Origin of the sequence: Pseudomonas sp. LF-5, assembly GCF_037626295.1 — a bacterium.
In the GTDB taxonomy this organism is placed as follows: domain Bacteria; phylum Pseudomonadota; class Gammaproteobacteria; order Pseudomonadales; family Pseudomonadaceae; genus Aquipseudomonas; species Aquipseudomonas monsensis.
In genome coordinates this window covers 114,310-171,980 of record NZ_JARKMT010000010.1, presented here as the reverse complement: position 1 = coordinate 171,980, position 57,671 = coordinate 114,310, and the positions used below count along the sequence as shown (strand labels likewise).

45 protein-coding genes (1 of these 45 running past the window's edge) are annotated in these 57,671 nt (G+C 61.2%); 22 read left to right on the top strand and 23 right to left on the bottom strand.

The annotated features are described in order from the left end of the window. Positions 1-202: 202 nt before the first annotated feature. The 5 genes from PseuLF5_RS23350 to betI form a co-directional block, all read right to left on the bottom strand. Complete coding sequence (locus PseuLF5_RS23350; RefSeq protein ID WP_340134821.1) at positions 203-1,540, bottom strand: TldD/PmbA family protein; 1,338 nt, start codon at positions 1,538-1,540, stop codon at positions 203-205. Beyond that, entirely contained in the window at positions 1,540-2,982 is a 1,443-nt protein-coding gene (locus PseuLF5_RS23345) for a TldD/PmbA family protein (RefSeq protein ID WP_123469439.1), read from the bottom strand. The genes PseuLF5_RS23350 and PseuLF5_RS23345 overlap by 1 nt, the downstream gene beginning before the upstream one ends. 282 nt (positions 2,983-3,264) lie before the next feature. Then, positions 3,265-4,968, bottom strand: coding sequence for a choline dehydrogenase (gene betA, locus PseuLF5_RS23340; protein WP_123469437.1), 1,704 nt, complete (start codon positions 4,966-4,968; stop codon positions 3,265-3,267). Positions 4,969-5,175: 207 nt separating this feature from the next. Continuing rightward, positions 5,176-6,648: a betaine-aldehyde dehydrogenase gene (gene betB, locus PseuLF5_RS23335; protein ID WP_123469433.1), complete on the bottom strand. Its 1,473-nt coding sequence runs from the start codon at positions 6,646-6,648 to the stop codon at positions 5,176-5,178. A 108-nt stretch (positions 6,649-6,756) separates the two neighbouring features. Then, a complete protein-coding gene (gene betI, locus PseuLF5_RS23330) occupies positions 6,757-7,350 on the bottom strand; it encodes a transcriptional regulator BetI (RefSeq protein WP_077574838.1) in 594 nt (197 codons plus the stop codon). Positions 7,351-7,775: 425 nt separating this feature from the next. On the opposite strand from betI, the gene betT reads away from it, so the two are divergent. Then, positions 7,776-9,773 (top strand): choline BCCT transporter BetT, encoded by a 1,998-nt coding sequence (gene betT, locus PseuLF5_RS23325; protein WP_123469429.1) that lies wholly within the window; start codon positions 7,776-7,778, stop codon positions 9,771-9,773. A gap of 366 nt (positions 9,774-10,139) precedes the next feature. Here betT and choV read toward each other — a convergent pair whose 3' ends face one another. The 3 genes from choV to PseuLF5_RS23310 form a co-directional block, all read right to left on the bottom strand. After that, complete coding sequence (gene choV / locus PseuLF5_RS23320; RefSeq protein WP_123469427.1) at positions 10,140-11,318, bottom strand: choline ABC transporter ATP-binding protein; 1,179 nt, start codon at positions 11,316-11,318, stop codon at positions 10,140-10,142. After that, a complete protein-coding gene (choW, locus tag PseuLF5_RS23315) occupies positions 11,315-12,160 on the bottom strand; it encodes a choline ABC transporter permease subunit (protein ID WP_123469425.1) in 846 nt (281 codons plus the stop codon). Before choW ends, choV begins: the two co-directional genes overlap by 4 nt. A 66-nt stretch (positions 12,161-12,226) precedes the next feature. Beyond that, positions 12,227-13,171 (bottom strand): choline ABC transporter substrate-binding protein, encoded by a 945-nt coding sequence (locus PseuLF5_RS23310; protein ID WP_123469423.1) that lies wholly within the window; start codon positions 13,169-13,171, stop codon positions 12,227-12,229. Between the two features lie 434 nt (positions 13,172-13,605). Here PseuLF5_RS23310 and PseuLF5_RS23305 point away from each other — a divergent pair, with 434 nt between their 5' ends. Both PseuLF5_RS23305 and PseuLF5_RS23300 read left to right on the top strand, forming a co-directional pair. Continuing rightward, positions 13,606-14,982 carry an L-serine ammonia-lyase gene (locus PseuLF5_RS23305; RefSeq protein WP_222834141.1) on the top strand — a complete coding sequence of 459 codons (1,377 nt, stop codon included), beginning with the start codon at positions 13,606-13,608 and terminating at the stop codon, positions 14,980-14,982. A 564-nt stretch (positions 14,983-15,546) separates the two neighbouring features. After that, positions 15,547-16,650, top strand: a complete 1,104-nt coding sequence (locus PseuLF5_RS23300) for a GlxA family transcriptional regulator (RefSeq protein ID WP_064589578.1) — start codon at positions 15,547-15,549, stop codon at positions 16,648-16,650. A 114-nt stretch (positions 16,651-16,764) separates the two neighbouring features. Here PseuLF5_RS23300 and PseuLF5_RS23295 read toward each other — a convergent pair whose 3' ends face one another. From PseuLF5_RS23295 to PseuLF5_RS23270, 6 genes are all read right to left on the bottom strand, one after another. Further along, positions 16,765-17,028 (bottom strand): hypothetical protein, encoded by a 264-nt coding sequence (locus tag PseuLF5_RS23295; RefSeq protein WP_003228989.1) that lies wholly within the window; start codon positions 17,026-17,028, stop codon positions 16,765-16,767. Positions 17,029-17,422: 394 nt separating this feature from the next. Further along, entirely contained in the window at positions 17,423-18,586 is a 1,164-nt protein-coding gene (locus PseuLF5_RS23290) for a gamma-butyrobetaine dioxygenase (protein WP_267805914.1), read from the bottom strand. Between the two features lie 23 nt (positions 18,587-18,609). Further along, entirely contained in the window at positions 18,610-19,086 is a 477-nt protein-coding gene (locus tag PseuLF5_RS23285) for a thioesterase family protein (RefSeq protein ID WP_123469415.1), read from the bottom strand. 331 nt (positions 19,087-19,417) lie between these two features. Further along, the gene (locus PseuLF5_RS23280) at positions 19,418-20,383 is read right to left on the bottom strand and encodes an L-carnitine dehydrogenase (protein ID WP_340134820.1); all 966 of its coding nucleotides are present in this window, start codon (positions 20,381-20,383) and stop codon (positions 19,418-19,420) included. 90 nt (positions 20,384-20,473) lie between these two features. After that, a complete protein-coding gene (locus tag PseuLF5_RS23275; RefSeq protein ID WP_213026799.1) occupies positions 20,474-21,361 on the bottom strand; it encodes a 3-keto-5-aminohexanoate cleavage protein in 888 nt (295 codons plus the stop codon). A 112-nt stretch (positions 21,362-21,473) separates the two neighbouring features. Continuing rightward, positions 21,474-22,418 (bottom strand): choline ABC transporter substrate-binding protein, encoded by a 945-nt coding sequence (locus tag PseuLF5_RS23270; protein WP_340134819.1) that lies wholly within the window; start codon positions 22,416-22,418, stop codon positions 21,474-21,476. Positions 22,419-22,625: 207 nt separating this feature from the next. On the opposite strand from PseuLF5_RS23270, the gene PseuLF5_RS23265 reads away from it, so the two are divergent. Next, positions 22,626-23,570 (top strand): GlxA family transcriptional regulator, encoded by a 945-nt coding sequence (locus tag PseuLF5_RS23265; RefSeq protein WP_128614060.1) that lies wholly within the window; start codon positions 22,626-22,628, stop codon positions 23,568-23,570. A gap of 139 nt (positions 23,571-23,709) precedes the next feature. Here PseuLF5_RS23265 and PseuLF5_RS23260 read toward each other — a convergent pair whose 3' ends face one another. From PseuLF5_RS23260 to PseuLF5_RS23245, 4 genes are all read right to left on the bottom strand, one after another. Next, positions 23,710-24,126: a DUF3010 family protein gene (locus tag PseuLF5_RS23260; protein WP_123469407.1), complete on the bottom strand. Its 417-nt coding sequence runs from the start codon at positions 24,124-24,126 to the stop codon at positions 23,710-23,712. Positions 24,127-24,155: 29 nt separating this feature from the next. Further along, on the bottom strand, positions 24,156-24,479 hold the full coding sequence (locus PseuLF5_RS23255) for a helix-turn-helix domain-containing protein (protein ID WP_222834145.1): 324 nt from the start codon (positions 24,477-24,479) through the stop codon (positions 24,156-24,158). Further along, positions 24,463-24,717, bottom strand: coding sequence for a type II toxin-antitoxin system RelE family toxin (locus PseuLF5_RS23250; protein ID WP_340134825.1), 255 nt, complete (start codon positions 24,715-24,717; stop codon positions 24,463-24,465). Before PseuLF5_RS23250 ends, PseuLF5_RS23255 begins: the two co-directional genes overlap by 17 nt. 212 nt (positions 24,718-24,929) lie before the next feature. Then, positions 24,930-25,331 (bottom strand): lysozyme inhibitor LprI family protein, encoded by a 402-nt coding sequence (locus PseuLF5_RS23245; protein ID WP_222834146.1) that lies wholly within the window; start codon positions 25,329-25,331, stop codon positions 24,930-24,932. Positions 25,332-25,564: 233 nt separating this feature from the next. Between PseuLF5_RS23245 and PseuLF5_RS23240 the strand changes: the two genes are divergently transcribed. From PseuLF5_RS23240 to PseuLF5_RS23200, 9 genes are all read left to right on the top strand, one after another. Then, positions 25,565-26,542, top strand: coding sequence for a dipeptidase (locus tag PseuLF5_RS23240; protein ID WP_027610650.1), 978 nt, complete (start codon positions 25,565-25,567; stop codon positions 26,540-26,542). A 105-nt stretch (positions 26,543-26,647) separates the two neighbouring features. Further along, positions 26,648-27,178: a DUF5943 domain-containing protein gene (locus PseuLF5_RS23235; protein ID WP_008083165.1), complete on the top strand. Its 531-nt coding sequence runs from the start codon at positions 26,648-26,650 to the stop codon at positions 27,176-27,178. Between the two features lie 15 nt (positions 27,179-27,193). Continuing rightward, entirely contained in the window at positions 27,194-29,254 is a 2,061-nt protein-coding gene (gene dgcA / locus PseuLF5_RS23230) for a dimethylglycine demethylation protein DgcA (protein WP_064589569.1), read from the top strand. Between the two features lie 163 nt (positions 29,255-29,417). Further along, positions 29,418-31,367, top strand: a complete 1,950-nt coding sequence (gene dgcB, locus PseuLF5_RS23225) for a dimethylglycine demethylation protein DgcB (protein WP_336347465.1) — start codon at positions 29,418-29,420, stop codon at positions 31,365-31,367. Beyond that, positions 31,367-32,587 carry an electron transfer flavoprotein subunit alpha gene (gene etfA, locus PseuLF5_RS23220; protein WP_123469397.1) on the top strand — a complete coding sequence of 407 codons (1,221 nt, stop codon included), beginning with the start codon at positions 31,367-31,369 and terminating at the stop codon, positions 32,585-32,587. Before dgcB ends, etfA begins: the two co-directional genes overlap by 1 nt. Positions 32,588-32,602: 15 nt before the next feature. Further along, the gene (etfB, locus tag PseuLF5_RS23215) at positions 32,603-33,373 is read left to right on the top strand and encodes an electron transfer flavoprotein subunit beta (RefSeq protein ID WP_123469395.1); all 771 of its coding nucleotides are present in this window, start codon (positions 32,603-32,605) and stop codon (positions 33,371-33,373) included. Between the two features lie 1,125 nt (positions 33,374-34,498). Next, positions 34,499-37,951, top strand: coding sequence for a GMC family oxidoreductase (locus tag PseuLF5_RS23210; protein ID WP_340134818.1), 3,453 nt, complete (start codon positions 34,499-34,501; stop codon positions 37,949-37,951). Between the two features lie 208 nt (positions 37,952-38,159). Next, a complete protein-coding gene (locus PseuLF5_RS23205) occupies positions 38,160-40,028 on the top strand; it encodes a c-type cytochrome (RefSeq protein WP_222834150.1) in 1,869 nt (622 codons plus the stop codon). Between the two features lie 25 nt (positions 40,029-40,053). Then, complete coding sequence (locus tag PseuLF5_RS23200) at positions 40,054-41,298, top strand: metallophosphoesterase family protein (protein WP_340134817.1); 1,245 nt, start codon at positions 40,054-40,056, stop codon at positions 41,296-41,298. Positions 41,299-41,413: 115 nt separating this feature from the next. On the opposite strand, the gene gbcA is transcribed toward PseuLF5_RS23200, so the two are convergent. After that, positions 41,414-42,709 (bottom strand): glycine-betaine demethylase subunit GbcA, encoded by a 1,296-nt coding sequence (gbcA, locus tag PseuLF5_RS23195; protein WP_123469387.1) that lies wholly within the window; start codon positions 42,707-42,709, stop codon positions 41,414-41,416. Positions 42,710-42,993: 284 nt separating this feature from the next. On the opposite strand from gbcA, the gene gbcB reads away from it, so the two are divergent. Beyond that, entirely contained in the window at positions 42,994-44,094 is a 1,101-nt protein-coding gene (gene gbcB / locus PseuLF5_RS23190; protein ID WP_007962605.1) for a glycine-betaine demethylase subunit GbcB, read from the top strand. 176 nt (positions 44,095-44,270) lie between these two features. Here gbcB and PseuLF5_RS23185 read toward each other — a convergent pair whose 3' ends face one another. Together PseuLF5_RS23185 and PseuLF5_RS23180 are read right to left on the bottom strand one after the other, a co-directional pair. Then, complete coding sequence (locus tag PseuLF5_RS23185; RefSeq protein ID WP_222834152.1) at positions 44,271-45,095, bottom strand: SDR family oxidoreductase; 825 nt, start codon at positions 45,093-45,095, stop codon at positions 44,271-44,273. A 194-nt stretch (positions 45,096-45,289) separates the two neighbouring features. Further along, entirely contained in the window at positions 45,290-46,330 is a 1,041-nt protein-coding gene (locus tag PseuLF5_RS23180) for a threonine aldolase family protein (RefSeq protein WP_016986284.1), read from the bottom strand. Between the two features lie 126 nt (positions 46,331-46,456). Between PseuLF5_RS23180 and PseuLF5_RS23175 the strand changes: the two genes are divergently transcribed. The 8 genes from PseuLF5_RS23175 to fdhA all read left to right on the top strand — a co-directional run bounded on the left by PseuLF5_RS23175 (position 46,457) and on the right by fdhA (position 56,638). Next, entirely contained in the window at positions 46,457-47,167 is a 711-nt protein-coding gene (locus PseuLF5_RS23175; RefSeq protein WP_340134816.1) for a TraX family protein, read from the top strand. A 284-nt stretch (positions 47,168-47,451) separates the two neighbouring features. Further along, positions 47,452-48,705 carry a serine hydroxymethyltransferase gene (glyA, locus tag PseuLF5_RS23170; protein WP_128615056.1) on the top strand — a complete coding sequence of 418 codons (1,254 nt, stop codon included), beginning with the start codon at positions 47,452-47,454 and terminating at the stop codon, positions 48,703-48,705. 20 nt (positions 48,706-48,725) lie between these two features. Then, positions 48,726-49,976 (top strand): sarcosine oxidase subunit beta, encoded by a 1,251-nt coding sequence (locus PseuLF5_RS23165; RefSeq protein ID WP_003206307.1) that lies wholly within the window; start codon positions 48,726-48,728, stop codon positions 49,974-49,976. A 14-nt stretch (positions 49,977-49,990) separates the two neighbouring features. Next, a complete protein-coding gene (locus PseuLF5_RS23160; RefSeq protein ID WP_008086922.1) occupies positions 49,991-50,320 on the top strand; it encodes a sarcosine oxidase subunit delta in 330 nt (109 codons plus the stop codon). Next, entirely contained in the window at positions 50,317-53,334 is a 3,018-nt protein-coding gene (locus PseuLF5_RS23155; protein WP_123469378.1) for a sarcosine oxidase subunit alpha, read from the top strand. Before PseuLF5_RS23160 ends, PseuLF5_RS23155 begins: the two co-directional genes overlap by 4 nt. 181 nt (positions 53,335-53,515) lie before the next feature. Continuing rightward, positions 53,516-54,148: a sarcosine oxidase subunit gamma gene (locus PseuLF5_RS23150; RefSeq protein WP_123469376.1), complete on the top strand. Its 633-nt coding sequence runs from the start codon at positions 53,516-53,518 to the stop codon at positions 54,146-54,148. A gap of 232 nt (positions 54,149-54,380) precedes the next feature. Next, positions 54,381-55,238: a formyltetrahydrofolate deformylase gene (purU, locus tag PseuLF5_RS23145; protein WP_064589552.1), complete on the top strand. Its 858-nt coding sequence runs from the start codon at positions 54,381-54,383 to the stop codon at positions 55,236-55,238. Positions 55,239-55,438: 200 nt separating this feature from the next. Beyond that, the gene (gene fdhA, locus PseuLF5_RS23140) at positions 55,439-56,638 is read left to right on the top strand and encodes a formaldehyde dehydrogenase, glutathione-independent (protein WP_064589551.1); all 1,200 of its coding nucleotides are present in this window, start codon (positions 55,439-55,441) and stop codon (positions 56,636-56,638) included. A 255-nt stretch (positions 56,639-56,893) separates the two neighbouring features. Here fdhA and PseuLF5_RS23135 read toward each other — a convergent pair whose 3' ends face one another. After that, entirely contained in the window at positions 56,894-57,568 is a 675-nt protein-coding gene (locus PseuLF5_RS23135) for an anti-sigma factor (protein WP_222834156.1), read from the bottom strand. Continuing rightward, positions 57,565-57,671, bottom strand: the final stretch of a protein-coding gene (locus tag PseuLF5_RS23130) for a sigma-70 family RNA polymerase sigma factor (protein ID WP_340134815.1). The gene runs 529 nt beyond the window's last position; 107 of the gene's 636 nt are visible here — the last part of the coding sequence; the start codon falls outside the window, past its right edge; the stop codon is at positions 57,565-57,567. The genes PseuLF5_RS23135 and PseuLF5_RS23130 overlap by 4 nt, the downstream gene beginning before the upstream one ends.

The following is a 57,671-nucleotide window of genomic DNA, read 5'->3' as shown; positions in this document are numbered from 1 at the left end:
CCGAAATTTCTGTTCTGACTGAAACCCTGTGGCGAGGGGATTTATCCCCGTTGGGGTGCGCAGCGCCCCCTATATCCCCCACCTCGGTGAATCAGGTGGATCGCAACCCACCTTCTCAGGGCCGCTGCGCGACCCAACGGGGATAAATCCCCTCGCCACAGGGCCTTGTACTCAAGCCCCTGTGTATTGGGGAATAGCGTGTTTACAGGGTTAGGGTCAGGCGGCTGACCAGCGCCCCCGGCAGCAACGCCGACGAAGTATTGCGCTGGCTGTACGTACTCGCCGACAGCAACAACTCACGCTCGGCGGTCAACGCTTCCAGCTGCGAACCCAGCAGGCTGTAGGCGCTGTCGTCGAAACGCATGGTGCTGACCGGCGCCTGGATCTCGCCGTTCTCGACCCAGAAGGTGGCAAACCGGGTCATGCCGGTCAAGCGCGCCGCTGGTTGATCGGAGAAGTTCAGGTACCACAGGTTGCTGATGTACAGCCCGGTGCCCAACTGCTTGAGAATCTCTGCCTGCGACAGGTTCCCCGCCGCCATGTTCAGCGCACTCGGTGATTCGCCGCCGCTGGCGCCATTGGCGGTCAGGCCGTATTCCGCCGCACTGCGCGAGCCGACCAGCTGATCGCCCGCCTTGCCGTCGACGATCAGCCGCAAATCACTGCGCGGATAACCCTCGCCGGAAAACGCCGGGCTCAACGATTCGCTGACTTTCTCGTCCAGCGACACCAGCGGACTGAACGTCTGATCGCCGACATACAGTTTTTGCAGCGGACTGCTTTTGCTGGCAATCGACTGCGCCGAGAAACCGCCCCAGCTCAACATGCCCATGATTTCTTCCAGCGCCGCCGGTGCCAGATACGCGCGGTACTGCCCCGGCGCCAGCGTGCGCAACGGGCGGCCGAGAAATGCCAGTTGCTCGCGGGCCTGCTGGAAGCGTCTGGCGAACCCTTCGCTGCTCCAGTCATGCCCGGCGTAGCTGGCCTTCACCGCTTCGCCATTGTCGTGAAACAGGCTGAAATCGAAGTTGAAACTGTTGGCCTGGTGCCAGCCGAACGCCCCCGAGGAACTGGCGAAACCGCGGCTGATGGGACCGGCGGCGTAGAAGCCGACCAGATCCAGACCTTCAGCGGCGGTGCAGATTTCCTCGACCACCTGCTCGGTGTCCGGTAGCGGATGTTCCTGCACGTTCTCGCTTTGCCAACCGTTGTGGTTGAGCAACAGGTACGGATCCTGCGGCAGCAACGGCAACGTTTCGCGCAATTGATGCAGGCCCTCGGCGAGGCGTTGCAGGTCGGCTTCCTGATCGCCGGACAGGGTGATTTGCAGATCGGCGTGGCGGCCATCGTTGATCAGCTTCAGGACGATATTGGCCTGCTGCACTTGCCCGGCCTGACGCACCTTGGCGTGATTGAAACGCACGAATGCCGAGGACTCGGCGGCGAAGCTGAGGGTGAATTGTTCCGGCTCGCGCACGCTGTCGCGCAGCCAATTGACCATGACCTTGAAGGCGTCGGACTGACTCTTCGAAATGTTCATCAGGCGTCTCCCCCAAACACATCAACGTTGCTGAATACGCAGGCCGGCGAAGCGTGGCCGACGCGAATCACCTGGTTCGGTTCACCCTTGCCGCAGTTCGGTGTGCCCAGCACCTTGACGGTGTTGGCATCGCCGACGGCGCGCAGGCTCTTCCAGAAATGCGCGGAAATCGCCCGGTAGTTCGGGTTTTTCACCACGCCTTTGAGTTCGCCGTTTTCGATCAACTGACCCCACTCGCAGCCGAACTGGAATTTGTTGCGCGCATCGTCGATCGACCAGGAGCGGTTGGTGCTCATCAGGATGCCGTGCTCGATGCCTTCGATCAGTTTGTTCAGTGGCTGATCGCCCGGCTCGATATTGAGGTTGGCCATGCGGTCGATCGGCGGGCGGTTCCAGCCGCAGGCGCGGCTGTTGGCGACGCCGTCGAGACCGGCGCGAAATTGCGACAGTGCACCGCCCAGAGGACGCAGCAGCAAACCATCGCGAATCAGGAACTGTTTGCTTGCCGCCGTGCCGTCGTCGTCATGGCCGTAGCTGGCGAGTTCTTCGGGAATGCCCGGATCGAAGGTCACGTTAAGTAATTTCGAACCGTATTGCAGGCTGCCGAAGTCGCTGGTTTTGACGAAACTGGTGCCGGCGTAGTTGCGCTCGTCACCGAGGATGCGGTCCAGCTCCAGCGGGTGACCGATGGACTCGTGGATCTGCAGCATCATCTGATCCGGCATCAGCAGCAGGTCGCGCGGGCCTTGCGGAGTGTTCGGCGCGAGCAGCAGTTGCAGGGCCTGATCCGCCACTTGTGGGCCGGCGCCGACCAGACCGCAACGGCTGATCACATCGGCGCCACCCTGCTGGCCGAAGTTCTCGCGGCCGAGGCTGCGGGTCTGGCTGTCGTTGCCGTCGTAGGCAGTGACATCGAGGCTCGGGTAGACGAAGCGCTGGGCCTGGCGCAATTCGGCACCGGCGCTGCTCAGGTAGATCTGCTCGACATGGGTAATGCCGATGCTCACTTGCCAGTTCACCAGGCGCTCATCCTTGGGCACCGAGGCGGATTCCGCGCCGAGCAGCTCGAAGCATTCGCTCAGGGAAGGGAAGGGCTGTTCGAGATTGGGCGAGAAGTAGTCGGCGCGGTCGCTCGACACCGGCTGATCGCGCAGGTCGAGCAAGGCGTGGGGCTTGAGCCGCCGGGCCTGTTGCTCGGCGCGTTCAAGGGCGGCTTGCAGGCCTTGCTGCGACAGGTCGTTGGTGGCGGCATAGGCCTCGACCCCGTTGACGCGCACGGTGAGCATCGCGCCTTCGTCGCGGCTCAGGCTCGGCGGCTCGGCGACGTTCTTGCGCACCGACAGGTATTGGCCGGACTCGCGTACATACCGCAGGGAAAAGAACTCGGCGCCCGTGCGCAAGGCAGCGAAGCGCTGCTTGAGCTGGGGGTGGAAATCGAACATTCGGGAACCTCCTTGTTATGGAGTTGCGGGGTGCAGCGATTCGGCGGGGAGGGGTGAAACGATTGCGCGAGGTCTAGAGTAGGCCTGCGTGGGGGTAGGATCAAGTGAAGAGGGGGTGTAGGGGGATTTACTGTGCAGCGGGGGGATTTGTGCTGAATGGCCAGGCCTCATCGCTGGCAAGCCAGGCTCCCACAGGTTTTTGGTGAACACAATTTCTGTGAACGACACAAAACCCTGTGGGAGCTGGCTTGCCAGCGATCAGCCGTGACGCGGTATTACGACTTACTGAGCAACAGGCGTGATATCACGCATCGGCTTGCCCTTCACCGGCGCACCGCCCGCCACGTAGTAGGCAGCGTTGCTGCGCGGCAGTGGTTTGCGGCCACGGATCTTGTCGGCGATTTTCTCGGCCATCATGATCGTCGGCGCGTTGAGGTTGCCGGTGGTAATGATCGGCATGATCGAGGCATCGACCACACGCAGGCTCTGCATGCCGTGCACGCGACCTTCGCCATCCACGACGGCCATGTCGTCGGTGCCCATCTTGCACGAGCAGGACGGGTGGAACGCGGTTTCGGCGTGCTCGCGGATGAACTTGTCGAGCTGCTCATCGGTTTGCACGTCGATGCCCGGGCTGATTTCGCGACCACGGAAGGCGTCCAGTGCCGGCTGCTGCATGATTTCGCGGGTCAGGCGGATGCCGTCACGGAATTCCTGCCAGTCCTGCTCGGTGGCCATGTAGTTGAACAGGATGCTCGGGTGCTGGCGCGGATCCTTGGATTTGACCTGGATGCGACCACGGCTCGGCGAACGCATGGAACCCATGTGAGCCTGGAAACCGTGCTCTTTCACACCGTTGCTGCCGTTGTAGTTAATCGCCACCGGCAGGAAGTGGTACTGGATGTTCGGCCATTCGAACTCTTCGCGAGTACGGATGAAACCGCCGGCTTCGAACTGGTTGCTGGCGCCGATGCCGGTGCCGTTGAACAGCCACTCGGCACCGATGGCCGGCTGGTTGTACCAGAGCAGCGACGGGTACAGCGAAACCGGTTGAGTGCAAGCGTATTGCAGGTACAGCTCAAGGTGATCCTGCAGGTTTTCACCGACGCCTGGCAGGTCATGAACGACCGGGATGTCGAGGCTTTCCAGCAGTTTTGCCGGGCCGACGCCGGAACGCTGCAGAATCTGCGGCGAAGCGATGGCGCCGGAGCACAGCAGGACTTCCTTGCGTGCTTTGACTTCAACGCGCTCTTCAGCCGAACCGACCAGGTAACGCACGCCGACCGCACGCTTGCCTTCGAACAGGATCTTGTCGGTCAGGGCGTGGGTGACGATGGTCAGGGTCGAACGCTTCTTGGCGACGTCGAGGTAGCCACGGGCGGTGGAAGCACGACGGCCGTTCGGCGTCACGGTGCGGTCCATCGGGCCGAAGCCTTCCTGCTGGTAGCCGTTCAAGTCTTCGGTGCGCGGGTAACCGGCCTGCACGCCGGCTTCGACCATGGCGTGGAACAGCGGGTTGTTGCCGGCCTTCGGCGTGGTCACGCTGACCGGACCGTCGCCACCGTGGTAGTCGTTCGGGCCGATGTCGCGGGTTTCCGCTTTGCGGAAGTACGGCAGGCAGTCGAGGTACGACCAGTCTTCCAGGCCTGGCAGTTTCGCCCAGCCGTCGTAGTCCATCGCGTTGCCACGGATGTAGCACATGCCGTTGATCAGCGAGGAGCCGCCGAGGCCTTTGCCGCGACCGCATTCCATCCGGCGACCGTCCATGTGTGGCTCTGGATCGGTTTCGTAAGCCCAGTTGTAGCGACGACCCTGCAGCGGAAACGCCAGGGCAGCCGGCATTTGCGTGCGGAAGTCGAAACGATAGTCCGGGCCGCCGGCTTCGAGCAGCAGAACGGTGACGCCAGCGTCTTCAGTCAGGCGGGTCGCCAGGGTGTTACCGGCCGAGCCGGCACCGATGATGATGTAGTCGAATTCTTGGGACATTGAATGCACCCTCTTTGATGTTGGTCAGGTGTACTGTGACCGCGCACCTGTGGCGAGGGGATTTATCCCCTTTCGGCTGCGCAGCAGTCGCAGAGTCAGCGACTGGGTTCTGTCTGGAGAATTGCAGTGTCTGGAGGGGGGCTGCTTTGCAGCCCAGCGGGGATGAATCCCCTCGCCACAATGGCCCCATCCAGATTCTGCGTCAGATCAGAACACCGAGACGTAATCGCCCAGCTCGACCTGTACCGATTTGATGCGTGTGTAGTTGGTCAGTGAGCTGATGCCGTTTTCACGGCCCACGCCCGACTGCTTGTAACCGCCCACCGGCATTTTCGCGTCGGACTCGCCCCAGGCGTTGATCCAGCAGATACCGGCTTCCAGCTGATGAATCACGCGGTGCGCGCGGTTCAGGTCTTTGGTCACGATACCGGCGGCCAGGCCGAAGTCGGTGTCGTTGGCGCGGCGGATCACTTCTTCTTCGGTCTCGTAGGAGAGGATCGCCATCACCGGGCCAAAGATTTCTTCACGGACGATGGTCATCTCGTCGGTGCAATCGGTGAACACGGTCGGTGCAACGAATGCGCCTTTGGCGAACTCGCCGTCGGTCAGACGCTCGCCGCCGCACAGGACGCGGGCACCTTCTTCTTTACCCTTGGCGATGTAACCCAGCACGCTTTCCATGTGGGCGAAGCTTACCAGCGGGCCGAAGTTGGTGTTTTCGTCTTCCGGGTTGCCGATGCGGATGCGCGCTACGCGCTCGACGATCTTGGCTTCGAAAGCGGCTTTCAGGTGGCTCGGTACGAACACGCGAGTGCCGTTGGTGCAGACCTGACCGGAGCTGTAGAAGTTGGCCATCATTGCGGTGTCGGCGGCGCGATCCAGGTCGGCGTCGTCGCAGATGATCAACGGCGATTTGCCGCCCAGTTCCATGGTCACGTCTTTCAGCGACGAAGCCGAAGCGCTGGCCATGACTTTCTTGCCGGTGTCGGTGCCGCCAGTGAAGGAGACTTTCTCGATGCGCGGGTGCTCGGTCAGCCAGGTGCCGACTTCACGGCCGCTGCCGGTCAGCACGTTGAACACGCCGTTGGGCAGGCCGGCTTCGGTGTAGATTTCGGCCAGTTTCAGGGTGGTCAGCGAGGTGACTTCGCTTGGCTTGAAGATCATCGCGTTACCGGCCGCCAGGGCTGGTGCGGATTTCCACAGGGCGATCTGGATCGGGTAGTTCCACGCGCCGATACCGGCGACTACGCCCAGCGGCTCGCGACGGGTGTAGACGAAAGACGTGTCACGCAGCGGGATCTGCTCGCCTTCGATCGCAGGTACCAGGCCTGCGTAGTATTCCAGCACGTCGGCGCCGGTGACGATGTCGACGTATTTGGTTTCGGAGAAGGCTTTACCGGTGTCCAGGGTTTCCAGCGCGGCCAGTTCATCGTTGCGCTCGCGCAGGATGTCGACGGCGCGACGCAGGATGCGCGAACGCTCCATGGCGGTCATCGCTGCCCAGATTTTCTGGCCCTTTTCCGCGCTGACCACGGCACGCTCGACGTCTTCCTTGGTCGCACGTTGCACGTTGGCGAGGACTTCACCGTTCGCCGGGTTGATGGCTTCGAAGGTGGCATCGCTGCCAGCGTCGGAGTACGCGCCATCAATGTAGAGTTTTTGCAGTTCGAAACGGGCCATAGTGTCCTCGCAAGTGCATGAGTGGTTGGCGTTGGTCACCGGGTGAGCCATGTAGCTGTGGCATCGCTGGTCGGTAACAGTTCAGGGGCTGAGCGTTTTCTGTGTGCTCTAGCTCACCTTCTTGGCCAATTGGAAATCCATGTATTCGTAAGCGATCTGTTGCGCCTGCGCCGTGTCGAAAGCGTCTCCCGACAAAGCGCCGCGCAACCACAAACCGTCAATCAACGCTGCCAGTCCTCGCGCGGCGCTGCGCGCATCTTCGAGCGGCAACACACGGCGGAACTCGCAGCACAGGTTGGAATACAGACGGTGATCGTTGATCCGCTGCAACCTGTGCAAAGACGGCTGGTGCATGCTGGTGGCCCAGAAGGCCAGCCAGGTTTTCATTGCCGGGCCATTGACCTGGCTGGCGTCGAAGTTGCCTTCGATGATCACCTGCAGATGCGCCCGTGGGCTGCTGTCTGCCAGCGCCTGACGGCGTGCGGTGACGTTCTCGCTGAGGACATTCATCAGATACCGCATCGTGGCGGCAATCAGGCCGTTCTTGTCCTGAAAGTAATGACTGATGATGCCGTTCGAGACACCGGCCAAACGGGCGATCAGCGCAATGCTGGCGTCCCCCATCCCGACCTGATCGACCGCCTGCAACGTGGCTTCGATCAGTTGTTGGCGGCGGATGGGTTGCATACCGACCTTGGGCATCTTGCACATCTCCTTAGGCCTTCCGGCGGACGAAAAACGGCTACCGGATTGAGGGCCAGTCTATTTTGTTTTGATTGAACGTTCAATCAACAAAGAATAAGATCTGCGACAAATCGTCGCGATTTACATATTTTTCCTACGTGTAAATGGCGATAAACCGACATCCGAAAATGCTTGAAACCTGCGTGGGGCATGGCGCGGTTCGCGATTCGATGGACGTGTTGAAAGGGCAAGACGCTCAGGGCCAGGTTTCGGATGAACGTCCAGACCTCGGCCACGAAAGCGATTCGCAGCGCCATTTCGGCAGGTTCGGGCTGTTTTCGGGGTGTCTTTATATCACCCGCCGGTCGGCTGCCAACTAACCGATTGGTCGGGTTCCGTGTTGCCTTGTGTTCTTCTCTCGCACTGCCTGGAGCATTTGTGCCATGAGTTCTGCCTCGCTTATAAAGACCCCGCCCGAGAAGGTGACGGTCAACGGTTGGGTGTTCTACACCTCTACCGCGCTGATTCTGTTGTTGACCGCCATTCTGATCATCGCCCCGCAAGAGGCCGGCAGATTGTTGGGTATCGCTCAGGCCTGGTTGTCGCGCAGCTTCGGCTGGTACTACATGGTGGTGATCGCCGCCTACCTGGTGTTTGTGGTGGGCCTGGCGTTTTCTTCCTACGGCAAACTCAAACTGGGCAGCAAGGACGACACCCCGGATTTCAGTTACGGCGCCTGGGCGGGGATGCTGTTCTCGTCGGGTATCGGTATTTCGCTGCTGTACTTCGGCGCGTCCGAGCCGCTGGACCACTACTTCAATCCGCCGGAAGGCGCAGCGGCCACCAACATGGCCGCGCGTCAGGCGGTGCAATTGACGTTCCTGCACTGGGGCCTGCACGGCTGGGCGATCTACGCGCTGGTCGGTCTGGCCGTGGCGTACTTCGCTTACCGTCATAACCAGCCGTTGGCACTGCGTTCGGCGTTGTATCCGCTGGTGGGCGAGCGTTGGGTCAAAGGCGCGGCCGGTCACGCGGTGGACGGCTTCGGCATGTTCGTGACCCTGCTGGGTCTGGTGACCAACCTGGGGATCGGTTCGCTGCAAGTGTCCTCCGGCCTCGAAAACCTGTTCGGCATGGAACACAGCAACACTAACCTGCTGATCGTGATCATCGTGATGAGCACCGTGGCGACCATCGCTGCGGTGTCGGGTGTGGAAAACGGCATCCGTCGTCTGTCCAACCTGAATATTGTGCTGTTCAGCGGTCTGCTGATTTTCGTGCTGTTGTTTGGCCCGACTTTGCACCTGCTCAACGGCTTCGTACAGAACATCGGCGATTACCTCAACGGCGTGGTGCTGAAGACTTTCGACCTGTACGTCTATGAAGGCGACAGCGCCAAGTCCGACCGCTGGTTGGGCCTGTGGACTCTGTTCTACTGGGCGTGGTGGATTTCCTGGGCACCATTCGTTGGCATGTTCATCGCGCGTATTTCCCGTGGCCGTACCGTGCGTGAACTGGTGGCCGGCGTGCTGCTGATTCCGCTGGGCTTCACTTTGGCCTGGCTGTCGATCTTCGGTAACTCGGCACTGGATCTGGTGATGAACCAGGGGGCGGTGGAGCTTGGCAAGACGGCGCTGGAACAGCCGTCGATGGCGATTTATCAATTGCTGGAGCACTACCCGGCGTCGAAAGTCGTCATCGGTGTGTCGATCTTTGTTGGCTTCGTGCTGTTCCTGACCCCGGCCGACTCCGGCGCGGTGATGATGGCGAATCTGTCCTGCAAGGGCGGTAACGTCGACGAAGATGCGCCGCACTGGCTGCGGATCTTCTGGTCGGTGGTGATCACGCTGGTGACCATCGGTCTGCTGTTCGCCGGTAACTTCGAAGCCATGCAAACCATGGTGGTGCTGGCCGGTCTGCCGTTCTCGGTGGTGCTGGTGTTCTTCATGTTCGGCCTGCACAAGGCGATGCGCCAGGACGTGCAGATCGAACAGGAGCAGGCGCAACTGGCTGAGCGCGGTCGTCGTGGTTTCAGCGAGCGTCTGACGCAGCTGGATCTGCAGCCGAGCCAATCGGTGGTGCAACGCTTCATGGACAAGCAGGTCAGCCCGGCGCTGGAAGACGCGGCCGCTCAAATGCGTGTTCAGGGGCTGGAAGTGCAGACACTGCTGGGCAAATCCAAGCGCTGCATGGGCGTGCGTGTCGAGATGGAAGAGGGCAACCCTTTCGTCTACGAAGTGAGCCTGGACGGCTACCTCGCGACCCCGACCGAATCGGCTCAGTCCGATGAGGCGCGTCAGCGTTACTACCGCGCCGAGGTGTATCTGCACAACGGCAGCCAGGACTACGACCTGATGGGCTTCACGCAGGATCAGATCACGCGCGATGTGCTTGATCAGTTTGAAAGCCATCGGCAGCTTCTTGGCCGGGTGTATAGCTAAGGTCAAAAGCTGACCCTCACCCCAACCCTCTCCCTAAGGGAGAGGGGGAAAGGGAGCAGATCGGGGGCTTTTCAAAGCCTGAGTTCGACTCGAAATTTCAATGCCAGTCAAAAGCCCCTCACCCAACCCTCCCGAAACGTCGGACCGCCCGTAGGGAGAGGGAGCTGACCGAGGTGTCTGGCGTTGTACATCGACCTGAAAGATCGAGTCGATTATGGATTCGGTGAAGCAAGATCAGGTCGGTGTAGATCTGCAGCATCCCCCGGTCGGTCCCCTCTCCCTTTGGGAGAGGGCTAGGGTGAGGGGGCTTTTCCCTGGCCCAATAAAAAGGGATCGCTCACCGCGATCCCTTTTTTTATCCCTGCCTTAACCGAGGTTCTTGCCCAGCAACGCGTGATACAACTCACTGTCGCCCAAGATCCCCACCACATGGTTGTTGTCGTGCAGCACCAGTTTGTTGCCGGTCTGGTAGCGAATCTGCAGCGCGTCACGCATACCGATGTTCGAGTCCACCAGCGTCGGCTTGCGCTCCAGAGCCTCCACGGCTTGGCCCGGTGCCCAGTTCTGCAGGTTCAGCACCGAACCGTTCTGCCGCGCGCCTTTGATGGTGTTGCCTTCGGCCAGGTCCAGCCACGAATCGCCGCCCGGATCGAGGCACACCGAACCGTTGATGCGTTTGCAGTTGTCCAGGGTGCGCATCAGGCTGCGGCCGCAGAGCACGTTGAGCGGGTTGGTGTGGGCAACGAAGGTGCGCACGTAGTCGTCCGCCGGGTTCAGCACGATCTCTTCCGGCACGCTGTACTGGATGATCCGGCCGTCTTTCATGATCGCGATGCGGCTACCGAGTTTCAGCGCTTCATCAAGGTCATGGCTGACGAACACGATGGTCTTGCTCAGCTTGCGTTGCAGTTCCAGCAGTTCATCCTGCAGACCCTGACGGATCAGCGGGTCGAGTGCCGAGAACGGTTCGTCCATCAGCAGGATATCGGCGTCCATCGCCAGCGCCCGGGCCAGGCCTACGCGCTGCTGCATACCGCCGGAGAGTTCGTCAGGCTTCTTGTTGCGCCATTGGGTCAGGCCAACCAGTTCGAGCTTTTCATCGACGAGCTTCTTGCGTTCCTTCTCCGGGCGACCCTGCATTTCCAGTCCGAAACTGATGTTCTCGCGCACCGTCAGCCACGGCATCAGGGCGAACTTCTGGAACACCATGGCGATGCGTTTGGTGCGCATCATCTTCAGCTCGGCCGGGGTGCAGGAGGCGATGTCGATCTGGCGGTTTTCATGCTCGACGAACAGCTTGCCGCGGCTCACGGTGTTGAGGCCGTTGATGCAGCGCAGCAGGCTCGATTTGCCGGAGCCGGACAGGCCCATCAGCACGCAGATCTCGCCCTTGTTGATGTCCAGCGTGGCTTTTTCCACACCGACAATCTGTCCGGTCTTTTTCAGGATCTCGTTGCGGGTCATGCCCTGATCCAGCAGCTTGAGTGCCTCGCGCGGATCCTTGGAGAAGATTACGTCGACGTCTTCGAAGCGAATTATGCTCATGCGTCACCCCCTACTTTGGCGTCGGGTTGTTTGCAGATACGGTCGAGCATGATCGCCAGCAGTACGATCGCCAGGCCCGCTTCGAAGCCCAGGGCGATATCAGCAGTGTTCAGTGCGTTGACCACCGGTTTGCCGAGTCCATCGGCGCCCACCAGTGCCGCGATCACCACCATCGACAGCGACAACATGATGCACTGGGTGATGCCGGCCGCGATGCTCGGCATGGCGTGAGGCAGTTCGATCCGTGAAAGCAATTGGCGACGCGAGCAGCCGAAGGCCTTGCCGGCGTCCATCAGTTCTTGCGGGACATCGCGGATGCCCAGGTAGGTCAGGCGGATCGGCGCAGCGATGGCGAACACCACTGTGGAGATCAGGCCCGGCACCACACCCAGCCCGAAGAGGGTCAGGGTAGGAATGAGGTAAACGAAGGTCGGTACGGTCTGCATCAGATCGAGTACCGGACGCATCAACGTGTAGAACATCGGTTTGTGCGCGGCGACGATGCCCAACGGCACGCCGATGACCACGCAGACCAGGGTCGCGAACATGACCTGGGCGAGGGTTTCCATGGTTTCCTGCCAGTACCCCAGGTTGAGGATCAGCAGGAACGAGGCGATTACAAAAGCAGTCAGTCCCCATTTGCGCTGGATGAAATGCGCGAGCAATGCAATGAGGCCGATCAAGACGAAGGGATTGAACCAGGTCAGCGCAAACGTCACGCCGTGGATCATCGTTTCCAGGGTCACGGCGATTGCGTCGAAGGTGTTGGCGCCGTGTTGCGTCAACCATTCAACGAAGCCCGCGATGTACTGGCCTAAAGGGATTTTCTGATCAATCAGCATGGTAGTGAACGTCCGCATGCAAGGAAATAAACAGCCCGGACGGCTTACGCCGTCCGGCATAAGCGATTACTGCAGTTTGGCTTTCACGGCCTCCAGGCCAGGTTTACCGTCAATGGTGGTCACGCCAGCGAGCCAGGTATCGAGCACCTGTGGATTCTTCTTCAGCCAGGCCTTGGCAGCCGCGTCAGGCTTCATCTTGTCGTCGAGGATGTTGCCCATCAGTTCACTTTCCATGTCGACGGTGAACTCCAGGTTCTTCAGCAACTGGCCGACGTTGCTGCATTCCTCGGCGTAGCCCTTGCGGGTGTTGGTCGCCACGGTCGCTGCACCGAAATCGGGGCCGAAGAAATCGTCGCCACCGGTCAGGTATTGAATCTTGAAGCGCTTGTTCATCGGGTGCGGTGCCCAGCCGAGGAAGACCACGGCGGTGTCGCGTTTCTGCGCCCGGTCGACCTGCGAGAGCATCCCCGCTTCGGACGATTCCACGACCTTGAAGCCGGCGTCCTTCAGGCCGAAGGCGTTCTTGTCGATCATGCTCTGGATCAGACGGTTGCCGTCGTTGCCTGGCTCGATGCCGTAAATCTTGCCGTCGAGTTCTTTCTTGAATTTGGCAATGTCGGCGAAGTCGTGCAGACCCTTGTCATACAGCGCCTGAGGAACGGCGAGGGTGTACTTGGCGCCCTTCAGGTTGGTGCGCACGGTTTCCACGGTGCCGGCATCGCGGTAGGCCTTGATGTCGTTTTCCATGGTCGGCATCCAGTTACCCAGGAACACGTCCATGTTCTTGCCGTCGGCCAGCGACTTGTAGGTCACGGGCACGGAGATCATGGTGGTCTTGGTCTTGTAGCCGAGGGCGTTGAGCACGACGCTGGTGGTCGCGGTAGTCGCGGTGATGTCGGTCCAGCCGACATCGGAGAAGTTAACGGTACTGCACTGCGCCGGTTCTGCGGCTTGAGCCAGTAACGGCAGACTCAGCATGGCGGCCAACAACAACGACGGGGAACCTTTCATGGATGGACTCCTTGGTGTTTTTTTTGGCAGTGTTCCGACTGGACCACCGCACTTATAGGTTGCGGTTGGATGGCGTTCTGGAGACAGCTCTACCACGGCGCCTTGCAATCGAGTCATAACGATCATGTACCAGTGAAAATCTGACGCCTACAGGGTGGGTCGTATCCAGTACAGGGATGGTCGCATCCAGTGTCAGTGACGTCGTTTACAGCTTTTTTCAGCCCCGTTTGGCCATCTGAACCGCATAAAAACGGCGAAAACCGGGGACGAAAGCGGCACGGCGTTGGTGGGCATGAGTGCGTCGGTGTCAGACGCCGTGCGCCCCGACAAAAGCCTGATGATGCGGGCATTCCGGCGGATCGCAGCTTGAGCGTAGCAGCTCCGCCAGCGGGCGCTTCAAGCCCGGGAACGGCATCCTCAGGAGCTCTGCAGCAATGGCTATCAGCGTTTTCGACCTGTTCAAAATCGGCATCGGCCCGTCCAGTTCCCACACCGTCGGGCCGATGCGCGCCGCGGCGTTGTTCGTCGAGTCGCTCAGGGACAAACACCTGCTGGAACAGGTGCGTCGTATAGAAGTGCAACTGTTCGGTTCGCTGTCGGCCACCGGTATCGGGCATGGCAGCGACAACGCGGTGATCATGGGCCTGATGGGCGAGTGGCCGGACGCAATCGACCCGTCGCAGATCGGCCCGCGCATCCAGGCCCTGCGTGAAACCCACACCCTGTTATTGGATGGGCGCTTGTCGGTGCCGTTTGTCTGGGCGCGCGACATGCGCCTGATCGACGAGAATCTGCCGTTCCACCCCAACGCGATGACCCTGATTGCCGAAGGCGATCACGGGGATATTCATCGCGACACCTACTATTCGGTCGGTGGCGGTTTTGTGGTGGATCAGGCGCAGGCCTCCAGCGGTGTGGTCGATCTGGATCGCACCGAATTGCCGTATGACTTTTCCAGCGCGGTCGAGCTGCTGGAACTGTGCAAACAGAACAACCTGCGCGTCGCTGAACTGATGATGGCCAACGAAAAGGTCTGGCGCAGCGAAGAGGAAATTCGCGCCGGGCTGATGAAACTGTGGCGGGCGATGCAGGATTGCGTCGAGCAGGGCCTCAAGCACGAAGGCATCCTCCCCGGTGGTCTGAATGTGCGCCGGCGGGCAGCGAAGTTACATCGCAGCCTGCAGGAACTGAACAAGCCCAACGTAATCGGCTCGACCCTCAGCGCCATGGAATGGGTCAACCTGTTTGCCCTCGCGGTCAATGAAGAGAACGCGGCCGGTGGGCGCATGGTCACGGCGCCGACCAATGGTGCAGCGGGGATCATCCCGGCGGTGTTGCACTACTTTATGAAGTTCAGTGAGGCGGTGACTGACGCCAACGTCGTCGACTACTTTCTGGGCGCCGCGGCGGTGGGCATTCTGTGCAAGAAGAACGCCTCGATCTCCGGTGCCGAAGTCGGCTGCCAGGGCGAGGTCGGTTCGGCCTGCGCAATGGCGGCGGCGGGGCTGGCGGAGATTTTGGGCGCGACGCCGGAGCAACTGTGCAACGCGGCGGAGATTGGCCTGGAGCATAACCTCGGGCTGACCTGCGATCCGGTGGGCGGGCTGGTGCAGGTGCCGTGCATCGAGCGCAATGCGATTGCGGCGGTGAAGGCGATCAACGCGGCGCAGATGGCGCTGCGTGGGGACGGTCAGCACTTTATCTCGCTGGACCGGGTGATCCGCACCATGCGTGATACCGGTGCCGACATGCATGACAAATATAAAGAGACGTCGCGGGGTGGGCTGGCGGTCAGCGCGGTTGAGTGCTAAGTCAGCGCCACCGAGGTGAATTCTTCGCGAGCAAGCTCGCTCCCACAGGAGAACGCATTCCAAATGTGGGAGCAAGCTCGCTCCCACAGGTGAACGCATTCCAAATGTGGGAGCGAGCTTGCTCGCGAAGGCGTCAGACCAGTCAAAACTGCTCGCTAACGGAACACACATAACCGCAGGCGCCACCTTTTAGCGCGTCGCAATCAGATAAGAGTCTTTCCCAGCCACAGTGCGCCATTTGCACCACCTACCGTCCGTCACCCGTGCCTGCGGTGACACTCACCGTAAACTGCGCGCAGGCCCGTTCCCACAAGTGCTACCGATTTGCTCACACGCCTCGGGGCAGGGCGCTCAGCGACACTAATGGCGCTTCGAAACACCTTTCGTCGGACGTCTTGAATAGACGCGTCGCGACGTCGTTTTCAGGAGTTATTGAACAGCCATTCAATTTTAGGCATGGCAATTGCTCTGTCATAACAAAGCCCGTCTCCCACCCGAGAACGCTGGCAATAACAAGAGCCTCCGCCTGAGGCCATCACCCGCTTTGTGTGAGGAGATACCGCGATGACGTCGTTCAACTCCGGGGCTCAACCCCAGAACCGTGCGCCTCAATCCATCGGCTTTCTGCTGCTGGACAATTTCACGCTGATTTCCCTGGCCTCTGCGGTAGAGCCGCTACGCATGGCCAACCAATTGTCCGGTCGCGAGCTGTATCGCTGGAGCACCCTCACCGTCGATGGCGGTCAGGTGTGGGCCAGTGACGGTCTGCAAATCACCCCCGATGCCTCCATGCACAAAGCGCCACCGCTGGACACCGTGATTGTCTGCGGCGGGATCGGCATTCAACGCACCGTGACCCGTGAGCATGTGTCGTGGTTGCAAAGCCAGGCGCGCCAGTCCAAGCGTCTCGGCGCCGTGTGCACCGGCAGTTGGGCTTTGGCCTGCGCCGGCCTGCTCGACGGTTTTGATTGCAGCGTGCACTGGGAATGTCTGGCGGCGATGCAGGAAGCTTTCCCACGCGTGGCGATGAGCACTCGCTTGTTCACCCTCGACCGTAACCGCTTCACCAGCTCTGGCGGTACTGCGCCACTGGACATGATGTTGCACCTGATCAGCCGCGATCACGGCCGTGAGCTGTCCGCCGCGATCTCGGAAATGTTTGTCTACGAACGCATCCGCAACGAACAGGATCACCAGCGTGTGCCGCTCAAGCACATGCTCGGCACCAACCAGCCGAAGCTGCAGGAAATCGTCGCGCTGATGGAAGCCAATCTGGAAGAGCCGATCGACCTCGACGAACTGGCGGTGTACGTCGCCGTGTCGCGTCGGCAGCTGGAGCGCCTGTTCCAGAAATACCTGCACTGCTCGCCGTCGCGCTACTACCTCAAGCTACGCCTGATCCGCGCGCGGCAGTTGCTCAAGCAGACGCCGATGTCGATCATCGAAGTGGCTTCGGTGTGTGGTTTCGTGTCGACGCCGCACTTCTCCAAGTGCTACCGCGAATACTTCGGCATTCCGCCGCGTGACGAACGCGTAGGCTCCAACACCACCCAGCAAGTGGCGATGATGCCGCTGCCGCAGGCGATCGTGATGTCGCCGCTGTCGGGGCCGATGTCGGCGTTGAGTCAGGCGCGTAATGAGTCGACATTTGCCAGTGTGAGGCTGTAGACCGGGTCGCCCCTATCGCTGGCAAGCCAGCTCCCACAGGTTCTTTGGTGATACAGATATCTTGATCACACCGAACAGCCCTGTGGGAGCTGGCTTGCCAGCGATGGCGGCCTGTCAGGCGCTGCGAGTCTGCTGGTACTGCGCCAGTGCCGGCAATAACTGTTTATCAAAAGCCTCACGCACTGCCGGCAAAATAGTCGCGCTGCTGGTGTACATCTGCTTGACCATCGTACGCAACGTGTTCGCCCGAACATCGTCCAGACCCCGTACGGCGTATTCGCAGGCTTGCTCTGCGGTAGCGCCCGACGGCACTTCGAAACCCAACGCCTTGAGCTGGCCCAGCAAGTCTTCCTGATCAATCAAATCGGCATACATCATGACGCGCATCCTTCTTCGGTAACGGAGGTCGTGGCTCGATTCTGGTAGCCATGCCGGAGCACGGCAAGGGCGATTTGTCGCAGTGGCTGCGACGGCTATGAACAGGTCGTTTTCGGCTAACTCAGTGCCAAGGGGAGTGGGCACACTGGCGCAAGCTCGCTACAGACGGTTTGGTCACCCTCGGCTGGCAGCTCCTCAACAGTACCCTCTGCCCCGATCCTGTCACGGCTTGTATCGGGGCTTTTTTTGGTCTGTGAATCAAAGATGTTCGCGTTGTTGTTGCTGACGCCATCGCTGGCAAGCCAGCTCCCACAGGTTTTGGGCCTTGTCACTTATCTGTTGTCGGCGCCGACCCTGTGGGAGCGGGCTTGCCCGCGATGAACGATGACGCGGTTTACCTTTGCAACACCAGAATGCGCGACAACAACTCATCCCGATCGACATAGCAACCCTGGAAATGCCGCGCCCCGGTGGCCGGGTCAAACGCATTGCGCGCATGCAGCGTGCGGCGGTTATCGAAGCACCACAGCTCCCCTGGATTAAGCCGCTGCATCAGCCGAAACCGTGGCTCGCGGGTCATCGCGATCAAGCGTCGATAGGCGCGATACAGCAGCGGCATCTGCTCCACCGATGTATCGAATGCCCCGCGCAGAAAGTTCGCCATGCGAATCTCCGCAACCCGCCCCAACGCATCCAGAGCAATGATCGGCGCCAGGCAGCGATAGTCGCTGTGGCGATCCTTGTTGCGGAATTCCACGGGGATTTCGCACAGCGCGTGAAACAGCTGCGGCGCTTCCTGACGCAAGGCGTCGGCAATCGCAAAACCATCGACAAAAATACTCTCGCCACCCGCGGCGTCATTCACCAGGCAATGCAGAAACTGCAGCCCCGGTTGCAGCTCGCGAGTCGGCAAGTCCGTGTGCAATGGCAGGTTGAAAGCGGTGTAGGCGTTGCTGTCGGCATCGGCCTTGGATTGCACGTTGAACAGCACGCCGAAATTGCTCTCGCGGATGAACGAAATACGCTGCGCGATCAGCTTCAGCGAGCCCGGTTCGGTGGGCACACCGCGCACCTGGGTCAGGCCGATGTCGCGCACCGCGATCAACCATTGCAGCAGGGCGCTGTTGTCATTCATCAGCGCGGCGTAGTCGAACACCGGCAACTGCAAATCGCTGCGCCACAGGCAGGCTTTGGGCTTGGCGGCCAGACGTTCGGCCCGGGACGCGTCATCGTAGGCGTGGGCGCGCAGCCACCCGGGGTCGAAGCGGCTGCGGTGACCGTCCTGCCAGTCGATGCGCAGGCAGCCGTCGCTGTCGATGTGGGTACTGGCGGGGGTGAGGTCCGGCGCGGCGTCGACGATCTCGAACACTTGCTCGCGGGTAACACTGTAGACGCACTGCTCGCAGGGGCAGTTGTCCCGCAACCAGACATGATGAAACGGGCTGAAACGGCCGTCAGCCCATTCGATGGCAACGCGATCCGCCAGGTTCTGCACGCCACCGAGCGCGCTGATCAACGGATAAGTACGGAAGTCGGCAACAGCGGCAGCGGTGTTCATGGCGGCTCCTTGCGATAGATGATTTACCGGGCAGGCGGCAGGGCGATGACCCGGCCGATGTAAGCGGGAGCGGGCAGGTCTTGTTGCTCGACGACGATGGCTTGCAGCCGGCTCAGGGTGTCCGGGGTGAACGGTGCCGAGCGCGGGCCGGCGAGGTCGACGTGCAGCAGCATCTGTTCGTTGCCGGCCAGTTCCTGGTCGCCGCCAACCAGGTGCAGGCTGTGATAAAGGTGCAGGCGTTTGCTGTCATGGCCGATGATTTGCGTGCGCACTTCGACCTCGGCGTCGAGCTTCACTTCGTGCAGGTAGTTGAGGTGCAGTTCGAGGGTGAACAGTGAATGGCCGCTGGCTTCGCGGTTGTTGCTGTCCATGCCGAGACGGTCCATCAGGGCGTCGGTGGCGTAGCTGAAAATCAGCAGGTAGAAGGCGTCGCGCAGGTGGCCGTTGTAGTCGACCCAGTCGGGGATGATGGTGGTTTGGTAGGTGGTGAGGGTGGGCATGATTGGGTTCCGGTAGTTGGCGAGTCGTTAAGATCAAGAGCTACCCCCTCACCCCAGCCCTCTCCCCCAGGGGGGAGAGGGGGAAAGGGAGCAGATCCGGGGGCCTTTCAAAACTTGAGTTCGGCTCGGTGGTGCAAGTCGGCTTAGCTTGCATGAGCACCGCGGTCAGTCCCCTCTTCTCCCAGGGGGAAAGGGAGCAGATCCGGGGGGCTTTCAAACTTGAGTTCGGCTCGATAGTTCAGGTCGGTGCAGCTCGCATGAACACCTCGGTCAGTCCCCTCTCCCTCCGGGAGAGGGCTAGGGTGAGGGCCGCGATGTCATGCCAGCCCCATCACTCGCTAAAACTCATCCCATGCTTTTCCTTGGTGCTCTTCACCGCCTCCAGCACCGCCAGCAGACAATCATCACGATAGCGCTCCAGCGCCGAAATGCTGTGCCGGCCCAACTGATCACTGGTGCCATCGACTACATCGTCGATCAGCTTGTCGGTCAGCTCAGGTGCTGGCAGATAGGTCCACGGCAACTGCAATGCCGGGCCGAATTGCGACATGAAGTGACGCATACCCGCGTCACCGCCGGCCAGGGTGTAAGTCAGGAAGGTGCCCATGAACGACCAGCGCAGACCGGCGCCGAATCGGATTGCATCGTCGATCTCGCCAGTGGTCGCCACGCCATCGTTGACCAGGTGCAGTGCCTCACGCCACAGCGCTTCGAGCAGACGGTCAGCGATGAATCCCGGCACTTCCTTGCGCACGTGCAGCGGGCGCATGCCGAGGGATTCGTAGACTGTCATCGCCGCTTGCACGGCTTCGGGCGCGGTGTTCTTGCCGCCGACCACTTCCACCAGCGGCAACAGGTAAACCGGGTTGAACGGGTGGCCGACCACGCAGCGCTCAGGATGGGTCGAGCTCTCGTAGAACTCGCTCGGCAGCAGGCCGGAAGTGCTCGAGCCGATCAAGGCATTGGGTTTGGCCGCCGCGCTGATTTTGCTGTGCAGCTCGAGTTTCAGTTCCAGACGTTCCGGGGCGCTTTCCTGGATGAAGTCGGCATCACGCACGCATTCCTCGATGGTCGCGACAAAGCGCAGACGATCCTGCGAAGCGCCGGGCGCCAGGCCGTTTTTCTCCAGCGCGCTCCAGGCATTGGCCACGCGTTTACGCAGTGCGGCCTCAGCGCCGGGCGCCGGGTCCCAGGCCACCACGTCGAGGCCGTGGGCGAGGGCGCGCGCAACCCAGCCGCTGCCGATGACACCGCTGCCAAGGGCGGCGAAGGTTTTGATGTCGGTGATAAAGCTCATGGTGATTTCCTGAGAAAGTTCGGTGATCCCTGTGGAAACTCTGTTCTTGTGGCGAGGGGATTTATGTTCACAGGGGAGAAAGGGTGAGGTTCAGCCGCGCTGGGTCAGGCCCATTTTCTTGCGGCCTTCCGCCGGGGTCAGCACCCGGGCGCCGAGGCGGCTGAGGATCTCGGTGGCGCGTTCGACCAGTTGGCCGTTGGTCGCCAGCACGCCCTTGTCCAGCCACAGGTTGTCTTCCAGCCCGACCCGCACGTTGCCGCCCAACAGCACCGCTTGCGCGGCCATCGGCATCTGCATCCGGCCGATGCCAAACCCGGCCCACACCGCGTCGGCGGGCAGGTTGTCGACCATGGCTTTCATGGTGGTGGTATCCGCCGGTGCGCCCCACGGAATGCCCAGGCACAGCTGGAACAGTGGGTTATCGAGCAGGCCTTCCTTGATCATCTGCTTGGCGAACCACAGGTGCCCGGTGTCGAAAATCTCCAGCTCGGCCTTCACCCCCAGTTCGGTGATGCGCTTGGCGCCGGCACGCAGTTGTGCCGGTGTGGACACGTAAATGGTGTCGCCATCGCCGAAGTTCAGGGTGCCGCAATCAAGGGTGCAGATTTCCGGCAGCAGCTGTTCAACGTGAGCCAGACGGGTCAGCGGACCGACCAGATCGGTGTTCGGACCGAACTCCATCGGGTTCTCGCCCGCGCCGATTTCGAGGTCGCCGCCCATGCCGGCGGTGAGGTTGACGATGATGTCGACGTCGGCTTCGCGGATGCGCTCCATCACCTCGCGGTAGAGCGCCACGTCACGGCTGAACTTGCCGGTCTGCGGGTCGCGCACATGGCAGTGCACAACCGTGGCGCCGGCCTTGGCTGCTTCAACGGCAGCAGCGGCGATCTGTTTCGGGGTGACCGGCACGTGGGGGCTCTTGGCGGTCGTGTCGCCAGCACCGGTGAGTGCGCAGGTGATGATGACGTCGTGGTTCATGGTGCGGTTTCCTTCAGGCGTGATGGGTCTGTTCGCAGCCCTGTTTCGGGCTGCGAAGCGTCAGTCAGTCCCCTCTCCCCGGGGAGAGGGTGAGGGGCTGTTCAATCGAGGGTTATTTGCTGGTCAGTTGCAGGTTTTCAGCGGCCGGTTTGCCGTCGAAGGTGGTCACACCGTCGAGCCAGCGCTGCTTGTCTTCCGGGTGATCCTTGAGCCACTGCCTGGCCGATTCGAAGGCGTCTTTGTGATCGAGCAGCGGTTGCATCATCCGGCTCTCGTCTTCGGCGGTGAACGTCAGGTTGCTCAGCAGGCGGCCGACGTTCGGGCATTGTTCGGTGTATTTCGGCGCGGTGACGGTCCAGACGGTGGCCATGCCTTCGTTCGGGCCGAGGGCGTCGTCGCTGCCGGTGAGGTAAGTCATTTTTACGTTGACGTTCATCGGGTGCGGCGCCCAGCCGAAGAACACCACGGCCTCCTTGCGGCGCACGGCACGGTCAACGGCGGCGAGCATCCCGGCTTCGCTGGACTCGACCAGCTGGAATTTGCCGAGACCGAACTGGTTCTTGGCGATCATTGCCTTGATCTGCGTGTTGGCGCCCGAGCCCGGTTCGATGCCGTAAATCTTGCCACCCAGTTCTTTCTCGAATTTGGCGATGTCGGCGAAGGTTTTCAGGCCCTTGTCGGCCAGATAGGTCGGCACGGCGAGGGTGGCGCGGGCGTCCTTCAGGCTCGGCGCCGGCAAGACCTTGACCTGATTGGCGTCGACGAACGGGGTGATGGTCTGGGTCATCAGCGGGTTCCAGTAGCCGAGGAACAGGTCCAGGCGCTGATCGCGAATCCCGGCGAAGATGATTTGCTGGGAGGCGCTGGTTTGTTTGGTGCTGTAGCCGAGGCCGTCGAGCAGCACCTGGGTCATGGCACTGGTGGCGATCACGTCGGTCCAGTTGACCACGCCCATGCGCACGTTCTGGCACGAGGCGGGTTCGGCCGCCATGACGCTGGCGCTCAAGAAAGCGGTACCGCTGAGTGCAAGAACACAGCTGCTGATCAGTCGTTTCATGTCGGGTTCCTCGGCAGGTCGTTTATTGTGGTTCCCGGCGTCTGATGCGCCGGTGATGCCAAGTTACGCAGCTACGCCCCCGTAAAAACGCACTGCGGCGACTGGCATTTGCACTGTAGCGACCTGCGCGCTTGAACGCTGACGACAATCGGCGTATCAACGATCCACGCTCCCCTCCCTCTCGTTACCCGCGAATCGAGTGCGCCCATGTCCCAGGATTTCTATTTCTTGCTGATGCCGGGGTTCTCCGCCATCGGCTTTATCTCTGCGATCGAACCGCTGCGGGTGGCCAACCGCTTTCGTGGCGAGCTGTATCGCTGGCACGTGCTCAGTGCTGATGGCGGGGCAGTGCTGGCGAGCAATGGCATGTCGGTCAACGCCGATGCGGCGCTGGAGCCGCTGAAGAAAGGTGCGACGTTGTTGGTGGTGGCCGGGTTCGAACCGCTGAAGTTCGCCACGCCCACCCTCGAGCACTGGTTGCGACGGCTGGACAACGAAGGCGTGACCCTCGGCGCGATCGACACCGGCAGCTTCGTGCTCGCTGAGGCCGGTTTGCTCGATGGTCATCGCCTGACCCTGCACTGGGAGGCCATTGACGCGTTCAAGGAATCGTATCCACAGCTCAGCGTGACCCAGGAACTGTTCGAGATCGACCGCCGGCGCATCACCTCGGCCGGCGGCACCGCGTCTATCGACTTAATGCTCGATCTGATCGCCCAGGCCCACGGCCCGCAACTGGCGATTCAGGTCAGCGAGCAGTTCGTATTGGGGCGGATCCGCCCGCGCAAAGACCACCAGCGCATGGAAGTCGCTACGCGTTATGGGATCAGCAACAAAAAACTGGTGCAGGTGATTGGTGAGATGGAGCAGCACAGTGAGCCGCCGCTGACCACGCTGCAACTGGCGGATTCGATCAAGGTGACGCGGCGGCAGCTGGAGCGTTTGTTTCGGCTGCACTTGAATGACACGCCGAGCAATTTCTATCTGCGTTTGAGGCTGGAGAAGGCCCGGCAGCTACTGCGCCAGACCGACATGAGCGTACTTGAAGTCAGCATCGCCTGCGGGTTTGAATCTCCGTCCTACTTCACCCGCAGCTACCGTGCCCGCTTCGCTCGTTGCCCGCGCGAAGACCGGCGTACCGCCCAGGCCTGATCTTGAGGCCAGCAAATAAACCTGTGGGAGCGAGCTTGCTCGCGAACGCGGTAGATCATTCGAAAAAACTGTCGACTGACACTCCCTCTTCGCGAGCAAGCTCGCTCCCACATGGATTTACTGTGCTTGCGCGAACAGGTTACTTCTTCACCAGCGCCGAACACGCCGCTTTGTAAGCCTCATGCTGATACTTGTTCAGCGTCCCCGGCAGCTCGAAATTATGCTTCTTCGCCTGCGCGTTGATCGTCTGCGGCGACAACAACGTCACCTCACACCCGTCCAGCAGTTGAAACACACCCTCGATCTTGAACGTGGTCGGCCCACCGGCAAACTCGCCCTTCTTGCTGCGCTTCTTGATCGCAATCCGGTCAATCGAATGCTCGCGCACAAACGACGCGACCTGCGCCGCGAAGCGTTTGACGTTGGCCGCCTCGTCATCATCGTCGAGGGCGATTTTCTTGGTATTGAGCGCCACATGGCTCAGCGTTGCCCCGTCGAGAGCGGCCACGGCGATGATCGCTTCGCTGCCTTTGATTTCGATGCCGCAGATGTTCATGGGGAATTCCTTGAAGTGAAGAGGGCAGCTTACAGCTCAAGCTGATTGGCGGTGATGCCAAACGCCGCTGCAATTTTCTCGCGCGTGGCCTTGCGAGGCTTGGCGACTGTTTCCTGCTGAGCAAACGCCGGTTGTGAAATACCCATGCGTTTGGCGACTTCTTCTTGAGTCAGATTGAGGTGTTCGCGCCAGGCACGGATCGGTGTTGCCCCGTCGACCATGCGACTGACAACCTCATGGGGAATCAGATCGGGCTGCATTTTTTGCGCAACGTACTGCGCGTACGGAATGACCACAAAGGCTGGTTTGCCCTCGGCGTCATTAATGATTTGGATGTCAGTAGGTGCGTTCATCGTGTTTTTTGACCTCTTGAATACTGACCACTTTGATTGCTCCGTCCCAGTCGAACATCACTCGATAATTGCCGACACGCTGGCGGTAGGAGTAGTCATGGCCAATCAGTGCTTTGACATTGCCCACATCAGGCATGTCGGCAAGCGCCGTAACAGCATCCCGAACCTTTACCTGATGCACAGAATGCAATTTCAAGAGTTGCTTAACGGCCTTTCGTGTCCAGTGGATGCTGTTTATGGAAGAATATAAGTCTTTTATAAGATTCGCGAATCTTTACTTATATTTTCAAGGCGACCAATCAAGAACTGTTGTCAGCATATTGCTTGAAAGACCCGTAGATCGGAGCTTTCACGCAATAGGTGTAGGCGAAGTCGGCATGTGCCGTAAGAAGAAGAGATTCACGAGGCAAATGCAAAAAGCAGTTCCAATTTTCCTTCAAATTTTGATGACTATTCCTGCCCAATCGACTCCAAAAACTCCGACCGTTCATCACTCATCCGCGCCACGCAATCATTCTGCGCAATCGTGAACGCCTTGCTCCCCGCCGTAGCCGGAAACGCTTCCACCGCACAATCCGCGTCCCGCGTCTTCAACCACTGCTGCTGAGCAGTCTTCATCTTGGCGGTGATGTCGGCCAATTGCGTCGGGTTCTTGCCGTACGCGGTCTGCATGCGTTCGGTCAGGCTGGCGTAGTTGTCCTTGAGCAGGTCTTCGGCGGTGGTGCGGCTGTAGGCCGAGCATTCCAGGGTCTGGATGTCGTTTTCCACCGCGTCGCACGGGTTGTTGTCGGTCTCTTCGGCGGCGTGTACGCCGGTCGCAATCAGGGCCAGGGCCAGGAAGATCGATTTCATGTTGTCGCCGCTCTAATCCAGTGGTGTATCCAAGATGCGCCAGATTCTGGCTCAAGCTGGCGGGCTTGAACAGGTAGCTGATCGGAGCGTCCGGCGACCCTTTGTCGCGGATTGACGCTTTCGGCAATTCCCCTGTCGTTTTTGCACCCGGTCGCCCCTGCACCGAGGCATATGCTGGCCCCAAAGCGCCGGCAGACGATTCGGCGCATGAATCGCCAATAAGGGGACGCCTGATGAGCCCAGCCGAGTTACACGCCGACAGCATCGTTATCGACGGTCTGATCATTGCCAAATGGAACCGCGAGCTGTTCGAAGACATGCGCAAGGGCGGTCTGACGGCGGCCAACTGCACTGTGTCGGTGTGGGAAGGCTTTCAGGCGACTGTGAACAATATTGCCGCCAGCCAGAAACTGATCCGCGAAAACAGCGACCTGGTGATGCCCGTGCGCACCACCGCCGACATCCGTCGCGCCAAGGAGCAGGGCAAGACCGGCATCCTCTTCGGCTTCCAGAACGCCCATGCGTTTGAAGACCAGATCGGCTATGTCGAGGTGTTCAAGCAGCTCGGCGTCGGCATTGTGCAGATGTGCTACAACACCCAGAACCTGGTGGGCACCGGTTGCTACGAGCGTGACGGCGGCCTGTCGGGCTTCGGTCGCGAAATCGTCGCCGAGATGAATCGCGTCGGCGTCATGTGCGACCTGTCCCACGTCGGTTCCAAGACTTCTGAAGAAGTCATCCTCGAATCGAAAAAACCGGTCTGCTATTCCCACTGCCTGCCGTCGGGTCTGAAAGAGCACCCGCGCAACAAGTCCGATGAAGAACTGAAGTTCATTGCCGACCACGGCGGTTTCGTCGGTGTGACCATGTTCGCGCCGTTCCTCGCCAAGGGCATCGATTCGACCATCGACGACTACGCCGAAGCCATCGAATACACCATGAACATCGTCGGCGAAGACGCCATCGGCATCGGCACCGACTTCACCCAGGGTCACGGCCAGGACTTCTTCGAATACCTGACCCACGACAAGGGCTACGCCCGGCGTCTGACCAGCTTCGGCAAGATCATCAACCCGCTGGGCATCCGCACCGTCGGCGAGTTCCCGAACCTGACCGAAACCCTGCTCAAGCGCGGCCACTCCGAGCGCGTGGTGCGCAAGATCATGGGCGAAAACTGGGTCAACGTCCTGAAGGACGTCTGGGGCGAGTAACGCTTACTCAAGACCGCCGCCGATCTGCCCCCTCTCCTGAGGGAGAGGGCTGGAGTAAGGGCTGCGGCCAACACTGAATCTAATTTTTTCTGGAGTTAAGTTTCCATGGCCAAGATCGCCCCGCAATTGCCAATCGAAGTCGACAGCGAAACCGGTGTCTGGACCTCCGACGCCCTGCCGATGCTGTACGTGCCACGGCACTTTTTCGTCAACAACCACATGGGCATCGAGGAAGTGCTGGGCGCCGAAGCCTATGCCGAAATCCTCTACAAGGCCGGCTACAAGTCCGCCTGGCACTGGTGTGAAAAAGAAGCTGAATGCCATGGCCTGGAAGGCGTCGCGGTGTTCGAGCACTACATGAAGCGCCTGTCGCAACGTGGCTGGGGCCTGTTCAAGATTCAGGACATCGACCTCGACAAAGGCACCGCCAGCGTCAAGCTCGAACACTCGGCGTTCGTCTACGTCTACGGCAAGGTCGGACGCAAGGTCGACTACATGTTCACCGGCTGGTTTGCCGGGGCCATGGATCAGATTCTTGAGGCGCGCGGCAGCAAGATTCGCACGGTTGCCGAGCAAGTCTACGGTGGCTCCGAAGAAGGCCACGACGACGGCCTGTTCACCGTCAAGCCGTTGTAAGTCGAGGAACCCGCCATGGCTTTCGAAGCAATGTTCCAGCCGATCCAGATCGGCAAACTGACCATCCGCAACCGCGTGCTCAGTACCGCGCACGCCGAGGTCTACGCGACCGACGGCGGCATGACCACCGACCGCTACGTCAAGTACTACGAAGAGAAAGCCAAGGGCGGCATCGGCCTGGCGATCTGCGGCGGTTCCTCCAGCGTAGCCATCGACAGCCCGCAAGGCTGGTGGAAATCGGTGAACCTGGCGGACGACCGGATCATTCCGCACTTCCAGAATCTGGCTGACGCCATGCACAAGCATGGCGCCAAGATCATGATCCAGATTACCCACATGGGCCGCCGCTCGCGCTGGGACGGTGAGCACTGGCCGACCCTGTTGTCGCCGTCGGGCATCCGTGAACCGGTACACCGCGCGACCTGCAAGACTATCGAGCCGGAAGAAATCTGGCGCGTCATCGGCAACTATGCCACCGCCGCTGCACGGGCCAAGGCCGGTGGTCTGGACGGTGTCGAACTGTCCGCCGTGCACCAGCACATGATCGACCAGTTCTGGAGCCCGCGCGTCAACAAGCGTACCGACGAGTGGGGCGGCAGCTTCGAAAACCGCATGCGTTTCGGCCTCGAAGTGCTCAAGGCTGTGCGCAAGGAAGTCGGCGACGATTTCTGCGTCGGCATCCGTCTGTGCGGTGATGAATTCCACCCGGATGGCTTGTCCCACGAGGACATGAAGCAGATCGCCAAGTACTACGATGACACCGGCATGATCGACTTCATCGGCGTGGTCGGCTCGGGTTGCGACACCCACAACACCCTGGCCAACGTTATCCCCAACATGAGTTATCCACCGGAGCCGTTCCTGCACCTGGCCGCCGGGATCAAGGAAGTGGTCAAGGCTCCGGTGCTGCACGCGCAGAACATCAAGGACCCGAACCAGGCCACGCGCATCCTTGAAGGCGGTTACGTCGACATGGTCGGCATGACGCGCGCGCACATCGCCGACCCGCACTTGATCGCCAAGATCAAGATGGGGCAGGTCGATCAGATCAAACAGTGCGTCGGCGCCAACTACTGCATCGACCGCCAGTATCAGGGGCTGGATGTACTGTGCATCCAGAACGCCGCAACCTCACGCGAATACATGGGTGTGCCGCACATCATCGAGAAATCCACCGGGCCGAAACGCAAAGTCGTGGTGGTTGGTGCCGGCCCTGCCGGGATGGAAGCTGCACGCGTGGCGGCCGAACGCGGCCACGACGTGACGCTGTTCGAGAAGAAAGAATTCATCGGCGGGCAGATCACTACCGCGTCGAAAGCGCCGCAACGAGACCAGATCGCCGGCATCACCCGCTGGTTCCAGCTGGAGCTGGCGCGGCTGAAAGTCGACCTGCGCCTGGGCACTGCGGCGGATGCGGCGACCATTCTCGACTTGCGTCCGGACGTGGTGGTGCTGGCGGTGGGCGGGCATCCGTTCCTTGAGCAGAACGAACACTGGGGCGCCGCCGAAGGGCTGGTGGTCAGCAGCTGGGACGTGCTCGACGGCAAGGTTGCGCCGGGCAAGAACGTGCTGGTCTACGACACCATCTGCGAGTTCACCGGGATGTCGGTGGCGGACTTCCTCGCCGACAAGGGCAGCCAGGTCGAGATCGTCACCGACGACATCAAGCCGGGCGTGGCCATCGGCGGTACGTCGTTCCCGACTTACTACCGCAGCATGTACCCGAAAGAAGTGATCATGACCGGCGACATGATGCTGGAGAAGGTCTACCGCGAAGGCGACAAGCTGGTGGCGGTGCTGGAGAACGAATACACCGGCGCCAAAGAGGAGCGGGTGGTCGATCAGGTGGTGGTGGAAAACGGCGTGCGTCCTGACGAAGAGCTGTATTACGGGCTCAAGGACGGTTCGCGCAACAAGGGCCAGATCGACATTGACGCGCTGTTTGCGATCAAGCCGCAGCCTTCGTTGAGCACCACCGGTGACGGCTACTTGCTGTTCCGCATCGGCGACTGCGTGGCGCAGCGTAATACCCATGCTGCCATCTACGACGCGCTCAGACTGTGTAAAGACTTCTAAAGGCTTGCACACAACCCTGTGGGAGCGAGCTTGCTCGCGAAAGCGGTGGATCAGTCGACATCGATGTTGAATGTCAGTCCGCCTTCGCGAGCAAGCTCGCTCCCACAGTGACCGAGTAAGGCATCTCGACCTGCAAGACCCGAGGTCTTTGGGAGCTTCACCTATGTTGAACACCCTTCTTCCAATCCTGTTGTTCGCAGCCATCGCCCTTGCGGTGCTGGGCGCGTTGCGGCGGGTGGCCATGTGGCGTCGGGGCCGAGCCTCGAAGGTCGATCTGATTGGCGGCCTGTTCGCCATGCCCAAGCGCTACATGGTCGACCTGCACCACGTGGTGGCGCGGGACAAATACATCGCCAACACCCACGTCGCCACGGCCGGCGGTGCGGTGGCGTCGATCGTGCTGGCGATTCTGGTGCACGGTTTCGGCCTGCATAACCGCCTCCTCGGTTACGCGCTGCTGCTGATGACGGCGGTGATGTTCGTCGGTGCGATTTTCGTTTACCGGCGTCGGCTCAACCCGCCGGCGCGGTTGTCGAAAGGCCCGTGGATGCGCCTGCCGAAAAGCCTGCTGGCGTTCTCTGCCTCGTTTTTCCTGGTGACGCTGCCGGTGGCCGGGATCCTCCCGGAAAACTTCGGCGGCTGGCTGCTGGCGGCGATTCTCGGGATTGGCGTGCTGTGGGGCGTGTCGGAATTGTTCTTCGGCATGACCTGGGGCGGGCCGATGAAGCACGCCTTCGCCGGTGCCCTGCATCTGGCCTGGCACCGTCGCGCCGAACGCTTTGGCGGCGGCCGTTCCACGGGCTTGAAACCGCTGGATCTCAACGATCCAAGCGCGCCGCTGGGCGTGGAAAAACCCAAGGATTTCACCTGGAACCAGTTGCTCGGTTTTGACGCCTGCGTGCAGTGCGGCAAGTGCGAAGCGGCGTGCCCGGCGTTCGCTGCCGGCCAGCCGCTGAACCCGAAGAAACTGATTCAGGACATGGTCGTCGGCCTCGCCGGCGGCACTGACGCGAAGTTCGCCGGCAGCCCGTATCCCGGCAAGCCGATCGGCGAACACAGCGGCAATCCGCATCAACCGATCGTCAACGGTCTGGTCGATGCCGAAACCCTGTGGTCGTGCACCACCTGCCGCGCCTGCGTCGAGGAATGCCCGATGATGATCGAGCACGTCGACGCCATCGTCGACATGCGCCGTCATCTGACCCTGGAAAAAGGCGCGACCCCGAACAAGGGCGCCGAGGTCCTCGAAAACCTCATCGCCACCGACAACCCCGGCGGATTTGCTCCGGGCGGACGGATGAACTGGGCGGCGGACCTGAACCTCAATCTGCTCAGCGAGAAGAAGTCCACCGACGTGCTGTTCTGGGTTGGTGACGGCGCCTTCGACATGCGCAACCAGCGCACCTTGCGCGCGTTCGTCAAAGTGCTGAAAGCGGCCAAGATCGACTTCGCCGTACTCGGCCTGGAAGAGCGCGACAGCGGTGACGTGGCCCGCCGTTTGGGCGATGAAGCGACCTTCCAGTTGCTCGCCAAACGCAACATCCAGACCCTGGGCAAATACAGCTTCAACCGCATCGTCACCTGCGATCCGCACAGCTTCCATGTGCTGAAAAACGAGTACGGCGCGTTCGACGGCCACTACCTGGTGCAGCACCACAGCACCTACATGGCGGAAATCATTCAGGCCGGCGCGCTGAACCTCGGTCAGCACAAAGGCAACAGCGTGACCTATCACGACCCGTGCTACCTCGGCCGCTACAACGGCGAATACGAGGCGCCGCGCGAAGTGCTGCGTGCGTTGGGTATCGAAGTCAAAGAGATGCAACGTTCCGGGTTCCGCTCGCGCTGCTGTGGCGGTGGTGGCGGCGCGCCGATCACCGACATTCCGGGTAAGCAGCGGATTCCCGACATGCGCATGGAAGACATCCGCGAGACCGGCGCCGAGCTGGTAGCCGTGGGTTGTCCCCAGTGCACGGCGATGCTCGAAGGCGTGGTCGAGCCGCGTCCGTTGATCAAGGACATCGCCGAACTGGTGGCCGATGCGCTGCTCGAAGACGCCGCGCCAGGCAAGCCGACTGCACCGGCCAAACGTGAACCTGCGGAGGCCCACTGATGAGCGACATTATCCGCCGCGACCCACGCGCCGAATGGATTGCGCGTAACCGTCTGCACCCGCTGCACGCGGCCATGCAACCGGCGCAACACAGCTGGATGGGCCCCAACGGCATCATCCGCAAGAATTTGCACGGCATCGGTTTTATCGGCCCCAACGGCATCAAACGTATCGACCGCAGCGGCGCGCAGCAGGGCGGGGCGGTCAAACGCTCGGCCACCGTTGAAGTGCAACTGCCGCTGCATCAGGTGCCGGCGCCGGCGTTCTACATCAGCGTAGTGCCGGACATGGTCGGCGGTCGCCTGAGCAGCCACGACCGCGACTTGCTGGGCCTGGCTCATCAACTGGCGGGCAAGGACGGTGCAGTGTTGGCCGTGGTATTCGGCGAGCACAAGGAAAACGCTTTCGCCACCGCAGGCGTAGATCGCTTGCTGGTGCTGGAGGGCGAGGAATTCAGCGGTTATGCACCGGAGCAACGGGTGCAGGGTCTGCGGGCTGTGGATAACCAGTTCAACCCGCGTCACTGGTTGCTGCCGGACAGCCGCAGCGGTGGCGGTGAACTCGGCCGCCGTTTTGCCGCAGCATTGGGCGAACGCCCGGCGACGCGGGTCTGGCAGGTCAAGGATCAGGAGTGTATCGGCCGCGCCGGTGCGGGCCTGCAAGACCTGGCGCGGCCGGTCGCACGCTTGATCCTGGCCTCGGCCGAGTGCGCCGAACCGGTCAGCGAAACCCGTCACGAAGCACTGCCCGTGGAGTTATCCACAACGGTGGCGCGCAGCCTGTCGCGAATCGAAGATCTCGGGGCGGTGGCGGTGGACCCGGCGGCGATTCCGATGGCCGAAGCCGAGTTCATCTTCTCCGGCGGCAACGGGGTCAAGGACTGGCAGTTGTTCCACGAAACGGCTGCTGCGCTCGGCGCCACCGAAGGCGCGTCACGGGTGGCGGTGGACGATGGCTTCATGGCGCGGGATCGGCAGGTCGGCGCGTCCGGCACCTGGGTCACCGCGCGGGTCTACGTGGCTGTGGGTATCTCCGGGGCGATCCAGCATCTGCAGGGCATCGGTGCCTGCGACAAGGTGGTGGCGATCAACCTCGACCCCGGTTGCGACATGATCAAACGCGCCGACCTGTCGGTGATCGGCGAGAGCGCGGAGATTCTTCAAGCCTTGATCGCGGCGGTAGCGGCTTACCGCAACGACGCCAAGCGCGATGCGGCTTAAGGGAAGGACACAGTTATGAACACCAATGTCATCAGCCTGGTCTCCATCGGCGCCCACCCGACCTCGGGCCGGCCACGCCGTGCCGAACAGGACGCGCGCGCCGTGGAATTGGGCCTGCAACTGGCTGGGGATAACCTGCAAGTGCTGCATGCAGGCGATGTCGCGGAACCGGCACTGCGCGCCTATCTGGGCATGGGACTTACGCAGATGCATGTGCTGGAGCAACCCGCTGGCGCCGATGCTCTCCCGGCGCTGACCGCGTATCTGCGCGAGGCGGGCGCCCAGGTGGTGCTGACCGGCAGTCAGGCGGAAACCGGTGAAGGCTCCGGCATGCTGCCGTTTCTGCTCGCCGAAGGGCTGGGCTGGCCGCTGGTGGTGGGGCTGGCGCAGGTCGAGTCGATCAACGACGGTTCGGCGCTGGTGCTGCAAGCCCTGCCCCGTGGGCAGCGGCGGCGGTTGAAGGTGAAGCTGCCGTTTCTGGCGACGGTGGACAACGCCGCGCCCAAGCCTCGGCAGAGTGCCTATGGCCCGGCACGCCGTGGCGTACTGAACGCTGAAGACGTGGAAGTGCTGGACGATGAACTGCTGGCCGTCGCCACGCTGCAACCGGCCAAGCCCCGGCCCAAGCGTCTGAAGGTAATCAAAGCCAAGAGCGGTGCGGACCGAATGAAGGCTGCGACGGCCAAGGCCAGTGGGGGCGGTGGACAAGTGCTCAAGGGCGTTACCGCGCAAGCCGGCGCCGAAGCCATCCTCAAACTGCTGATCGAAGAGGGCGTTGTCCGCTGAAGAGCCCCTCACCCTAACCCTCACCCGGAGGGAGAGGGGACTGATCAGAGGGGATTGGCCATCTACATCGACCTGCGACTGCACAGTGACCTTGACTTAGCCAAGCTTGAGTTCACGTTAGTCATTCAGGTCGATGTATCTCGAACAGGCGACTGTGTCGGCGCCCTCTCCCTCCGGGATAGGGCTGGGGTGAGGGGAGCGGTTTACCCACAATCCCTGTTGGCGGATCTGTGGATAACGTGTTCGCCCCTCCCTGCATCCCGCGCCAATCAAGCCCTGCAGCCATCCGATCAAAAAACAACCAGCCTAAGTCGCGGTTTTTTCTGGGTTTTTCCGCTGAGTAACTCGGCAAGTTGCCCCCAATCTCTGTTGGCGCTTCTGTGGATAAGATGTTCGCTATACGCTGCGAGCCTTATAGATCGTGGCTTGTAGAGGTTTGATTAAAAAACGATCAAATGCCCATGAAAGGCCGGCGAATCTTCTCCAGCCCCCCGGATTTTCCCACTCTGCAGCGCTTTTCCACAGACCCGTAAAACTTACCCCCGTTCTCTGTTGGTGCTTCTGTGGATAAGGTGTTCGCCATCCTCTACACGCCTTGCAGAACGTACGTTACAGGCTGTTGATCAAATTCTGATCAATCGTTGGTGCAAAGCCTTCTTCTGCATAAGTCACGCTTTTTCTTCACAAATCAGCGGGTTATTTTCGGCGTCATCCACAGTTACCCCCATTTGCTGTGGGTGGCTATGTGGATAACTTGTTCGTCGAACCCTGCAAGCCGCGCCGGCCATAGTCCAAACGGCGATTGATCACATTTCATACAGTTCTAAATCGTCGCCTTGACTTCGAAACCTGCGCTGTCTTCACTGCAATGGCACAAGGACAGCCGTTACTTATCCACATCAGGTTCTGGGAGAACGCATGATGGATAGCCGCCCACGCCGCCATCCCCCCTCGCCACGCAAGCGCACGTTACGTCGTGCGGCCAATCAACACGCTCGTCTGTAGCGACTTCTGCTCCAACCGCTGTGCTGTCGCCGGGTTCGTCTCGGAGACCAGGTGCCCGTTCGCCTATTGATTGCAGGCAACCGCAGAGTTGCCCCATCTGCCTGAGAGAGGAACACCCTCATGACACGCATCGCAACGCCCATCAGCGAAATCAAGGAACACTACGACGTGATCGTCATCGGCTCCGGCTATGGCGGCGGCATTGCTGCGTCGCGCCTGTCCCGGGCCGGCAAGCAGGTGTGCCTGCTCGAACGCGGGCGGGAAATCCAGCCCGGCGAATACCCCAATACCATGATTGCCGCGACCGAAGAGCTGCAGGTGCATGACCCGGATGGCCATATCGGTTCGCGCACCGGGCTGTTTGATTTGCACGTCAATGCCCAGCAGAACGTGGTGGTCGGTTGTGGTCTCGGCGGTACGTCGTTGATCAACGCCAACGTGGCCCTGGAGCCTGAGCCCGGAGTGTTCGATGACCCGCGCTGGCCGCAGGCGGTGCGCGAGCATCGCGATACCTTGCTCAAGGACGGTTATGCCCGTGCCCGGGAAATGCTCAAGCCCAATCCGTACCCGAATACCGCACCGAACCTGCCCAAGCTCGACGCCAACAAAAAGTCCGCGGACTACCTCAAGCAGGGCGCGCACTTCTACAAGCCGCCGATCAACGTGACCTTCGACAAACTGCCGAACAACCTCAACCACGTCGGCGTCGAACAGCTGCCGTGCAACCAGTGCGGCGACTGCGTCTCGGGCTGTAACAACAAGGCCAAGAACACCACGCTGATGAACTATTTGCCGGACGCCTGGAACCACGGCGCGGAGATTTTCTGTCAGGCCGAGGTGCGTCATCTGGAGCGTGACGGCGATGGCTGGATCGTGCATTTCCAGTATCTCGACAGCGGGCGTGAGAAATTCGACGCGCCCACGTTGTTCGTGAAGGCTGACATCGTCGTGGTCTCTGCCGGCACCCTCGGCTCCACCGAGATTCTGCTGCGCTCGCGCGACAAGGGGCTGGTGATGTCCGGCCAGCTCGGCGAGAACATGAGCGGCAACGGCGACATCCTCGGCTTCGGCCACAACTGCGAACAGACCATCAACGGCATCGGCTTCGGCGCGCATCCGGCCAAGGAAATGCAGCCAGTCGGCCCGTGCATCACCTCGGTCATCGACATGCGCACCGAAGGTGACTGGCGCAGCCGCATGGTTATCGAGGAAGGCTCGATCCCCGGCGCACTCGGCCGGCCGATGGTACCGGCCATGGCCGGGTTCGCCGAAATGATCGGCAAGGCCACCGATGACAGCTTCAGCGGCAAGGTGAGGTACAAGGAGCGCGAAGCCGAAAGCTTCCTGCGCGGCCCGTATTACGGCGCGCTGCACAACATGCAGACCTACCTGATCATGAGCCACGACAGCGGCCAGGGCCGGATGATTCTCGACAACAAGGACCAGTTGCGCATCGACTGGCCGGGCGTCGGCGAGCAGGAAAACTTCAAGCTCGGCAACGAACGTCTGTACCAGAGCACCAAGGCCTTGGGCGGGGTCTGGGTGAAGAACCCGATCTGGACCAAGCTGCTCAAGCACAGCATCGTCTCGGTGCATCCGCTGGGCGGTTGCGTGATGGGCGAGGACGCCGGGCAAGGGGTGGTCAATCACAAGGGCCAAGTGTTCAGCGGCGCGGCCGGCACTGATGTCTACGCCAGCCTGTACGTGACTGACGGCGCGGTGATCCCGACCTCGCTGGCGGTCAATCCGCTGTTGACCATCTCCGCTGTGAGCGAGCGCAACATGGGCCTGCTCGCCGCCGACCGTGGCTGGCACATCGACTACACGTTGCCGTCGGCACCGCGCAAACAGGTGGCACCACCGACCCTCGGCGTGCAGTTCACCGAAACCATGAAGGGCTATTTCTCCCGGGCCTTCACCGCCGCGCAAAGCACCGATCTGAAGGTCTACGAAGCCGCGGCCAAACGCGGCGAGGCGGACAATTCGCCAATCGACTTCACCCTGACCATCACCGCCAACGACCTGAACCGGATGATCAAGGAGCCGGAACACGCCGCGACCATCGTCGGCACGGTCAACGCCCCGGCGCTATCGCCGCAACCGCTGACGGCCAGCAATGGCGTGTTCAACCTGTTCGAGCAATTCGAGCAGCAGGTCGACACGCGGCACATGAAGTACGACATGAAACTCAGCGCCGAGGACGGCAGCGACTATTTTTTCAGCGCCTTCAAGACCGTGCCGGAAGACAACGGCGTGCTGAACATCTGGCACGACACCAGCACCTTGTACGTGACGCTGTATCGCGGGCCGGACAAGTCGGGCGAGGTGATCGGCTCCGGGGTGATGCACATTCATCCGACCGATTTCGCCAAGCAGATGACCACCATGAAAGTGCTCAACGCGCGCAACGAGCGTGAGCGTATCGAAGGCCTGGCGCGCTTCGGCAAGTTCTTCGCCGGGATTCTCTGGGAGAGTTACGGTGGGGTCTTCGCTGGCGATATCTACTTCAACCCCGACGCGCCGCCACGCTTGAAACGGCCACTGGATGCGCCGACTCCGGCGGTGCATTTCTTCCCCACCGAGGATGGCGTCGAGCTGCGCCTGACCCGCTATCAGGCCGGCAGCAAGGGCCCGGTCATGCTGGTGCACGGCCTGGGAGTGGGGTCGAATATCTTTTCCACCGACACCATCCAGACCAACCTGCTGGAGTTCCTGTGCAAGCACGACTACGACGTCTGGCTGCTGGATTTTCGCGTGAGCATTCTGTTGCCGGCGAGCAAGAAGGAATGGAACGGCGACCAGATCGCCCAGTACGACTTCAAGGCTGCCATCGCGCAGATTCAGCAGCAAACCCAGGCCAAAGACGTGCAGTGCGTGGTGCATTGCTACGGCGCGACGACTTTCTTCATGTCACTGCTGGCGGGGCTGCAAGGCGTGCGTTCGGTGGTCTGCTCGCAGATTGCCGCTGACACCGTGGTCGCCACCGCCACCGGACTGAAGGCCGGGCTGCACCTGCCGGGGATGCTCGATGCAATCGGCATCAAGTCGATGACGGCCTACGCCGACAGCAAGGAAAACTGGTTCAACCGGCTCTACGACAAGGCCCTCAATGGCTATGCGCGGATCGAGGCGCAGGGTTATTGCACCAACCCGGTATGCCACCGCATCACCTTCATGTACGCCTCGCTGTATCGCCACGACACCCTCAACGAAACCCTGCACGACAACCTGCACGAGCTGTTCGGCGAGTCGAATATCGAGACCTTCGAGCACCTGGCGCTGATCGTGCGCAAAGGGCACCTGGTGGATTTCAAAGGCAACGATGTGTACATGCCGCACTTCGACCGGCTGACGATGCCGATCTGCTTCATCAGCGGCGCCGACAACCAGTGCTACCTGCCGGAAAGCACCCTGAAAACCTACCAGCGCGTCTGCGAAGTCCATGGGCCGGAGCGTTATAGCCGGCATGTGGTGCCGGGCTATGGCCATATCGACTGCATGTTCGGCAAGAACGCGGTGGTCGATGTCTATCCGATCATCCTTGAGCACCTGGAGAAAACCGCCCTCGGCTGACACCTGTCATTGATCTTTTGTGCAGAGAAAGTCCTTCGTGGCGAGGGGATTCATCCCCGATGGGTCGCGCAGCGGCCCCAAGTCAGGCCGCGCGGTGTTTCTGACAAACCGCAGGCGATAGTTTGCGACTGCTTCGCAGCCGATCGGGGATAAATCCCCTCGCCACAGGAATGGGTTCGATCCAGTTATGTAAAAGGAAATGGATGATATGGACAGCTACATCCGCTGGTTTCAACGCTTCATCTGGATCGGCATTGCGATGAACATGGTGTTCGCGATCCCCGCGCTGTTCGCGCCGGGGTTGCTGACATCGGTGGTCGGTCTGCCGCCGCAACTCTCCGACCCGTGGCTGGAAAACGCCGGGATGCTGCTGGTGGGCATCAGTGTGTTTTACATGCCGTCGGGCTTCAACGCGCCGCGCTACGTGGTGCATTCCTGGCTGTGCGTACTGACGCGACTGATCGCGGTGGTGTTCTGGATCTATCTGATCAACACCAGCAGCCAGGGCTCGGTGTTCGTGCCGATGTTGATGGGCGATCTGAGCTTCTTTCTGATCCTCGGCATTCTGTTGTACCTCGGCACCACGCCCGCGAACCGGCCATGGGCATTGCTCTGCGATGGCTGGCGCGAGTGGCGCGCAGCCTGGGCGCGGCAATGGCAAAGCCACAGCTTCAAGGTCGGCACTTTGGTTGTGCTGGCCGTCCTCGGTTTCATCGGTTACGAAACCTGGTACCAGATGCTGCGGGTGGTGCCGGAGCAGGAATACGCTTCCGACGAAGACCACTACAAATACGCTGCCATCGGCCTGGGCATCGAAGCACGGATCCCGTATTACCTGTTCGCCGTGCTGCCGCAAATGTGCCCGGAAAAAATGCCCAAACCCGGCGGCTGGGAAGTCTTCGGTTTTCTCTATGAGAACGGCAAGGACTTGCCGATCGGCATGGCCAAGCGGCAGATCGGCTACCCGACCGTCGAGCCTAACTGCGCGCTGTGCCACACCGGCTCGTACCGGGCCAATGCCAGCGACGTCGCGGTCAACGTGCCGAGCGCGCCGGCCAATACCCTGCAACTGCAAGCGTTCCAGTGGTACGCCTACGATTGCGCCAGCGATCCGAAATTCACCACCGACGCGGTGATGGCGGCGATCAACGGCAAATTCCAGCTGGGCTTTTTCGAGAAGCTCTACAACCGCTACCTGATCATCCCGATGGCGAAAAGCGCCTTGCTCAAGCAGAAGCAGGCCTACGCCTGGCAGAAGCTGCGCCCGCAACAGGGCCCGGGCCGCACCGACACCTTCAACCCGACGAAAATGGTGGTGTTCGGCTTCCCGGATGACTCGACCATCGGCACCGTCGACCTGCCGCAAGTGTGGAACCAGAAACCACGGGAATCGATGTACCTGCACTGGGACGGCAATAACAACAAGATTCACGAACGCAACTACGCCGCCGCGATGGCCGTGGGCGCGACGCCGGAATCAGTGCTGCCGCCGAGCTTCAACCGGGTGACCAACTGGCTGCTCGGGCACAAGGCGCCGGCGTGGCCGTGGGCACTGGATCAGGCGAAAGTCGCCCAGGGCAAACCGGTCTGGGAGGCCAATTGCGCCGGTTGTCATGATTTCGGCCGCGCCGACACCGGGCAGGTCACCACCAACATCGACCAACTCGGCACCGATCCGCATCGGCTCGACTCGTTCACCACCGGTCTGGTGACGGCGTTCCACACCTTCAAGAAACCGCCGTTCGACTTCGGTGCGTATCGCAAGACCCAGAGCTACAGCAACACGCCGACTGACGGCATCTGGCTGCGCGCGCCGTACCTGCACAACGGGTCGGTGCCAACCCTGTGGGACCTGCTGCAACCGCCGGAAAAACGCCCGGTGGTGTTCTACACCGGCTCCGACGTCTACGACCCGGCCAACGTCGGTTTCGTCACCAGCGGCGCCCAGGCCAAAGCCTCGGCGGACTTCAAATACGACACCCGGCTGGAGGGCAACCACAACAGCGGTCACCTGTATGGCACGCAGCTGTCGGACGCCGACAAGCGTGCGTTGATCGAATTCATGAAAACCCTGTGAGCCCTTTTGGATAGAGGATTACGCCATGTCAGCGGTCGGTCATCTGAAACACGAATACGACAAGGTCAAAGTGCGCATTCACGGCTTGTTCACGCGCATGGAAATGGCCTGGATGAAGCTCGTCAGCGAACTGGAGCCGCACGAGTTTCAGGCCATCATCAAGCTGCTGCAGCGCGGGCACGATCAGGCACAGTACGTGCTGAAAAACGGCGAGTTGCCGGACGACGAACCGAGCGTACCCTGGGAACTGTCCCACGGTTTGTCGATCCTGCGCATCGGCGGTGCCTCGCCCTTGCCGCAGTCGAGTGATCAACTGCAAACCCGGGTGCTCAAGGACGGCAGCCTGCTCGGGTGTCGCAAGTGGGAACTGCTGGATCTGCTGTGGAGCGAGGCGCTGCTCAAATGGATCGAAAACCTGCGCCATCACGCAACCTTCGGCACCGACCCGGCGGTGGTGCAAATGGAGCGCGACGTGACCCTGGCCATCGCCGGCGATTGGGGCACCGGTCCCTTCGACAGCCACGCACCGGCGGTGTCGGTGGCCAACCAGATGCAGCTGGCGCAGGCGGATTTCACCATTCATCTGGGCGACGTTTACTACGCCGGCAGTCACTCCCAGGAGGACGTCGACATGGCCGGTTGGCCGATGGGCAGCCATGGCTCGTTCACCCTCAACTCCAACCACGAGATGTACAGCGGCGCCCACGGCTACTTCAAGGAACTGGCCAAGCGTTTTCCGGGGCAGCAGGGCACCAGTTACTTCGCCTTGATCAATGACGACTGGCTGGTGGTCGGGCTGGATTCGGCGTATGCCTCGGATGCGATGAACCTGTACATGGACGGCACTCTCAACGAACCGCAGATCCAGTGGCTGAAAGGCCTGCCGAAACGCAAGAAAATCATGGTGCTCAGCCATCATCAGGGCTTCGATATTTCCGGGCACAACAAAACTGCGCTGTATCAACCGGTGTGCGATGCGCTGGGGCGGGAGCCGGATTATTGGTATTGGGGGCATCTGCATAACGGCATCGTCTATGCGCAGCAGGGCGGTTTGCATGCGCGCTGTGCCGGGCACGGGGCGATTCCCTATGGCAATGCCAGCGAGCTGAACGGGCATTCGCGGGTGTTGTGGTCGGAGACGCAGGATGCCAACGACCCGGCGTATCCGCTGCGGGTGTTGAACGGCTACGCGAAAATCAGGTTGGTGGGGGAGGAGATATTTGAGGAGTTTATCGGCGAGGATGGGTCGGTGAGGTGGTCATCGAAGTAATGAGGTGACTGTTCTGACGCCATCGCTGGCAAGCCAGCTCCCACAGGTTTTGAGGTGATCACAACATTTGTGTACACCGCAGAACCCTGTGGGAGCTGGCTTGCCAGCGATGCTTTTAGCCCTGGACAGGCACTCCTTTGAGGTACGGCGCCGGCTCGGCGCCGAGGTTGCTCAGCATCCGCTCGCTGTACCAGTCGACGAAGTTGACCACGCCAAACTCATAGGTCTTGGAATAAGGTCCAGGCTGGTAAGCGGTGGAGTTGATCCCGCGCTGGTTCTCTTCGGCCAGACGACGATCCTGATCGTTGGTCGCGTCCCACACCTGGCGCATGCGCTCTACGTCGTAATCCACGCCCTCGACCGCATCCTTGTGCACCAGCCATTTGGTGGTGACCATGGTTTCCTGGGCGCTGATCGGCCACACGGTGAAGACGATGATGTGGTCGCCCATGCAGTGGTTCCACGAGTGCGGCAGGTGCAGAATGCGCATCGAGCCGAGGTCGGGGTTCTTGATCCGGCCCATCAGTTTCGCGCAGCCCTGTTTGCCGTCCATGGTCATCGACACGGTGCCCTTGAGCAGCGGCATGCGCACGATACGGTTGCGCAGGCCGAAACTGGCGTGGGCGTAAGGGATTTTCTCGGCTTCCCAGGCAGCGGCGGAGGCGGCGACGTGATCCTTGAACGCCTGATCGGCGCGCGGGTCAGTGACGTCGTCCCATTCCAGCAGGGTTTTCAGCAGTTCCGGGTGCGACGCGTTGCAGTGGTAGCACTCGCGGTTGTTTTCCAGCACCAGTTTCCAGTTGGCCTTTTCCATCAAGGTGGTGGTGATCGCCACCTTGGTGTTCTCCATGTCGTACGGTTCCATGTAGTGGTTCAGCGTCGACAGGAAGTCATCAATGGCCGGTGGATTGTCCGCCAGGCTGATGAAGATGTAGCCGCCGGCGGTCTTCACGTTCACCGGTTTGAGGCCGTACTGCTTCATGTCGAAGTCGGCGCCCATTTCGGTGCCGGCGAACAGCAGGCGACCGTCCAGTTCATACGTCCACTGGTGGTAGTGGCAGACCAGTTTGGCGACCTTGCCTTTTTCACTGGTGCACAGGCGCGAGCCACGGTGGCGGCAGACGTTATGGAAGGCATGCACCACGCCGTCGCCGCCACGAATGACGATGATCGGGTTCTTGCCGACCTGCAGGGTCAGGTAATTGCCCTTGGCCGGGATCTCGCAGGTCATGCCGGCGATCAGCCATTCCTTCTGAAAGATCTCCTGCATGTCGATATCGAACAGGCGCTCGTCGCTGTAAAACGGCTGTGGCAGCGAAAAGGTGCGCTCGCGCTCCTGGAGCATTTGTGCGGTGGCCTTGCGTGCGGGTTCCAGCGGATCGCCCAGGCTGATTTTTGCGGTGACGTCCATCAATGTGATCCTCGAGGCCATTCTGTGTGGCCGATGAAAAGTGGCTGATCAGGGGTGCTACGCAAGGTGTAAAGGATTCGTCTTGGTGTGAGGCGAGTGTGGGGCCGGCGCTGCCCGGAACCTTATCCATGGGCGACATGGTGCAATCTGTTCCCGACGCGCAACCCCCGGCGGTTGGGGGCTGGTCGCGATAAGTATGCCGATGTCGCGGATAGGTAAACGGGCGGTACGCGCTATACGCAGAATCGCCACATGAAGGCCGACAGTCGGCCGTGGAGAACAGCATGTCCAACAGCTTCCTGAATCCGGTCACCACCCAGACCTGGGCCAATGGCCGACACATCGTCCGTTGCGTCAAAGTCATCCAGGAAACCTGGGACGTGCGCACCTTCTGTTTCATGGCCGACCAGCCGATCCTGTTCTTCTTCAAGCCCGGGCAGTTCGTGACCCTGGAGCTGGAAATCGACGGTCAGCCGATCATGCGTTCGTACACCATTTCCAGTTCGCCGTCGGTGCCGTACAGCTTCTCGGTGACCATCAAGCGCGTGCCGGGCGGCAAGGTCTCCAACTGGCTGCACGACACGTTGCATGAAGGCCAGGAGCTGGCGGTGCACGGGCCGGTCGGGCTGTTCAACGCCATCGACTTCCCGAGCCCGAAAGTGCTTTACCTCAGCGGCGGCGTGGGGATCACCCCGTGCATGTCGATGGCGCGCTGGTTCTACGACACCAACGCCAACGTCGACATGACGTTTATCCACAGCGCCCGCTCGCCGAAAGACATCATTTACCACCGCGAGCTGGAACACATGGCCTCGCGGATCGACAACTTCAGCCTGCACCTGATCTGCGAGAAGCATGGTCTGGGTGAGCCGTGGGCCGGTTATCGCGGCTACCTCAATCACAAAATGCTCGAACTGATGGTGCCGGACTTCCTCGAGCGCGAAGTGTTCTGCTGCGGCCCGACGCCGTACATGACCGCGGTCAAGCGCCTGCTCGAAGCCGCCGGCTACGACATGTCGCGCTATCACGAGGAGTCCTTCGGCGCCACGCCACCGGAAGCCCGCGCCGATGCAGTGGAGCAAGCCGAACAGGCCGCCGAGGCGCCGGAAATAGATGCGGCGGATCTGCATCAGGTCGAATTCACCGCGTCCGGCAAAAGCATTCGCGTGGCCCCGGGCGAAACCGTGCATGCGGCGGCGGCCAAGCTGGGCCTGATGATCCCGAAAGCCTGCGGCATGGGCATTTGCGGCACGTGCAAGGTGATGAAGCTGGGCGGCGAGGTGGAGATGGAGCACAACGGCGGGATCACCGAGGACGATGAGGCGGAAGGGTTTATTCTTTCGTGCTGCAGCGTTCCTAAAGGCGACGTGCGTATCGAATTCTGATCGGTAACCCTCTCCTAGAGGGAGAGGGGGCAGACCGAGGTGTCTGGCGTTCTACATCGACCTGAAAGACCTTATCGAATATGGATTCGGTAAAGCAGTTTCACGTCGGCGTAATTCTCAAATATCCCCCAATCAGTCCCCTCTCCCTTTGGGAGAGGGCTAGGGTGAGGGGCTTTTCAGTCGATAAACAAATCCGGCATCAGTGCCGCGGCGCTTTCTCGATCAAAGCGATATTGATCGAACTCAGCCACGCCGCTCTCACGCAAAATCTCTTCATCAATCAACAATCGCCCAGTGATCTGCCGCCCGCTGCTGCTCAGAATCACATGCGCCGCATCCGCCATGATCGCAGGCGTGCGCGCCTGTTTGAACGACTCGCGATTGCCCAGCTGAAACTCGATCGCCGCTGTGGCAATCATCGTCTGCGGCCACAGCGAATTGACGCTGATCCCGTAACTGGCGAATTCCTCGCTCATGCCTACGGTCAGCATGCTCATGCCGTACTTGGTCACGGTGTAGGGGCTGAACTGCGCAAACCATTTGCTCGCCAGGTTCAGTGGCGGTGACAGGTTGAGGATGTGCCCGGCCGTTTTTTTCAGATAGGGCAGGGCCGCCTGGCTGCACAGCAACACGGCGCGGGTGTTGATCTGGTGCATCAGGTCGAAGCGCTTGAGTTCGATGTGTTGCACGCCAGTCAGCTTGATCGCCCCGGCGTTGTTCACCAGCGCATCAATGCCGCCGAAATGCTCGTTGGCCTGGGCCAGTGCCTGACGCACGGCGTCTTCATCACGCACATCCACTTGCAGCGCCAGGGCCTTGCCGCCGGCGGCTTCGACTTCGGCGGCGACGCTGTGGATGGTGCCTGGCAGCTTGGCGTGGGGTTCGGCGCTTTTAGCGGCGATGACGATATTGGCCCCGTCCTTCGCGGCGCGCAGCGCAATCTCACGCCCGATGCCACGGCTGGCGCCGGTGATGAACAGGGTTTTGCCTTGTAACGACATGCCGATGCTCCTGCTTATTGTTAGGTGAGCGGAGGCTCGACAGACACTGTAGACCAAGTCTTTCTGGGCATGAGGAAGGAGGATTGAGGATGCTTGGAGGAGTGGCGGTTGTGGCAAGGGGATAAATCCCCTTGCCACAGGGGGCTCACTTCATGACAGGGAGTCCCTCACAGGGAGTTCATTTGCTCAAAAAATCAGGCGGACATGACTTCGCGGATGTCGCGGGCCAGTTCGCGTACGCGTTCTTCTTCGGTGTCCCACGAGCACATGAAACGTGCGCCGCCCTTGCCGATGAAGGTGTAGAAGCGCCAGTTCTTTGCAGTCAGGGCGGCGATGGCCGGTTCCGAGAGTTGCAGGAACACGCCGTTGGCCTGGACCGGGAACATCAGTTCCACGCCCGGGATGTCGCTGACCAGTTCGGCCAGCAATTGCGCGCAATGGTTGGCGTGGCGGGCATATTTGAGCCAGGCGTCGTTTTCGAGGATGCCGACCCACGGTGCCGAGAGGAAGCGCATTTTCGACGCCAGTTGCCCGGCCTGTTTGCAGCGGTAATCGAAGTCTTCGGCCAGTTTGTGGTTGAAGAACAGGATCGCTTCACCCACCGCCATGCCGTTCTTGGTGCCGCCGAAGCACAGCACGTCGACGCCGGCCTTCCAGGTCAGGTCGGCCGGCGAGCAGCCGAGGAACGCGCAGGCGTTGGAGAAACGCGCGCCGTCCATGTGCAGGTGCAGGCCCAGCTCCTTGCAGGTGGCGCTGATGGCGCGGACTTCTTCAGGGGTGTAGACGCTGCCGACTTCGGTGGCCTGGGTCAGGGTCACGACGCGCGGTTTCGGGTAATGGATGTCCTGGCGCTTGAGCGCGACTTCACGGATCGACTGCGGGGTGATCTTGCCGTTTTCAGTGCCGGCGATCAGCAGTTTCGAGCCGTTGGAGAAAAATTCCGGGGCGCCGCACTCGTCGGTTTCGACGTGGGCGGTTTCCGAGCAGATCACGCTGTGGTAACTCTGGCACAGCGACGACAGCGCCAGCGAGTTGGCGGCGGTGCCGTTGAAGGCGAAGAACACTTCGCAGTCGGTTTCGAACAGGTTGCGGAAATGGTCGGCCGCGCGTGCGGTCCATTCATCGTCGCCATAAGCGCGCTGGTGGCCGTGGTTGGCCTGTTCCATGGCAGCCCAGGCTTCAGGGCAGATACCGGAATAGTTGTCGCTGGCGAATTGTTGGCTCTTGTCGGTCATGGCCGGCTTCCGTGGTCGAGACTCTTGTGAAGGCTCGTGGTCAATGATGATGCGCACTTTACCGAAGATCTTCCGGGGAGCACACGGGATGTCGCTGTCAGAAAATTACCAGTTTGTGGCCCGATTATGCACGTGACTAAACGCGACGGCGCGCTGGATTTACTCAAGTGGCTGGCGCTGCTGAGCATGCTGCTCGATCACCTGCGATATGTCGGGATCAGCGCCGATTGGCTGTATGTGCCGGGGCGGATGGCGTTTCCGTGGTTCTGCCTGGCGATGGCGACGAATCTTGCCCGCGCCAGTGCGCAGAAGACCGAATGGCGCTATCTGGGCTGGTTGTTGCTGTTCAGCGCAGTGAGTGAAATTCCCTACCGTCTGTACATTCCAGATCCCGACACCTTGAACGTGATGCCCACTCTCGCGCTGGGGTTGCTGGTGGCGCGGGGCTGGCAGGATCCCTCGATCATGTCGCGATTACTGGGTGTTGCTGCGCTGGTACTGGCTGCTGTGTTTCCGGAGCGACTGATGTTCGGGTTCTTCGGCGTTCTGTTGCCGTTGGCGTTGCTGATGGTGTTTCGCCGTCCGTGGTATTTCAGCCTGCTGCCGGGATTGTTCTGTCTCGCCGCCAACCAGTGGCAAGTACTGTACGACTCGGCGAGGTTCGGCAGTAGCGTTGCGATCCTTGGGATTGCCATTTGTCTGTTTGCGCCAATGCTCGGGCTGTTCCTGTTGCGACATGGGCGACATCTGCAGCCACCGCCAATGCGGCGCTGGGCGTACGCGCTCTATCCCGCGCATTTCCTCCTGCTGCTCGCCGTCCGCCAACTCTTTACATAACTCTGTGGGAGCGAGCTTGCTCGCGAAAGCGGTGTGTCAGCCAGCACTGATGCTGACTGACACGGCCTCTTCGCGAGCAAGCTCGCTCCCACAGGGTTCTTCGTCATATTGAGGATTGTGTTTGTCAGGGCATTTCCGGCCATGTCGTAAACGCACCTTTGCGTGGCGTCCGTAGGCATTTGAGCTGTCTGCGCCGGTCATACCATCGGCATCAAAGGGCACTGCCGTGATTGCCGGTGCCTTACCGAGACGAATGGCGCACAGATGCCGCTGGGAGAGACGCGATGTTCAGCAAGCAAGACCAGATCCAGGGTTACGACGATGCACTGCTGGCGGCGATGAATGCCGAGGAGCAACGCCAGGAAGATCACATCGAGCTGATCGCGTCAGAGAACTACACCAGCAAACGTGTCATGCAAGCCCAGGGCAGCGGTCTCACCAACAAATACGCCGAAGGCTATCCGGGCAAGCGCTACTACGGCGGCTGCGAGCATGTGGATAAGGTCGAAGCGCTGGCCATCGAGCGCGCCAAGCAAGTGTTCGGCGCCGATTACGCCAACGTCCAGCCGCACTCCGGTTCGTCGGCCAACAGCGCCGTGTACCTGGCGCTGATCCAGCCGGGCGACACCATCCTCGGCATGAGCCTGGCCCACGGCGGTCACCTGACCCACGGCGCCAAAGTGTCGTCCTCGGGCAAGCTCTACAACGCTGTGCAGTACGGCATCAACACTGACACCGGGCTGATTGATTACGACGAAGTCGAGCGTCTGGCCGTCGAGTGCAAGCCGAAGATGATCGTCGCCGGGTTCTCCGCGTACTCCAAGACCCTCGACTTCCCGCGCTTCCGGCAGATTGCTGACAAGGTCGGCGCGCTGCTGTTCGTCGACATGGCCCACGTCGCCGGTCTGGTCGCCGCCGGTCTGTACCCGAACCCGCTGCCGTACGCCGACGTGGTCACCACCACCACGCACAAAACCCTGCGCGGTCCGCGTGGCGGGCTGATCCTGGCAAAGTCCAACGAAGAAATCGAGAAGAAGCTCAACGCTGCGGTATTCCCAGGCGCCCAGGGCGGCCCGCTGATGCACGTGATCGCCGGTAAAGCGGTGTGCTTCAAGGAAGCGCTGGAGCCAGGCTTCAAGGCCTATCAACAGCAAGTGATCGACAACGCGAAAGCGATGGCCAGCGTGTTTATCAAACGTGGCTACGATGTAGTGTCCGGCGGCACTGATAACCACCTGTTCCTCGTCAGCCTGATCCGTCAGGGCCTGACCGGCAAAGATGCGGACGCCGCCCTCGGCCGCGCCCACATCACCGTCAACAAGAACGCGGTGCCGAACGACCCGCAATCGCCGTTCGTGACCTCGGGCCTGCGCATCGGCACCCCGGCGGTCACCACGCGTGGCTTCAAGGTCGCCCAGTGCGAAGTGCTGGCCGGCTGGATCTGCGACATCCTCGACAACCTCGGTGACGCCGACGTTGAAGCGAATGTGGCCAAGAACGTCGCGGCACTGTGCGCCGACTACCCGGTTTATCGCTGAGCGGTTTGGAGTAAATGACTATGCAACGCTATTCGGGCTTCGGCCTCTTCAAACACTCCCTCAGCCACCACGAAAACTGGCAGCGCATGTGGCGCACGCCGACGCCGAAGAAGGTCTACGACGTGGTCATCGTCGGTGGCGGCGGGCACGGTCTGGCGACTGCCTATTACTTGGCGAAAGAGCACGGCATCACCAACGTGGCCGTGGTCGAGAAGGGCTGGCTGGGCGGCGGTAACACCGCACGCAACACCACCATCGTTCGCTCCAACTACCTGTGGGACGAGTCGGCGCACCTGTACGAACACGCGATGAAATTGTGGGAAGGCCTGTCGCAGGACCTGAACTACAACGTGATGTTCTCCCAGCGCGGCGTCTACAACCTGTGCCACACCCTGCAGGACATCCGTGATTCCGAGCGTCGGGTCAGCGCCAACCGCCTCAACGGCGTCGACGGCGAGCTGCTCAATGCCAAGCAAGTGGCGGACGAAATCCCGTACCTCGACTGCTCGAAAAACACCCGCTACCCGGTGATGGGCGCGACCGTTCAGCGTCGTGGTGGCGTCGCTCGTCACGATGCCGTGGCCTGGGGCTTTGCCCGTGCCGCCGACGCCTTGGGCGTGGACTTGATCCAGCAGACCGAAGTGATCGGTTTCCGCAAGGAAAACGGCGTGTGCATCGGCGTTGAAACCAACAAGGGCTTCATCGGCGCCAAGCGCGTCGGCGTGGTGACTGCCGGTAACTCCGGGCACATGGCCAAGCTCGCCGGTTTCCGTCTGCCGATCGAGTCCCACCCGCTGCAAGCGCTGGTGTCCGAGCCGATCAAACCGATTATCGACAGCGTGATCATGTCCAACGCCGTACACGGTTACATCAGCCAGTCCGACAAGGGCGATCTGGTGATCGGCGCCGGTATCGACGGCTACAACGGCTACGGCCAGCGCGGTTCGTACCCGGTGATCGAGCACACCATCCAGGCCATCGTCGAGATGTTCCCGGTGCTGTCGCGGGTGCGCATGAACCGCCAGTGGGGCGGCATCGTCGACACCACGCCGGACGCTTGCCCGATCATTTCGAAAACCCCGGTGCCGAACATGTTCTTCAACTGCGGTTGGGGCACCGGCGGCTTCAAGGCCACACCTGGCTCGGGCAACGTGTTTGCCGCCAGTCTGGCCAAGGGTGAAATGCACCCGTTGGCCGCCCCGTTTTCCATCGACCGTTTCCACAACGGCGCTCTCATCGACGAACACGGCGCTGCTGCCGTCGCCCACTAACAGGAGAAATCCCCATGTTGCATATCTTCTGTCCTCACTGCGGCGAACTGCGCTCCGAAGAGGAATTCCACGCATCCGGCCAGGCGCACATTCCGCGCCCACTGGATCCTGCCGCCTGCACTGATGAAGAGTGGGGCGACTACATGTTCTTCCGCGATAACCCGCGTGGTCTGCACCACGAACTGTGGGATCACGTCGCCGGTTGCCGCCAGTACTTCAACGTCACCCGCGACACCGTGACCTACGAGATTCTCGAAACCTACAAGATCGGCACCAAGCCGCAATTCACCGACAAGGCTGATTCGGCAAAAACAGCCACGACGGCGCTGGGAGAGAAGGTATGAGCCAGACCAATCGCCTGTCCAACGGTGGACGGATCGACCGCAACAAAGTGCTGAGCTTCACCTTCAACGGCCAGACTTATAAAGGCTTCGAGGGCGACTCGCTGGCCTCGGCGCTGATCGCCAATGGCGTCGACATCATCGGTCGCAGCTTCAAGTATTCACGGCCACGCGGGATCTTCGCCGCCGGTGCCGAAGAGCCGAACGCCGTGCTGCAGATCGGTGCCACCGAAGCCACGCAAATTCCAAACGTGCGCGCCACGCAACAGGCGTTGTACCAAGGCCTGGTCGCCACCAGCACCAACGGCTGGCCGAGCGTCAACAACGACATGATGGGGATTCTCGGCAAGGTCGGCGGCAAGCTGATGCCGCCGGGTTTCTACTACAAAACCTTCATGTACCCGCAATCGTTCTGGATGACTTACGAGAAGTACATTCGCAAGGCTGCCGGCCTGGGCCGTTCGCCGACTGAAGTCGATCCGGACACCTACGACTACATGAACCAGCACTGCGACGTGCTGATTGTCGGCGCCGGCCCTGCCGGTCTCGCCGCCGCCCTGGCCGCCGCACGCAGCGGTGCCCGGGTGATTCTCGCCGATGAGCAGGAAGAGTTCGGCGGCAGCCTGCTTGATTCCCGCGAGAGCCTCGACGGCAAACCGGCGATCGAGTGGGTGGCCAGTGTCATCGCTGAATTGAAGAACACCCCGGACGTGCTGCTGTTGCCGCGCGCCACGGTCAACGGCTACCACGACCACAATTTCCTGACCATTCACGAACGCCTCACCGACCACCTCGGTGACCGTGCGCCGATCGGTCAGGTGCGTCAGCGCATCCACCGCGTTCGCGCCAAACGTGTGGTGCTGGCGACCGGCGCTCACGAGCGGCCACTGGTCTACGGCAACAACGACGTGCCGGGCAACATGCTCGCCGGCGCGGTCTCGACTTACGTGCGCCGTTACGGCGTGGCACCGGGCAAGAAGCTGGTGCTGACCACCAACAACGATCACGCTTACCGCGTCGCTCTGGACTGGCTCGACGCCAGCCTGCAAGTGGTGGCCATCGCCGATGCGCGCAGCAACCCGCGTGGTGCGCTGGTGGAAGAAGCCCGTGCCAAAGGCATCCGCATCCTCACCGGCAGCGCCGTGATCGAGGCCCGTGGCAGCAAGCGCGTGACCGCTGCCCGTGTGGCGGCGATCGACGTTAAAGCGCACACCGTGACCAGCCCGGGCGAATGGCTCGACTGCGACGTGATCGCCAGTTCCGGCGGTTACAGCCCGGTTGTGCACTTGGCTTCGCACCTCGGTGGCAAGCCGATCTGGCGTGAAGACATCCTCGGTTTCGTACCGGGCGAAGCACCGCAGAAGCGTGTGTGCGTCGGCGGCATCAACGGCGTGTATGGCCTCGGCGATTCGCTGGCCGACGGCTTCGAAGGTGGCGTGCGCGCTGCGGCCGAAGCCGGGTTCCAGACTGTCGAAGGCGTGCTGCCCAAAGCCCTGAGCCGTGTTGAAGAACCGACCCTGGCGCTGTTCCAGGTGCCGCATGAGAAGGGCACCGCGCGCGCGCCGAAGCAATTCGTCGACCTGCAGAACGACGTCACCGCCGCCGCCATCGAACTGGCGACCCGCGAAGGTTTCGAGTCGGTCGAACACGTCAAACGTTATACCGCGCTGGGCTTCGGCACCGATCAGGGCAAGCTTGGCAACGTCAATGGCCTGGCGATTGCCGCCCGTTCGCTGAACGTGACCATCCCGCAGATGGGCACCACGATGTTCCGTCCGAACTATACGCCGGTCACCTTCGGCGCCGTGGCCGGTCGTCACTGTGGGCACATCTTCGAACCGGTGCGCTACACCGCGCTGCATGCCTGGCATGTGAAGAACGGTGCCGAATTTGAAGACGTTGGTCAGTGGAAGCGTCCGTGGTATTTCCCGAAAAACGGTGAAGACCTGCACGCCGCTGTGAAGCGCGAATGCAAAGCCGTGCGCGACAGCGTCGGCCTGCTCGACGCCTCGACCCTGGGCAAGATCGACATCCAGGGCCCGGATGCCCGCGAGTTCCTCAACCGTGTGTACACCAACGCCTGGACCAAGCTCGACGTGGGCAAGGCCCGTTACGGCCTGATGTGCAAAGAAGACGGCATGGTCTTCGATGACGGCGTAACGGCGTGCCTGGCGGACAACCATTTCGTCATGACCACCACCACCGGCGGCGCGGCGCGCGTACTGCAATGGCTGGAGCTGTACCACCAGACCGAATGGCCGGACATGAAGGTCTACTTCACCTCCGTCACTGACCACTGGGCGACCATGACCCTGTCCGGGCCGAACAGCCGCAAGCTGCTCAGCGCGGTGACCGACATTGATCTGAGCAACGAAGCGTTCCCGTTCATGACCTGGAAAGAAGGTCTGGTCGGCGGCGTGCCGGCGCGGGTGTTCCGTATCTCGTTCACCGGTGAGCTGTCGTACGAAGTCAACGTCCAGGCCGACTACGCGATGGGCGTGCTGGAGAAAATCGTCGAGGCCGGCAAGCAGTACAACCTGACCCCGTATGGCACTGAAACCATGCACGTGCTGCGGGCCGAGAAAGGTTTCATCATCGTCGGTCAGGACACGGACGGCTCGATGACCCCGGACGACCTGAACATGGGCTGGTGTGTGGGTCGCACCAAACCGTTCTCGTGGATCGGCCAGCGTGGGATGAACCGTGAAGACTGCGTGCGTGATCAGCGCAAACAACTGGTGGGCCTGAAGCCGATTGATCCGAACGTCTGGCTGCCGGAAGGTGCGCAACTGGTGTTCAACACCAAGCAGGCGATCCCGATGACCATGGTCGGCCACGTGACCTCCAGCTACGCGCACAACTCCCTCGGCTATTCGTTTGCCATGGGCGTGGTCAAGGGCGGTCTGAAGCGCATGGGTGAGCGGGTGTTTGCACCGCTGGCCGATGGCAGCGTGATCGAGGCGGAGATTGTTTCTTCGGTGTTCTTCGATCCGAAGGGTGATCGGCAGAACATCTGATGCTCTGGAATCCTGTGGGGTGGCGGATATCGCCTTCGCGAGCAAGCTCGCTCCCACAGGTTTCGGGTTGTTAATGGGATTTGTGTCAGGCATCAGTCCAGTGTGGGAGCGAGCTTGCTCGCGAAGGCGGAGTAACAGCCACCACAGGGGCCGGAACCAACAGAATTGATATAGGTGCTTTATGACCACAGCCAACGTGTACCAACAACGCCCGACCACCGGTGCCCGTGCCGAGTCGTCGCTGCACCATGCCGACCTCGCCAGCCTGGTCGGCAAGGGTCGCAAGAATGCCGGCGTCACCGTGCGTGAAAAGAAACTCCTCGGCCACCTGACCATCCGTGGCGATGGCCACGATGCAGCCTTCGCCGCTGGTGTGCACAAGGCCTTGGGCATCGAATTGCCCGGCGCCCTGAGCGTGATCGTCAAAGGCGAATCCAGCCTGCAATGGATGGGGCCGGACGAGTGGCTGTTGATCGTGCCGAGCGGTGAAGAATTCGCCGCCGAGCAGAAACTGCGCGAAGCGCTGGGTGATCTGCACATCGCGATCGTCAACGTCAGCGGCGGCCAGCAAGTGCTCGAACTGAGCGGGCCGAACGTGCGTCAGGTGCTGATGAAATCCACCAGCTACGACGTGCACCCGAACAACTTCCCGGTCGGTAAAGCGGTCGGCACGGTGTTCGCCAAGTCGCAGCTGATGATTCGCCACACCGCTGAAGACACCTGGGAGCTGCTGATCCGTCGCAGCTTTTCGGATTACTGGTGGTTGTGGTTGCAGGATGCGTCGGCCGAGTACGGTCTCAGCGTCCAGGCCTGACCCCGTTTGGCTCATGACTGCTTCTGTGGCGAGGGGATTTATCCCCGCTCGGCTGCGAAGCAGTCGCAAAACCTGTGAATTCGATCTACCTGATAAACCGCGGTGATTGGTTTTGGGGCGGCTTCGCCACCCAACGGGGATAAATCCCCTCGCCACAAAAGCAGTTCAGCACAGGTCAGCCCAGTTCAGAGTTCACTCTGCTAACAGATGTTGAAACAGGAGTCACCGCACAATGAGCCGCGCCCCAGACACATGGATTCTGACCGCCGACTGCCCCAGCGTCCTCGGCACTGTGGACGCGGTGACGCGTTTTCTGTTCGAGCAGGGTTGCTACGTTACCGAGCACCACTCGTTCGATGATCGGCTCTCGGGCCGTTTCTTCATTCGCGTGGAATTCCGTCAGCCCGACGGTTTCGACGAACAGTCCTTCCGCGCCGGCTTAGCCGAGCGTGGTCAGGCCTTTGGCATGGTCTTCGAACTGACCGCGCCAAACTACCGGCCAAAAGTGGTGATCATGGTCTCCAAGGCCGATCACTGCCTCAACGACTTGCTCTACCGGCAGCGCATCGGCCAGTTGTCGATGGACGTCGCGGCGGTGGTGTCCAACCATCCGGACCTCAAGCCGCTGGCCGACTGGCACCAGATTCCCTACTACCATTTCCCCCTCGACCCCAACGACAAACCGTCGCAGGAGCGTCAGGTGTGGCAGGTGATCGAAGAGTCCGGCGCCGAGCTGGTGATCCTTGCCCGCTACATGCAGGTGTTGTCGCCGGAGCTGTGCCGCAAGCTCGATGGCAAGGCGATCAATATTCACCACTCGCTGCTGCCGGGGTTCAAGGGCGCCAAGCCGTATCACCAGGCCTACAACAAAGGCGTGAAACTGGTGGGCGCCACGGCGCATTACATCAACAACGACCTCGACGAGGGGCCGATCATCGCCCAGGGCGTCGAGGCGGTGGATCACAGTCATTACCCTGAGGACTTGATTGCCAAGGGGCGGGATATCGAGGGCCTGACCCTGGCGCGGGCGGTTGGGTATCACATCGAAAGAAGGGTGTTTCTCAACGCCAATCGCACGGTCGTTCTCTAGATCGCTTTCGCTGGCAAGCCAGCTCCCACAGGGATTTGTGTCGTATACAAAATCTGAATCCAACCCGAATCCTGTGGGAGCTGGCTTGCCAGCGATGAGGCCATAACAGGCAACACAACAATCAGCATCTGTACCCGAGCACTTAACGCGCTGCCTGCCTGGGCAACGCGGTTCCATAAAAACAACAGCGAGGTGAAAGCATGTCTGGCAATCGTGGTGTGGTGTATCTCGGCGCTGGCAAGGTCGAAGTACAGAAAATCGACTATCCGAAAATGCAGGACCCGCGCGGTCGCAAGATCGAGCACGGGGTCATTCTCAAAGTGGTTTCCACCAACATTTGTGGCTCCGACCAGCACATGGTGCGCGGCCGTACCACGGCGCAGACCGGTCTGGTGCTGGGCCACGAAATCACCGGCGAAGTGATCGAAAAGGGTTCCGACGTCGAGAACCTGAAAATCGGCGACCTGGTTTCCGTACCGTTCAACGTGGCTTGCGGGCGCTGCCGTTCCTGCAAGGAGCAACACACCGGCGTCTGCCTGACCGTCAACCCGGCCCGTGCCGGCGGCGCTTACGGTTACGTCGACATGGGCGACTGGACCGGTGGCCAGGCCGAGTACGTGTTGGTGCCGTACGCCGACTTCAACCTGCTGAAACTGCCGGATCGCGACAAGGCCATGGAGAAAATCCGCGATCTGACCTGCCTCTCCGACATCCTCCCGACCGGCTACCACGGTGCCGTCACCGCTGGCGTTGGTCCAGGCAGCACCGTTTACATCGCGGGCGCCGGCCCGGTCGGCCTGGCCGCTGCCGCTTCGGCGCGCTTGCTGGGTGCGGCGGTGGTGATCATCGGCGACGTCAACACCATCCGTCTGGCCCACGCCAAGGCGCAGGGTTTTGAAGTGGTCGACCTGTCGCAAGACACGCCACTGCACGAACAGATCGCTGCACTGCTGGGCGAGCCGGAAGTCGATTGCGCGGTGGACTGTGTGGGCTTCGAAGCCCGCGGCCACGGCCACGACGGGGTGAAAGCCGAAGCCCCGGCCACCGTGCTCAACTCGCTGATGGGCGTGGTGCGTGTGGCGGGCAAGATCGGTATCCCGGGCCTGTACGTCACCGAAGATCCGGGTGCCGTGGACGCCGCCGCGAAAATGGGCAGCCTGAGCATCCGCTTCGGCCTCGGCTGGGCAAAATCCCACAGCTTCCACACCGGCCAGACCCCGGTGATGAAGTACAACCGCCAACTGATGCAGGCGATCATGTGGGATCGCATTAACATCGCCGAAGTGGTGGGTGTGCAGGTGATCAGTCTGGATCAGGCGCCAGAAGGTTATGGCGAGTTCGATGCCGGTGTGCCGAAGAAGTTTGTGATTGATCCGCATAAGTTGTTCAGTGCGGCGTAAGGCTTTAGCGCAATACAAAACGGCGACCTCGGGGTCGCCGTTTTTTGTTGCAAGCCCAGGTCAAAAGCTACCCTCACCCCAGCCCTCTCCCGGAGGGAGAGGGGGCCGACCGAGGGATGCTCACAATTTACGCCGACCTGAAAATACCGCTGTGAATCCATAATCGGCTCGGTATTTCAGGTCGATAAAACTCGAGAGAACACCACGGTCAGTCCCCTCTCCCTCTGGGAGAGGGCCAGGGTGAGGGGCTTTGCTTTACAGCGCTGCCAAGGCCCCCTGATACAGAACCGGCCCCGTCGGCTGCCCGGTCGGTGAACCCCCTTTAGGCTCAAGACTTACCGCCAAAGCAATCGGTTTGCCGATCAAGGCTTTCTGCGCCTCGTTCAACTCAACCTTGCCTTTGCCTCCCGCCGGGATCACCCCCAGCGAAATCGGCTTGCCATCCGCCGGAATCGCCCACAACTCCAGGCTGCGGCCCGGATCGACCGCCGCCAATGTCAGCGGCTCGACTTGCAGATAATCCGCATGCGCCTCGACCTTCAACGCCGGTTGCGCATTGGCGGTCAGCAGGGTGGCGCGGTAGCGGGCGTCGTCGCGGTTGTACAGGGAGCCGAGGAAGACCAGCACCACGATTGAACACAGTGCAGCGGTGACGCGCAGCCAGTTCCAGAACGGCCGCTTCTCGGGAACATGCAGCACTTGCGGTTCGATGCGCGCGGTGACGCCTTGCCATACGCGCTCCGGCACCGGAACTTGCGGCAGCGTTTCGGTGAGGCTGGCGAGGCTTTCCTGCCAATGCGCCAGTTCGACCCTTAATGCCGCGTCGTCCAGCAGCAATTGCTCGAAGCGTCGACGCGCCGCCGGGGCCATCAGGCCGATGGCGTAATCGGCAGCGAGGGCGCGGCGCAGGGCTGGGGTCTGGTAGTTCATGATTCAAGGCACCTGCGCAGACGTTCCATGCCACGGCGAATCCACGATTTCACCGAACCCAGCGGCGCGGCCAGGTGTTCGGCCAGTTCCGAACAGGACAGGC

Bases quoted from the DNA above. Each gene is read 5' to 3' on its own strand.
- PseuLF5_RS23350 (WP_340134821.1), bottom strand. From the start codon at position 1,540: ATGAACATTTCGAAGAGTCAGTCCGACGCCTTCAAGGTCATGGTCAAT.
- PseuLF5_RS23345 (WP_123469439.1), bottom strand. From the start codon at position 2,982: ATGTTCGATTTCCACCCCCAGCTCAAGCAGCGCTTCGCTGCCTTGCGC.
- betA (WP_123469437.1), bottom strand. From the start codon at position 4,968: ATGTCCCAAGAATTCGACTACATCATCATCGGTGCCGGCTCGGCCGGT.
- betB (WP_123469433.1), bottom strand. From the start codon at position 6,648: ATGGCCCGTTTCGAACTGCAAAAACTCTACATTGATGGCGCGTACTCC.
- betI (WP_077574838.1), bottom strand. From the start codon at position 7,350: ATGCCCAAGGTCGGTATGCAACCCATCCGCCGCCAACAACTGATCGAA.
- betT (WP_123469429.1), top strand. From the start codon at position 7,776: ATGAGTTCTGCCTCGCTTATAAAGACCCCGCCCGAGAAGGTGACGGTC.
- choV (WP_123469427.1), bottom strand. From the start codon at position 11,318: ATGAGCATAATTCGCTTCGAAGACGTCGACGTAATCTTCTCCAAGGAT.
- choW (WP_123469425.1), bottom strand. From the start codon at position 12,160: ATGCTGATTGATCAGAAAATCCCTTTAGGCCAGTACATCGCGGGCTTC.
- PseuLF5_RS23310 (WP_123469423.1), bottom strand. From the start codon at position 13,171: ATGAAAGGTTCCCCGTCGTTGTTGTTGGCCGCCATGCTGAGTCTGCCG.
- PseuLF5_RS23305 (WP_222834141.1), top strand. From the start codon at position 13,606: ATGGCTATCAGCGTTTTCGACCTGTTCAAAATCGGCATCGGCCCGTCC.
- PseuLF5_RS23300 (WP_064589578.1), top strand. From the start codon at position 15,547: ATGACGTCGTTCAACTCCGGGGCTCAACCCCAGAACCGTGCGCCTCAA.
- PseuLF5_RS23295 (WP_003228989.1), bottom strand. From the start codon at position 17,028: ATGATGTATGCCGATTTGATTGATCAGGAAGACTTGCTGGGCCAGCTC.
- PseuLF5_RS23290 (WP_267805914.1), bottom strand. From the start codon at position 18,586: ATGAACACCGCTGCCGCTGTTGCCGACTTCCGTACTTATCCGTTGATC.
- PseuLF5_RS23285 (WP_123469415.1), bottom strand. From the start codon at position 19,086: ATGCCCACCCTCACCACCTACCAAACCACCATCATCCCCGACTGGGTC.
- PseuLF5_RS23280 (WP_340134820.1), bottom strand. From the start codon at position 20,383: ATGAGCTTTATCACCGACATCAAAACCTTCGCCGCCCTTGGCAGCGGT.
- PseuLF5_RS23275 (WP_213026799.1), bottom strand. From the start codon at position 21,361: ATGAACCACGACGTCATCATCACCTGCGCACTCACCGGTGCTGGCGAC.
- PseuLF5_RS23270 (WP_340134819.1), bottom strand. From the start codon at position 22,418: ATGAAACGACTGATCAGCAGCTGTGTTCTTGCACTCAGCGGTACCGCT.
- PseuLF5_RS23265 (WP_128614060.1), top strand. From the start codon at position 22,626: ATGTCCCAGGATTTCTATTTCTTGCTGATGCCGGGGTTCTCCGCCATC.
- PseuLF5_RS23260 (WP_123469407.1), bottom strand. From the start codon at position 24,126: ATGAACATCTGCGGCATCGAAATCAAAGGCAGCGAAGCGATCATCGCC.
- PseuLF5_RS23255 (WP_222834145.1), bottom strand. From the start codon at position 24,479: ATGAACGCACCTACTGACATCCAAATCATTAATGACGCCGAGGGCAAA.
- PseuLF5_RS23245 (WP_222834146.1), bottom strand. From the start codon at position 25,331: ATGAAATCGATCTTCCTGGCCCTGGCCCTGATTGCGACCGGCGTACAC.
- PseuLF5_RS23240 (WP_027610650.1), top strand. From the start codon at position 25,565: ATGAGCCCAGCCGAGTTACACGCCGACAGCATCGTTATCGACGGTCTG.
- PseuLF5_RS23235 (WP_008083165.1), top strand. From the start codon at position 26,648: ATGGCCAAGATCGCCCCGCAATTGCCAATCGAAGTCGACAGCGAAACC.
- dgcA (WP_064589569.1), top strand. From the start codon at position 27,194: ATGGCTTTCGAAGCAATGTTCCAGCCGATCCAGATCGGCAAACTGACC.
- dgcB (WP_336347465.1), top strand. From the start codon at position 29,418: ATGTTGAACACCCTTCTTCCAATCCTGTTGTTCGCAGCCATCGCCCTT.
- etfA (WP_123469397.1), top strand. From the start codon at position 31,367: ATGAGCGACATTATCCGCCGCGACCCACGCGCCGAATGGATTGCGCGT.
- etfB (WP_123469395.1), top strand. From the start codon at position 32,603: ATGAACACCAATGTCATCAGCCTGGTCTCCATCGGCGCCCACCCGACC.
- PseuLF5_RS23210 (WP_340134818.1), top strand. From the start codon at position 34,499: ATGACACGCATCGCAACGCCCATCAGCGAAATCAAGGAACACTACGAC.
- PseuLF5_RS23205 (WP_222834150.1), top strand. From the start codon at position 38,160: ATGGACAGCTACATCCGCTGGTTTCAACGCTTCATCTGGATCGGCATT.
- PseuLF5_RS23200 (WP_340134817.1), top strand. From the start codon at position 40,054: ATGTCAGCGGTCGGTCATCTGAAACACGAATACGACAAGGTCAAAGTG.
- gbcA (WP_123469387.1), bottom strand. From the start codon at position 42,709: ATGGACGTCACCGCAAAAATCAGCCTGGGCGATCCGCTGGAACCCGCA.
- gbcB (WP_007962605.1), top strand. From the start codon at position 42,994: ATGTCCAACAGCTTCCTGAATCCGGTCACCACCCAGACCTGGGCCAAT.
- PseuLF5_RS23185 (WP_222834152.1), bottom strand. From the start codon at position 45,095: ATGTCGTTACAAGGCAAAACCCTGTTCATCACCGGCGCCAGCCGTGGC.
- PseuLF5_RS23180 (WP_016986284.1), bottom strand. From the start codon at position 46,330: ATGACCGACAAGAGCCAACAATTCGCCAGCGACAACTATTCCGGTATC.
- PseuLF5_RS23175 (WP_340134816.1), top strand. From the start codon at position 46,457: ATGCACGTGACTAAACGCGACGGCGCGCTGGATTTACTCAAGTGGCTG.
- glyA (WP_128615056.1), top strand. From the start codon at position 47,452: ATGTTCAGCAAGCAAGACCAGATCCAGGGTTACGACGATGCACTGCTG.
- PseuLF5_RS23165 (WP_003206307.1), top strand. From the start codon at position 48,726: ATGCAACGCTATTCGGGCTTCGGCCTCTTCAAACACTCCCTCAGCCAC.
- PseuLF5_RS23160 (WP_008086922.1), top strand. From the start codon at position 49,991: ATGTTGCATATCTTCTGTCCTCACTGCGGCGAACTGCGCTCCGAAGAG.
- PseuLF5_RS23155 (WP_123469378.1), top strand. From the start codon at position 50,317: ATGAGCCAGACCAATCGCCTGTCCAACGGTGGACGGATCGACCGCAAC.
- PseuLF5_RS23150 (WP_123469376.1), top strand. From the start codon at position 53,516: ATGACCACAGCCAACGTGTACCAACAACGCCCGACCACCGGTGCCCGT.
- purU (WP_064589552.1), top strand. From the start codon at position 54,381: ATGAGCCGCGCCCCAGACACATGGATTCTGACCGCCGACTGCCCCAGC.
- fdhA (WP_064589551.1), top strand. From the start codon at position 55,439: ATGTCTGGCAATCGTGGTGTGGTGTATCTCGGCGCTGGCAAGGTCGAA.
- PseuLF5_RS23135 (WP_222834156.1), bottom strand. From the start codon at position 57,568: ATGAACTACCAGACCCCAGCCCTGCGCCGCGCCCTCGCTGCCGATTAC.